Here is a 56,900-nt window from a genome sequence, read left to right as displayed (position 1 = left end):
CGCTCGGCTGGATCGTGTTCAATCTAGCGCGCCTGATCGTGTCGCACGCGATGCGCTGGACCATCGCGTCGCGCGAAAAAATGCTCGCGTGGGCGCGCATGGGCAACGGCCTGCCGGCGCGGCTCGTGTCGCGCGCGCTCGATCCGGGCAATCCGGCGACCGGCCACATCGTGACGATCTCGGTGCTGCTGCTCGCCTCCGCGATCGTCTTTTTCTCGGTGCTGGCGAATGTCGCGCGCGGCGCATCGATCGTGCAGGTGGATGTGTCGATCTATCGGCTGCTGCAATCGTTTCGCTCGACCTGGGCCGATTCGATTCTCGATGGCGCCGCGACGCTCGGCAGCACGCAAACGCTGCTCGCGCTCGGCGCGATGGTCGTCGTGTGGATGAGCGTCGAGCGGCGCTGGCGCACGGTCACGTACTGGATCGTGGCGGTGGCGTTTTCGCAATTGCTGGTCGCGGCGATCCGCTTCACCGCACGCGAGCCGGTGCTCATGTCGTTCGCGCCGACGGAGCACAGCTTTCCGAGCAGCCATGTGGCGGCCACCGTCGTCATCTACGGCTTTCTCGCGTTTTTGCTGCTGCGGCGCGTGGGCTTGCTGACGGGCGTGTGCATCGCGACGGCGACCTCGGCGATCGTCACGGCAGTCGGCGTCGCGGGACTGTATTTCGGCCGCTTCACGATCTCCGATGCGCTCGGCAGCACGGCGCTCGCGGCCGTGTGGGTCTTCCTGATCGCGCTCACGGCCGTATGGCGCAATCCCTCGAAGCCGAAACCGCGGCCCTTGATGCCGATTGCCGTGCTGGCCGTGATCTGCGCGAGCGTCGCATTGCAACTGAGCGATGAGACCGAGGCGCACAGCGCGGCGCCATCGACCATCGTCATCACGCCGATTCAATGGACCGATACGGTATGGCGCACGTTTTCGTGTTATCGGGCGAGCATGGAGGGCGACCGTCGCGAGCCGATCACCGTGCAATGGGCGGCGACGCCCGAGCAGATTCGTGGGCAGTTGCTATCGCGCGGCTGGACGGAGGTGTCGCATGTCAGCTTGAAAAGCGTGATGTCCGTGGTGCTGCCGAATGCGCCCGCGATCGATCTGCCCGCGTTGCCGCGTCTGAACAACGGCGAGCCGTCGAAGCTCGTGTTCGCGCGCTCGGTTCGCGGCGCCGACGAGCGCGACGTGCTGCGTTTCTGGCCGACGCATTACGCGTTGCGCGAGGGCGGGGGCACGGCGCCTGCCCCGATCTGGCTCGGATCGGTCGTGCACGAGCGCTTGCGGCGTCCGTCGTGGCCGTTCAACGTGCTGCGACCGGATCGGCGTGTCGATCCAATGGCTTTCGATCGCGGCGAGGGATCGCCCTGGCGCGGCATCGAAATTGCGAGCAGCGCGGGATGTGGCAACGTGCCGGTGATGCTCGTCGAGTCGAGGTCCGAATGATGTTTCGACTGATGCGTCGCAGGCGATCGAGAGGTGCCGATTGATCCAGATTCCGCCGTCGGCGATCGTGCAATGGGGCAGCGCGGCCGTGTTCGCGAACGTCCTCTTGACGCGTCTTGGCGTGCCGCTGCCGTCCGCGCCCTTGCTCGTGTTCGCGGGCTCGGCGGTGGCGAGCGGGCGATTGTCCTTCGCGCACGTGCTGTTCGCCGCGCTGTGCGGCGCGCTGCTCGGCGACAGCGTGTGGTTTTCGGCGGGCCGCATCTATGGGCGGCGGCTCGTGGCGGCGCTGTCGCGCAGATCGTATGCGGTCGATAGCGGCATGCGCACGACGGGCGAGTTGTTCGAGCGGCACGGCGCGCCGATCGTCGCGGTATCGAAGTTCGTGCCGGGGCTCGGACTCGTCACGCCGCCGCTGATGGGCACGACGCAGATCGCCGTGCTCGCGTTCTTCTTCTGGGATACGGCAGGGATCGTCGCGTGGGCGTCGTTCTGGCTGCTGGGCGGCGCGCTGTTCGAGCGGCAGTTGCATCTCGCGGTGCTCGCGCTCGAATCGCATGGCGCGACGGTGGTGGATGTGCTCTTCGCGGCGGGGTTGCTGTATTGCGTTTATCGGTTGATGCGGCGCAGACAGCCGCGTTCGCGCCCGGGTGATGGTAGCGGGTGAGGAGGCGCCGCTATAATCGAACGCCTGCATGCTTTGTCGTGGGTCCAGAAGGAAGGCATCCGTATCCGGTGGTGCGGCCGGGCTTCAAACCCGGTAGGGGGTGTCAGACACTCTCTGGTCGGTTCGACTCCGGCTGCCTTCCGCCGCAAGCGTTTCAGGGATTGGACGCGGCTTTGTGAAGGTAGCCTTAAATTTTCCGTTTGGAAGTCAATTGCTTGAAAAACTGCCCGCTGTCGTTACGCATAGTTACGGACGCAGCTAGCGTTGTACCGTCGGCGTGAAATCCGGCTGCAGCAGTTCAAAAGGTTGGCAGCCCAGTGCCCGTGCCAACCGGCAGAGGCTTTCCATCGATATGTTTCTCTCCTCACGCTCGATGCGATCCAAGTAGTTCCCGTGCACGTGTGCCAGTTCAGCCATTCGGTCCTGATTTAGACCTTTTCGCGCCCGCGCTGCACGAATATCGGCCCCCAGGACTGCGCATATTTCCGCTTCCATGTCTCCGCCGAAGCTTTCTTCGACAAGCCTTGACATTTCATTATCCTAACGAATCGCGTGTTTAAAAAACACGATAATGGTTTTGTATAACACGAAAGTGTCATTGCACGGCGCGATGTGCCTGGTACCGGTGGTCTGAGCATGCAAGACGCCGCCGGTGCTATACCGAGGCATTCAAGGCGCGGGTTGTCGCCGCTTGCCAAGTAACCGGCGTTTCAGTCGCCGTCGTCGCGCTGGAACATCAGCACAACGCGAACCTGCTGCGGCGCTGGCTTGATCAGGCAGAAGGCAGACTTTCAAAGTTGTCCTGGCGTCCTGCGGAGGCTGAATCGACACCCTGCAGTGTTCGTCCCTGTGCTATGTGGGCAAAGGAGGTAGCCTCGACCGAGATCCGTGTCGAAGTTCGCCGGGGCCATCAGTGATAACGGTGAGCTGGCCGGTCTCGGAAGCCGCGCAATGCGCGACGTTGCTACGCGAGTGGCTGCGTTGATTCGTGTCGACGAAATCTGGCTGGCAGTCGATCGGCTGGACATGCGAGCCGGCTTACACACGGCACTGGCGCGCGTGGTGACGGCGTTCGGTGCCGCGCATCCGCACCACGCCTATCTGTTACCAACCGCCGCGCCAACCGCTTGAAGGTGCTCGTCCACGATGGCAGGCAGCGCGGCGGCTGAATCAGGGGCAATTCGTCTGACCCCGCGCTGGCAGCGAAACCGAAGCAGCAGGCGCTCGCGCAGGAGCAGCTAGCGGGCTTGATGCTAGGGCTGCGGTGGCGGCGCATCGGCCAGGATGGCGTGTACGCATCATCTGACGCATCGGCGGTGACGTATACAGTTTCCAAGCCCGGTCAACGTTCGGCTTGCGGGTGCGCTTGGATACGGTTGGGGGGACAGCGGAGCGCCCAACAGTGGTCTTGAAAGTCACTACCAGTCTATGCCCTAGCCTCGAATCAAGCGAGCCGAGGCCCGCGTGACGAGGACCCCGGGAACAACCACGGCTCTTCGCTTAAGCCCTGGCGCCTCACGTCGCGTCGACAAAAGGCGAACTGCCTCCGCGGCGAGTTGGTCCACGTGCTGTCGTATTGTGGTTAGCTGATAGGTAGGTCGTCCAGCCTCCGGTATATCGTCGAAACCAACGATCGAAATGTCCGAGGGAATTGAAAGACCCAATTCGAACCGGCATGCGTCAAGTACACCGAGCGCGATCTGGTCGTTTGCACAAAAGACCGCTTCGAACGGGGCTTTTGAAGATGCCCCGTGCTCCAGCATCACTGCATGTCCCTGATCATAGGAGAAGTCGGAATGGACAAGATGAAGGGAAGTGCCATCTCTGTCGTGCAAGCGAGCGACAAAAGCGTCGACGCGAGCGTCGCTGACCGGTGCCCCGGCGGGGCCTCCAATGCATAGAAAACGGCGGTGTCCCGCGTCGTATAACGCATCGGCTATTTCACGCGCGCTCGCCGCATTATCGGTCGAAACGCTGTCGACGCCTTTGAAGGACGACTGCCGGTTGAAGAATACGACGGGCACTCCATGGCGCTGGAAACTTTCGATATCGGCAATTTCCATCGACGCACACGAGATGAGGCCATCCAGCGGGAAGTCAGCCGTATCGCGCAGCGCATGATGAACCGATGCGTCATCATCTACTGCGATAAGGAGCAGTTTTACGCCTTGCGTCGCCAGCGCTTCACCGATTGCGTATAGCACGTCCGGGTTGAAGCGCAAGGTGTATTTCGTGACGATCACCCCAATGACGTTTGACTGCCCGAGAATCAGCGAACGGGCGAGCGAGTTCGGCCTGTACCCGAGCTCTTCGGCAACCGCCAGCACCTGCGCTCGGGTCTCAGCGGAGATTCGCCGGTCGTCTTGAAAGCAGCGCGAAACGGTCGACTGGGAAACCCCCGCCGCGAGTGCAACGTCGTACGACGTCGCCCTGGGAGTGCGGGGCGATTTCGATTTTGTCAGCGCCATATACGAAGGAAAACCGGCAAAGACGCGATTCTAACCTTAGCCCTCGGTTCCGTTCAAAGCGCTTGCGCGGCTTTGCGCAATTCATAGGGTAACAGGTGCAGGGGAGCGACATAGCCATTGTGGTCTACGCCCCAGCCTTCGTTTGCTGCTGCTGCCACGATTTCGGGCGCCCATTCGATGTGCTTCTTCTGGTCGCCGCTGGTCATAGCCGCAATGAGCAAAGGGGCGTCGCCGACCGAACGGATGGAGCGCCATGCATTGGCAGGCACAGAAAACAGAGCCTGCTGCGGTACCGTTACGCGCGTCTCATGTCGAACGTCATTGAGCGTGATTTCTGCTGCTCCTTCGAACACGATCAATACCTGTTTGGTGTCGAGCGCATGCTTTCCAATCTGCTCACCCACACCGACCCGAAGCCACTCAATGGAGAATCCGTGCGGATTGGCCACAGCGGGCTGCGCATTGCGATCCTGTGAGATGCCAAAGCCTATGACGCTTGCCACCTCTGCGCCGTGGCCGGGTAGCACACTGTCGAGCAGCGCATGCTGCGACCATACCCGATCGTCGACCTTCACCAGGCGCTGTCGCATTTCTTCCGGCGCGTACCGGCGAAGACCCCGGAGTGCGTCGTCGTCAATGGGTTCAATCAGTTCTTCGGGCGAAGGCTTGGGCGCGCCTTTGCTCGTATCAACCAGCATGTTGTTCTTGGTCAGATACAGGCCGTGCCTTCCCGCCTGCTCGAGAATTGACGGATGCCAGATGATTCCTCCCGTATCGTCGCCCCCAAGGGCCGAAAAAATCCACCCGTCGTCATCGCCGACATTGCTGAAGCCCCGAAAAATCCAGGTCGGAATGCTCAGCACATCACCCGGTTCTCCGATCACCGTGCCTTCGTCACCGTTGGCGCCCCAGCGAAAGCGCCAGCGCCCCTTGAAAATCATAAAGACTTCGGCGGTGTAGTGGACGTGCAAATTGTTGACCACGCCTGGCGGCATCGCGGCGACGCCGAGACTAAAGCCGTGCGGCTCCTGAATATTTACGACTTGGTCTTCGCTTTGCGTGACCCCCGCGCCGATCAACGAATAATTTTCTTTCAGATCCGAGCCTTTCATCTTGCAGTCGATAAAGGCGACTTTACAGGGGACCATGTCTTGACGTTTGACCAGTCGCTTGCTCGCGTCGGCCTCGTTCACCGTGATGTATCGCGTCATCTCAATCCTCAGCTGTCCAGTTGTGCATTCGAATGCATAGAGTAGTGCACATCACCGAGAAAGGGAAGGGCCTAACGCTATGCCGTCTTCAGCCGCGGTTGGATTTTGAGTATCGGACCGCCTGGTCCATCGCGATATCGAGGAAATGTTTCAGCGCCGGATGCGCGTCGTCGGTGCGCCAGACGAGGTCGAGCTCGGCGTTCGGAAGCTTGTCGACGTCTAGATGACGAAACGTAACTCCAGGAAAGCGCATGTGTCGCGCGGACGCCGGCACGATGGCGACGCCGATGCGGCTCGACACCAAGGCGACGACTGTGTAGAGCTGCGTCGCATCTTGAACGACTTCGGGCGTCACGTCGGCGCGCTGCAAGATCTCTGAAACGATGTTGTAGAAGTAGAACGCATCCTTGCGGCTAAATAGAACGAGCGGCTCAGACGCAAGCGCTGGGACTGGCACGCGCCTCATTTTGGCGAGCGGATGGTCGTCGCGCAGCGCGAGCATCATGGGTTCGCTGATCAGCCGTCGGGTACTCAACTCGCCACTATCGCCCGCAATCGGGCGCGCAAAACCGACGTCCATCTCACCTGCGAGCAGCGCCTCGCGCTGCTTATTGGTCACGCCCTCGCGTAGCTCAAGTCGGATGTCGGGGTGGCGCTTTCGGTATTCGCTGATGCACGCGGGCAATAGCTGCGGCAGTGCACCGGCTACGAAACAGATTCCCAGGCGGCCGCGCTCGCCGCGTCCTGCCAGCTTGGCGTGTTCGACGACAGAGTCGGCCTGTGCCAACAGACGGCGGGCACCCGCCAGCAATTCGACGCCAGCGTGAGTCAATCGCAACGGGCGCTTCCCGCGGATGAAAAGCGTTGTATCCAGCTCGGCCTCGAGCTGCATGATCTGCTGGCTTAGCGGCGGTTGCGTGATATGCAGGCGAGCCGCGGCGCGGCCGAAATTCAACTCTTCAGACAACACGACGAAGTAACGGAGTTGACGGAGGTCGACCATGGTTCATTCAAAAAAAAGATGAAAGTCAAACAAATAATATATTAGACAGAACAAATTGACTGGTCCACATTGTTATCAAAGCGCGTCGCCGGACATCCTTGGCAAGAGCGCGCGAGAAAGATAATGCGAAGCGCGAAGTGCTTTGCGCAATGGAGGCAGATCCCATGTTGCGTTGTATCGCATCCGCGGCGTTTCTAAGTGCGTTGATAGCGGGCTTCGGCCCCGAAAGCATTGCAGCAGATCAGACAGCGCGCGGCGTGACGGATAGCAAGCCGCTCGCAGGAGAGTCGATCAAGGTAATGGCTGTATCAACGCCGCAATTTACTGCGCTTCAGAAGCGCACGCAGGAATTTACGGACGCAACGGGCATCCGGGTCACTTGGTCGTTCGTGCCCTTCAAAGCATTACAGGAAAAGGTGACGAGCGTAGGCGTGGCGGCCAACGGCAACTTCGATGTCGTCAATTACCTTGATCAATGGGGCGCATCCTATGCGCATTGGCTCGAGCCACTCAACGAATATGTGAAGCGCGACAGCTTCGACCTGAGCGACTATCCGCCTGCCTTTCTTGCGGCGGTCACGCATGACCGGAAGCTCTACGGCATTCCGTTGCGCAGCAACGTGCAGATGCTGCTTTATCGCAAGGACATCTTTAGCGCGCTCAGGCTGGGGCCGCCGCGCACATGGCAGGACATCATCGATGCAGGACCGAAGATTCGCGCGGCCTATCCGGACGTTGCGCCGCTTGCCTGCTATTACGGAGCCGACGGCAATCGGCAGAATCTATTCGCGTGGGCAGACTTTGTACGTGGCGCGGGAGGTGAGATTCTCGATGCGAAGGGGTATCCAGCTTGGACATCGCCTGCAGCGATGAAAGCAACGCTCGAGTACGTCGAGCTTTACACCAAGCACAACCTATGCGGCGCGGGCGCAACCTCCAACGTCGAGCAAGACGCACGCGTCGCATTCCAGCAGGGGCGCAGTGCAATTTTGCCGATCTGGCAATGGGCGTATTCCGCTGCGACTAATCCAAGGGACTCAACGCTTACGAAGGCACAGGTCGGATTCGCTCCGATGCCTGCCTACAAGCCCGGTGATCCGCCTACCACAGTGATCAACGTGATGCCCGTGTCGATATCAAGATATTCGAAGCACAAGGAGGCAGCCTGGGCCTTCATTAAGTGGGTGACAAATCCGGATCTCGACAAGCGTAACGCGATCGAGCGCACCGTGAACGGGTATGCGGTTGTTAACAGCGTGGTCAACCGGTGGTCGAGCTTACGCGATCCTCAGGTCAACGCGGCCAATGAGCAAATCCAGGCGGCCGCAGCCGTCGCGCTGGAAGGCAACGCGGCGCCCATGCCTGAGGTGATGTACTGGCCCGAAGTGGCCGACCTGGCGTCGGTGGCGATCAATCAAGCGGTGTCCGGCGGAGACGTCGATACGCTGATGCGTGACGCCGCAGAACGCGCGAACCATGTCGTGCAGCGTGCGCTGCGCTAAGAGCGTCTTCTAAGGATAACGAGTCATGTCTGAACGATTGGCGAAATACGGCCTGGTGACCCCCGGAGTGGTGATTGTGCTCGGGACGGCGTTGTATCCACTGGCTACGACGTTCTACCTCAGTTTCCGAGACTGGAATCTCGGCCGAGCGAACGAATCAAAATCGCTATGGGCGCCGTCGGACGGGTGGTCACAGATAGGCTACCTCTTCGAAAATTACACCCGCGCGCTCACCGACCCGTCGATGTGGAACTCGGCATGGGTTACCGCGAAATTCACGCTCGCGTCCGTTGCATTGACCGTGGGCTTTGCGCTCGCTCTCGCGGTATTGCTCTTTCGAGGCGGAGCCGTGCGCGCCGTATTGCGCTCGATTTTGATCTTGCCCTTTGCAATGAGCCCAGCGCTCATCGGCGCGCTGTGGCGCTTCATGGCGAACGCGGATTTCGGCTTGGCGGGGGCGGTCAGCCGTGCGTTGCATCTGAAGGATGTCGACGTGCTTGGCAATCCCACCGCCGCCTTCTGGCTTGTGCTGTCGAGCGACGTATGGCATTGGACGCCTTACTTTGCGCTGATCTTTATTGGCGCGCTCGCGTCCGTGCCGAAAGAAAGCCAGGAAGCAGCCGAAATCGACGGCGCGAACTCAATGCAGGTGTTCTTCTCGATCACGTTACCGCAACTCGTCCCGGTGCTCGCTATCGCGATGGTGCTCAAAGCCATTTTTGCACTGAAGGTCTTCGACCAAGTGGTGATGATCACAAACGGTGGTCCTGGTCAGGCGACGCAAACCCTCACGCACTTCATTTACTTCCAGGGTTTCAAGTACCTGAATATGGGATATGCGTCGGCGCTCGGCTGGCTGCTCGTGGTTCCGATGATGTTGCTCACCGTACTGTACGTGCGCCTGACCCAGCGTGGAAAATAAGGAGCCGCCGATGACCACAAAATCACTGCGCGACGTGATGCCAGACACCCGTTCCCAAGTTATCGGTACTTATCGCGCGCCAAGCCCGATGCGTGCCCGACTCGCAACGATCGGGCGGGGCCTCGCGATGGCGCTCGTGTTCCTCGTGATCGTGCTACCGCTGCTGTGGATTTTCTCGGCCGCGTTCAAACATTACGTCGACATTTACCAGTTGCGCGTGGCTTTCACGCCAACGCTCGACAACTTCATCGAGATCATGCGGGAACCCTTTAGGGTGCAAGACAAGCTCTTGAACTCACTGATCGTGTCTTGCTCGACCGTGGCAATTACGCTGCCAATTGCCACCGCGTCCGCGTACTCGTTCTCACGTTTCCGGCTGTTTGCACATAAGTCACTGATGGTCGCGGTACTCGCTACACAGTTCCTTCCCCCGGTAGTGATCGTGTTGCCGTTCTTTCTGATGTTTCGGGACCTGGGCATGTACGACACGCGGATCGCTCTGATCGTCGTGCAGACCGCGATGGTGATGCCATTTGCGATTTGGATGATCAAGGGATTCATCGATCAAATTCCGATTGATATTGAAGAGTCCGCTCTGATCGACGGGGCCACACGCCTTCAGGTCCTGTACCAGATGATCATGCCTATCGCGTTCCCCGGCATCGTCACCGCAGGCATCTTTTGTTTCATTCTTTCATGGAACGACTTCATTATCGCCGTCATCCTGACTTCCGAAGATGCCGTCACGTTGCCCGTAGCGATGGGTCTCTTCAATCGTGAGGAGGGGGATCTCTGGCAACTGCTTTCGGCAACAGGAATACTAATCATGTTGCCTATGTTCCTTTTCGCCTCGTTTATGCAGCGATACCTGATTCGCGGCACTACAGCGGGTGCAGTGCGATAAACGCTAATCGCTCGAGTCACCATTACTGCTTCGACCCACTCAAGGCGAACCGACATGACCACCGTTACACTGAATCGTATCAACAAGTCCTGGGGCGGATCCCACGCCGTCAAGGATCTCAACCTCGACATCGCCGAGGGCGAATTCCTTGTGCTGCTCGGCCCTTCCGGCTGCGGCAAGACTACGACGATGCGTATGATCGCCGGTCTCGAAGACCCGACCGATGGCGACCTTATGTTCGATACGCAGCGCATGAACGGAATCCCACCGCGCCAGCGCGATGTGTCAATGGTCTTCCAGAATTATGGCCTCTACCCGCACATGAGCGTGTACGACAACATTGCGTACCCGTTAAAGCTACGCGGAGTGTCAGGGCAAGAAAGGGATCGCGAGGTGAAGCGCGCGGCCGAGCGCGTTGAACTGGGCCATCTGCTGGCGCGTCGGCCTGCAGCGCTATCGGGCGGTCAGCGTCAACGCGTGGCGCTCGCACGTTCGATCGTGCGCCGCCCGCGTGTATTTCTCATGGACGAGCCACTTTCCAACCTCGACGCAAAGCTGCGGGGAACGATGCGCGCCGAGCTCAAGCATCTGGCCCGCGAACTGGCTGTGACCACCGTCTACGTTACGCACGATCAGGTCGAAGCGATGACGCTTGCGTCGCGCGTCGCGATTATGAGAGATGGCGTGCTTCAGCAGATCGACGCGCCTGAGCGCATCTACAACGAGCCCGCCAACGCCTTCGTGGCCGCCTTTATCGGCTCGCCTGCCATGAATCTGCTGAACGGGGAGGGGCGTGAGGGGCAGTTCGTCATGCCCGACGGTTTCGTCTTGCCCGTCGTCCCGCCGCGGAGCGGCCCTCTTACGCTCGGCGTGCGCCCGGAAGACGTCGTGATTGGCGGCGGGGGGACACCCGGCTCGTTCAACGCTGACATCTACGCGTTCGAACTGCTGGGCGACAACACGCTCATCACGCTCAAGATCGGCGGCCAGCATTTCGTGGTCAAAGGCGATAAGGCCATCCGCTATGCCGACGGCGATCGCATCAGCCTGCATCCTCAACCCGCGAAGCTGTTTTGGTTCGACGGCGCAAGCGGCCAACGTATCGCGGCCACGCAGCAAAGCTAACGTATTTTGAATAACGCAGCCATACAGGAGATAAGTCAGACATGCGCCCCAATCTTGCGAAGCAGAAATTTATTGCCGGCGAGCCGATTGTCAATGCTTGGTTGTCAATTCCGAGCGGTTACGCTGCCGAGGTGGTTGCAAGTCAGGGGTTCGATTCCGTCACGGTAGACATGCAGCACGGGATGATGGGCTTCGACTCGGCCGTTGCGATGTTGCAAGCGGTGAGCATCACCTCGGCCACCCCGCTCGTGCGCTGCCCATCGCTCAACACGCCCGAGATCATGCGCCTCCTTGATGCGGGTGCCTATGGCGTGATTTGTCCGTCCATCGATACGCCTGAGATGGCGTCGGAATTCGTCGCGGCCTGTCGCTATCCCGCCGCTGGAACGCGTTCGTTCGGTCCGGCTCGGGGGCTGCTTTATGGTGGTGCGGATTACTTTGCCGAGGCGAATCAGACGATCATTGCCCTCGCTATGATCGAGTCTCGGCGCGCGCTGGAAAACCTGCATGCGATCCTCGATACTCCGGGGCTTGACGGTGTTTATGTAGGACCTAACGATCTCGCGCTGAGTCTCGGGGTGACGCCATCCGCGCAACCCGCGGAGGAAGTCGAGCAGGCGATCGAACGCATCGTCGAGGCCGTGCGCCAGCGTGGACTGATTGCGGGCATCTTTTGCAGTGACGGCGACACTGCGCGCCGGCGTTTGGAGCAGGGCTTCCATCTCGTGACACCGGGTAACGACGTCAATGCGCTGGCGTCGGCCAGTACAGCGCGTCTGATCGCAGCACGCGGTGGCAAGAGCGTCAGCGCAGGCGCCGGCTACTGACATGACGTACAAGCTCCCGCTCGTTCTTTTACCGGGCACGCTTTGCGACCACCGCCTTTGGAGCGCCCAGGTGAAAGCGTTCTCGCCCGAGCGGCGCGTCATCGTTTGCCCGCTCGGACAGAAGCCCTCCATTGAGGCGGAGGTTGTTCACCTTCTCGCCGGTTTGCCTCCACGCTTCTTTCTCGCTGGGTTCTCACTGGGGGGCATTGTGGCGCTGGAGTTCTATCGACGGGCGCCCGAGCGCATTGCGGGGATTGGATTGGTGGCGAGCAACGCGCGCCCGGATCCTGAAGCTAATCGGCAGACCCGGACCCGGCAGTCGGCGCGCGCCTTACGTGGCGACCTCGACGGATTGTTGCGGGACGAACTACTGCCGCATTACTTATCCGAGTATTGCGAACGCAGCGCGGAACTCCACGAGCTGATCGTCGCGATGGCGCACGCGAGCGCATCGCGATTTGCGCATCAAACGAACTACGCACGGTGCCGTGCCGACTCACGGCCCATGTTGTCGTCAATCGATGTGCCCGCGCTCTTGGTGTATGGAGAAGAGGATCGGGTTTCACCGCTGGAACGCCAGGTCGAGATGAAGGCGGCGCTACTTCACGCGATAAGTGTGGCGATTCCGCGTTGCGGCCATTTTGTGCCGCTGGAAGCCGCGGACCTTTGCACTGATGCGATGAATCGCTGGATGAGCGTCGGACAACGTTAGTTCAGTCTAATCTCGCAACGACCCTTTCATCTCTTATGAGTAGGTGTACTACTTAATAGATGACTATTTTGAGTGACAAATCGATTCCGGGGAATCATCCCGCCCATTAGCCGATGACACGCCATATCTAGTGAGCCCAATGCAAATGAAGACAAACCGCATGATATTCACTATTGCCTGTTTTGCTGCCGCTTCAGGCGCCCATGCTCAAAGCAGCGTTACGCTTTACGGCATTATCGACGAAGCCTTTCAATACACCACGAATCAGGCGGGCGGTCACACATACGCGCTCGCGAGTGGGACGTTGAGTGCATCGCGCTTCGGCTTCAAAGGACGGGAGGATCTAGGGGGAGGCTATGCCACGATATTCCAGCTTGAAAATGGCTATAACTCGAACAACGGCAAGCTGGGGCAAAACGGCAGGCTCTTCGGCCGGCAGGCGTGGGTAGGCATCGCCTCGCCCTACGGCAACCTGATGTTTGGGCGCCAGTACGACTTCGAAACCGACTTCATTGGGCCGTTCGAATCCGGTTACGCATGGTCGGGCGGTCCTGGCACGCAGCCAGGCGATAACAACAATTTCAACGCGAGCTTCAGGCTCAACAACGCAGCGAAGTTCGTAAGTACCTCGTTCTACGGCTTGAAATTCGGCGCCGTTTATTCATTTGGCGGAACACCCGGTTCGATCTCGAACAACAGTACCTACGGCGGCGCGTTGAGCTACACGGCCGGTGCCTTCTCGATTGCGGGCTCTTATTCTCATATTGACCGCCCGAATACTTCTGTCTACGACGGCACGCCAACGACTACCGGGGTTACGGTGTCAGGCCTGAGCTACTCGGGTTTCGTCTCCGCTCGCACGCTGCAAATCGCAGCCGTCGGAGCGTCATATGTGATCGGAAATTCGACAATTGGGGGAACCTTCAGTAATGTTTCGTTCAAGGAGCTTGGCAGTGGGGCCGGTCCTAACCCACAAGGTTATGCGGGGACGGCAGTTCTGAATACATTCGAATTGAACTACCTGCTTCGGATCAGCCCGGCGCTTACGGCGGGAACGGCATTCATCTACACCCGTGCGAACTCGGTGAATGGGCAGTCGGGGGCCATCTATCGTCAGGTCAACCTCGGTACCACATACAGCCTGTCGAAGCGCACGGATGTTTATTTGTGGGCCTACGGACAGAATGCGAGTGGTACGAATTCCGTCGGCGCGCCCGCTGTTGCGCAACTCGCGTTCAACACGGCTTCATCGACGGACAAACAGCTTGCCGTTGTAGCCGGTATTCGGCATCGTTTCTGACGCGGTCCCAGCGATCTGGATTGATTTTTGAAAGGGAGATAGTTACGTGAACTTGGATCTCGGTTCGTATAAGGATGTTCCAGACTTCATCTATGGAATCACGCGGGAGATTTGGGAAGACCGTGGAATCGGTGGCAGTCTGCAGAAGTACTACGCGCCGGATATTCTGCTTCGTGCAGCCACCGGTTTTACCGACAGCAATCGAGGGGTGACCGCGCAAACCTTGCAGACGCTTCATCAGTTTCCCGACCGCCAATTGGTTGGCGAAGACGTCATATGGACGCCGTATGGCGATGGCACGTTCCTGTCGTCGCATCGGCTTACGTCGGTTATGCGGCATACGGGGGATGGGATTCTGGGAAGGGCTCAGGGCCGGATGGTTCGCAGCCGTATCATCGCCGATTGCTGGGTACGGGATCAGGTCGTGGTCGAAGAATGGCTCGTGCGCGATCAGGCGGCGTTCGCTCGTTGCCTTGGCACGGACGCTCGTTCACTTGCGCGTGAAATGACCGACCGGGAACTGCGTCAAGCTCAACCGATCTCCTTTTTTATTCCTGCGCACGACAAGCCCAGCCGCTATAAGCCGACATTGCAGGACGACGAGGCACTCGCTCGATATCTGGAGGGTATGAAGCGCTTGTGGCATGACAAGGAGACCGCGATCATCCGCGACATGTATTTCCACGGTGCGGCATTCCATGCGCCGGGGGGCGACGTGCTCTACGGACATGGCGACATCGACACCTTTGCGCTTGGATACCTTGCATCGTTTCCGGATGCGGAACTCAAGATTGAGACAGCGCGGGTAAATCGCGAGCCTGAGCAGCCCGTACGGGCAGCGGTGCGCTGGTCTTTAACCGGCACGCATAGCGGTTTCGGGCATTTCGGCGAGCCCACGGGTGCGCCGGTCTACGTGATGGGTATGGCGCACGCGAATATAACGAAGGGCAAAGTGATGACCGAGTACTTCCTCACTGATGAGGTGTCGATTTGGAAGCAGATCTTTGCTCACGTCGAAAGTCGCGCCGGGGCCTGACCGAGCGGACGGTCCACTAACTCGCAGAAAGGCTTGCGGAGCGGGTGCCCATGACGGCCAATGGGCACCAGCGAACGGCTGGGATGAAATAGGAAAATGAAGTGTGCATCAAAGGGGCAAGGCTTAATCACATGAACCGGGTCCGACGAGTTCTGGCGGCCACCGGTGTCTCTTGGCTTTTCGGAATCGAGGATTCGTAGGGAATTGCCGCTGCCTGCGACGTCTGCAATCCGACGGAGGCCAACGAGTACCCTCTCGACGAAGAGACGAGAATATTTCCCCACGCTCGGGGGCGCCGGCAGGCGCAATACAAGGCTTGAGTGCCGGCGACTTGTGTTGCTCACGGATCATCCCGAAAACGCTTATTACGGATGGATCAATGGAGAATAGCCGTCTACCGCTCTTGGGCTGTATAGCCGACGATTTCACCGGCGCGACCGATCTCGCCAATATGCTCGTGCGCGGCGGCATGCGCACGGTGCAGACCATCGGCATTCCGGAGGCGGGGACGCAGATCGAGGCGGACGCGGTCGTCGTCGCGCTGAAGTCGCGCACCATTGCCGCCACCAGCGCCGTGAGCCAGTCGCTCGACGCCCTCCAATGGCTGCGCGCGCAGGGTTGCCGCCAGTTCTTCTTCAAATATTGCTCGACCTTCGATTCCACCGATCAAGGCAACATCGGTCCGGTCGCGGATGCGCTCCTCGACGCCTTGTCTGACAAACCCGAGGGCGATTTCACGATCGCCTGCCCCGCGTTTCCCGAGAACGGACGAACGATCTTTCGCGGCAACCTGTTTGTCGGCGACGTGCTGCTGAACGAATCGGGCATGGAGAATCATCCGCTCACGCCGATGACCGATCCGAACCTCGTGCGCGTACTGCAAGAGCAGACGAAATCGAAGGTCGGACTCATTCGCTACAACACGATCGCGAAGGGTTCGGACGCAATCCGCGCGCGCATCGGCGAACTAAAGAAGGGCGGCGTGCGCCTGGCGATCGCGGACGCAGTGTCCGACGCCGATCTTTACACGCTTGGCGAAGCGTGCCGCGACCTTACGCTGATCACGGGCGGCTCGGGCATCGCGCTTGGGCTGCCGCAGAACTTCCGCGCGGCGAATCTGCTCGCGCATGCGGAACATGCCGCCGATCTGCCGAAGATCGAAGGCAAGTCGGTTGTGCTGGCGGGCAGCGCATCGAAGGCGACGAATGCGCAGGTCGCGCGCTGGCGTGAATCAAAGCCGAGCTTCCGCATCGATCCGATGGCGCTCGCACGTGGCGGGCCGGTGGTGGCAAACGCCGTCGAATTCGCGCGCGAGCACTTCGGGAACGACGAAACGGTGTTGATCTACGCAACCTCATCGCCCGATGAAGTGAAGGCGGTGCAGCGGGATCTGGGCGTCGAGAAGGCGGGGGATCTCGTCGAAGAGGCGCTCGCGTCGATCGCGCGTCGGCTGCGGGACGCCGGCGTACGCAAATTTGTAGTTTCGGGTGGCGAGACCTCGGGCGCGGTCGTGCAGGCGCTGGACGTGCGCTTGTTGCGCATCGGGCCGCAGATCGATCCGGGCGTGCCCGCGACGCAATCTATCGGTGCGAATGCCGACGAAGCGATCGGCTTCGCGCTTAAGTCCGGCAATTTCGGTACGACTGATTTCTTCGAGAAAGCGCTCAAAGCACTGTAAGGGAATCGCCAACGTACATACTGGACAGGGTTTGCATCACCGGCGCGTGAGTGGGGGTAGTATCGACGCGATCAAGGCGCTCCGGGCCGCAGCCGCAGACGCTGCGAAGCTCCAGTTGAAGGCCAAGAACGTCACAGGCCGGGAAAGGGTGCGAGTCGCGCTGAACCCTCCGGCGTCTGATTTTGCCCGGGCCGGGGTAGCCGGCGATTCCAGTCGCGAACGTCATTCGCGCAACCCCAACGCGCTCACGAAGGTTTCCGGTTGAAGCAGTGCGCCGGAAAGACGCTTTTGCCATGGCGAATCATCGACTTCAGGAATTTTATGCGCCCGCCGCACTGGCGGCGGGCATCCCGGTCGAACTCGTTGGATACGCGTGTCAAGTCCGGCTGTTCGTTCTTAGCTTTTACGCCGCGCCGTCTCCGACGACGCCGACCGGCCAGCCCCGACAACCGAAACAGCAATACACGCGCTCGTGATTACCTCATCTCAGACTGCCAGCAACAACCGATGAGTCGACAATAAGCACCGGCCAATCCGCGACAGGGACCGAAAAAGTCGCGGAAGCGTTGCTTTGGGCGCTCAATGCCGGCATCTCATAGACTCTGCCGTCCATCATGTCGACGTAGCGAGGGCTCTCGGTGAAGCCGATCCCAGTGCATTTGAGCGAGACTGATGAGCGTGTTTCTGCTCCATCAGCGACGGGCAAGGTTGTCATCTTCCATACGGCCAACACCGTGGAGTCGCGATTTTGCGTGTGTTGCCTCCACGCGTGCACCGTATAGCCGACCGGGACAGTGCATCCATGATTCGGGTATGGCGACATCCGGTTGTCGAACAGCGCCGTCACATTCTGAAAAGCGTTGTAGGCCAACTTTTTGCCTTTAACTCGTTGATCACCATTTAAGAACGGCGCGTCGTTATTGGGATCCCATTCACCCGTGGCCAACAAGCCTTTAGTGTTCTTCGCATCGTCGTAATGCAGGTCCGTTATGGTGAACATGCTGGTTTCGATGCCTCGCGCAAGATCACCGAGCACGCGTCGTAGGTTATATTTAACCTGATTTTGCTCCGTCCAAAGAAGCGTGCCTTGATTACACATGGCATATGTCTGGCACGGTGTCGAAGGCGCCCCATTCTCGTCCATCCTTGCTTTGAATCCATATTTCTGGATCAAAGACAGAAAATTATTCATGCTTGTGTTGTCGGACGGGACGTGTTCATAGTCGACGCTCGTAGTGTACGGATGGAAGCCGACATAGACGTCGCTGCTCGGTACAGTCGGTCCCTTATTATCGTTGAAATACTGTAGCGACTGAAGGATGTAGTCGCGGTCTGCCTGGTTTGACCCACCAGCGCCACAGTTCTCAATGCAAGTCAAAGCATAGTGAACAGTGTACCAAGAGCCGATCATAATCTTTGCGTCAGGTTGCACGCTCTTTATCGCCTTCGCTGTGTCGACGATTAAAGATTTGTAGATGTCCAGGTCCTTTGTCGGCTCGTTCCAGATCTGCCAATCGTGCACTTTGTCTTTATAACGGGAAACGGTTGCTTGAACAAACTTGAGAAATTTTTCTTTTCCAGCCCCGGTGGGAAACTTACCACCCAAACTTGCAGTGCCGCAGTCGACGCAGCCAGGCCTGACGTTTCCGTAGCCGAGGAAAATCAATGGCTCGGTCTTTTGCGCAATGGCTCCGTCGACAATCTCATCGAGCTTGGCGAAGTTATACGTAGGCGGTGTCGTGATCGTCTGTTCGATGTCGTTCCACCCAGACTGGATACGTACCTTGGTAGTGCCCAGCGGATTTAGAAATTCTTTCCAGTTGGAAAAAGTACTGAAGTTGCGATCGGTGGTTTCGCCCCCGATCATCAAAGTGTTCGTCAGTCCCTGCGCCTTCAGTTCAGCGGTGGATCTCGCTTTGAGGCGGCCAAGCAGTTTGAACCCGTCGGTGCTGACTGGGGCAAGTGTGGCATAGCTTGCAGGGTCACTATCAAGAATGGCTTTAGTGGCGTCACTAATGGGCGGATTCACCGAATTGTCATTGCCACCACCACACGCGGCTAAAAGCAAAATCATGAGGCAACCAGCGCCCCTCGACTTTAGATAGCGATATCGATTATGCATGCTCGTCTCCTTCATATAAAGTCGTGTTGTGAACGGCTGCTCGGGACGCGAGAGCGTTTTGCATCCCGTGCCAACTGCAGCGTGCATGAAAAGTAATTCAGGAAAGGCTTGGCTACGGGGCCCGCCACTTTAGATTGATTTATTTGGGCGGGTGCTCCGGGTCGACACTATCGGTGCCGGCGGTAGCGCCTTGCCTGAGTGGATCTCGATGCGCCGGATCGGTCCTACGATCAGCCAATAAGAAATAATGGCGAGACCGGCATGACATCCAACGAAAGCAAGCGCCAGCTCAAAGCTGCCCGTCATTTGGACGATGTAGCCAATCGCCACGGGTGTGATGATGCCGGCTGCCGCGTTGAAGATGTTGAACAGGCCTCCGGTGAGGCCTACCGCGCGGGCGGGTGCCATGTCGGCGACCACGGTCCAGCCCAGCGAACCAAAACCCTTGCCGAAAAACGACAAGCACATCAGGGCGACCATCAGTGAATTGCTGGCGGTATAGTTGCATCCAACGATTACTGCGCTGAGCAGAAGACCCACGGTGATGGGGATCTTGCGCGCGACGCTGAGCGACCCCGAGCGGCGCAGCAGCCAGTCGGAAACGATGCCCGCACTCACTCCACCGACGCATCCGCAGATCGCGGGCAACGCGGACGCGAATCCTGCCTCCATGATGGAGAAGCCCCGGGCCTTTACCAGGTAAGCTGGAAACCAGGTGATGAAGAAGAAGGTGATGGCGCTGATGCAGTATTGCGCGAGACACACTCCCATCATCATCCGTGTTCTGAGAAGCTGAGTGACGTTGATTGCCGGCTCCGCAGAAAGTGCTTCCGGACCCCCGCGTCGGTTGGCGCCTTCGTCGACCAAAGCACCTCCGTTCTTGATGTAATCGAACTCAGCCGGCGTGATGCGTTTGCGCTCCGAAGGCGTATAGAAAAGAAGCCACCACACCACCGCAAGTGCGAGCCCCAAAATCCCCATGACGCCGAACACGTGCTTCCATCCGAAATGAAAAGCGACATAGCCCATCAATGGCATGAAGATGCCCAACGAAAGGTATTGGGCACAGTTGAATACGGCGCCCGCAAAGCCTCGCTCGCTTGACGGGAACCATGTTGCGATGACTCGCGCCGCGCCAGGGCCCCCGGGGGACTCCATCGTTCCCAGGAGAAACCGCAAGACCAGTAACCCCGCGAAGGCCTGGGGCAGCCACGCCGCACCGCCCATCATAAAGGTGACAATCGACCAAAGGACGATGCTCAGAAATACGCTCATCCGCGTGCCAAACCGATCCACAAGCTTGCCCGCGGGCAACTGCCAGATCATATAGGCCCAGGCAAAGACGCCGAAGAGCCATCCCATCTGGACCGCAGTGAGCCCGAGTTCCTTGCTCATACCAGGTCCGGCCACAGCCAGCGTGGCGCGGTCAGCCGTACTAAGCGCGAGAACGCAGGTGATCAAAGCGAGCATTACAAAGCGCTGCCAGCCTGCGCGGGGGGTCGAAGTTTCCATCATTACTACCTTCCTCATCGAATAGCGTTCACTGCAAAGACGCACCGGTCGAACATCGCCTGCAAGACTTGCACGGCCGCTGTGCAGAAAGTCTCCTGTGCATCTGCCCTCAGAACCTGTGCCGTAGCCCCACCGTGCCTTGAACCATCGAGGAGCGGCCATAGAAGGGGGTGGAGAAGTTGGGCTGGCTCGCCAGCGTGATCCACGCGCCGCTCAGTTTCGAAAAATCGGCTGCAACATACACGTCCGTTCTCTTGCTCAGGAGATAGTCGAGCAAAGGTGACACGGTGAATCGATTTCCACTTTTTCCAGCGTGATGGAGACGGTCGTAGAAGGTGATTCCGACAAACTGTATTGAAGGCGTGATGGAGTAACGAATGCCGGCGTCGTAGACGTTGTTGCGGTAGTCAGCTGTATCGAGCTGGCTGTTGATGTATGCGAAAAAGAGCTTGGCGGGTCCGATGACATACGATGCACCAAGCGACCATGTGCGCTGTTGACTATTTGGAGTCGTCAATCGAAAGTAGGTGCTCGTGACGTCGTTGAATACCTGATACACGCCTCCAGCTGAGAACGCACCGTGGGTGTAGGTAAGCGCCGCACCTTTACTCGAACTTGTGTTGAGGCTGCCCGCGACATTGCCGAATGTGTATTGAAGGCCGAGACTCCAGTCCTGTACCGGAAGCGTGTAGCGGATCGTGTTATCCGTGCGGTTGCCCCCTACGTAGCTTCCCTGGTATCCCTGGATCGGCGCATTTGCAATAGCCATAGCGTCGTAGCTGGCTATGACATCGTGGGCTAGATCGAACTGGCGCCCGACATCCACTGTGCCGAAGCGACTCTCCATCCCGACCGTGGACCGGCGGCCGAACTCCAAGCCTTGGGTCATAGCCCCGGTACCTGGCAGGAACCCGTTCTCCAAGGTGAACGTGACCTTCACTCCGCCACCAATATCTTCCTTGCCGGTGAGACCCCAGCGGCTGCCGGTCAGGATGCCGTCGGTGAACTGCACCTTCCGGTTGCCCGCCGCGTTTTGATTGGTCGAATAGCGGATGGTGCTGTCGATCAAGCCGTACAGCGTGACGCTCGATTGTGCTTTAACGACGAGTGGCGCGGCGAGGGCCAATCCGGCCGTCGCGATGGTGGCAATGCTCTTGCGACTCCCCAACTTCATTCGTGTCTCCTGAATAGACGTCTTCGACTTTGATTTTTGGGCCGTTGAGTTGCCTGGAGTGGCCGCTTCGAACCGGCGAATCCGCTTGCGGTCGACCCGATGGGCACTGATCGAGCCTGCCGCGTGTTCTATGGATTTTATAAAATCCATGATATAGTAAGAGTACTCCATCCACTTTGGCAAGCCCTCCATGGAACCGTTGAATACTCCGACCTATGTGCGACTGCGTGAGCAGATTCGAGAAGACATTGCGGAGGGCGTCTGGGCGCTAGGCTCTCACGTCACCCTGGCGCAGATGGTCAAGCGTTACGAAGTCAGCGCGAACCCAGTTCGGGAGGCGCTGCTCCAGTTGCAGGGGGAGGGCATCATCGACATGCAGATGCATCGAGGGGCGGTCATTCCGCGCGTGGATGCGTCTTACATCGCCAATATCTACGATCTGCGTGGGGCAATCGAACAAATGCTTGCGGCAAGAGTGGCGACGATCGCCACGCCGGCCGATGTCGATGCGATTGAAGAGGCGCGGGCCCGACACGAAGCTGCCGCACGCGCGCACGACATCCGTGAGGCGGTGCTCGCCAACCGCGAGTTTCACCGCGCGTTCAACAGAGTGGCCGCGAATCAACCCGCACTCGACGTATTGTCGTCGCGCTCAAGTTTGGTGGACGCGCTTCGACGGTCGATCGGATACGGAGAACGGCGCCTCGACATGGTCGTCTCGCAGCACAAGAAACTTGTCGCAGCGGTGCGTAAGGGCGATGCGGTAGCGGCGTCAAAGGCAGCGCTAGAGCATGCCGAGTCCGCCCGGACAGACCTTTTGAAACGGCTCGCTGACGTCAACAAGTAATTGAATGTGACTTTTCTTAGGGTGCGCGATGGAAATCAAGCAGATACGAAGTTGTCTGATGCAGGCGGCAGGTCCGTCATACACGGCGTGGACCGGCACCGGGCAAAGCGCGTTGAGTACCGGTAGGAATTGGCTGTTTATTGAAATCGAGACAAGCTCGGGGCTCCTGGGCGTTGGGGAGGCGTCCGGATGGCCGAAGGTGGTGGCGACAGGCGTCTCCGACATTGCCTATCTTCTAGAGGGCGAGCCGGTTTTCGAGACAGAGCGAATCCAGCAGAAGCTACGCGTAGCGTTGATGGGTCACGGCCAGACTGGAGTCGTTTCAGGAGGTGTGCTCGCGGCGATCGACATGGCACTTTGGGACATTAAGGGAAAAGCGCTGGGGTGCCCGGTTGTCGACCTCATTGGCGGGTCCGTCAGGAAGTCGGTACCGTACTACGTACATGTCAAAGACTCCGAGACTGCCCTCGCTGCCGTCGGGCGTGGCGTGCGTACCCTCAAGGTCGGTGGCACGCAATCGGTGGTCGAACGCGCTTGGGCCGTGCGCGAGGCGGTCGGACCGGATGTTGACCTTATTGTCGACCTGCACGGGCCCGCATGGCTGAATGGGGCCGACGCGTTGGCCGTGGGTCGCGCGTTGGAACCACTCGGCCTTCTCTTCCTTGAAGAGCCAGTCGCACCGGACGATCGCGGCGGGTGGAAGCGCGTACGTGATGGGCTTGCACTTCCTTTGGCCAGTGGAGAACGCCTGGGCACGCTTGCGGAGTTCGAACGGCTTATGTCCGACGGCTTCATCGATGTGGTGCAACCGGATACCGGTCGATGTGGCGGTATCACGCAACTGAAGAAAATCGCAGCCATTGCAGAAGCCCGTTCTATCTTGGTCGCGCCACACTCGGGCTCGCTTGGTCCGGTTGCGGAATTCGCCGCGCTCCACTTTATGAGTTCGATTCCTAACGGGTTGATCATGGAGCGGCTCGAACCGGATTGGGAGGGGAAAGCCCGTGCGGCTACGCCGATGCTGCAAGCAAGCGAGGGCGCACTCTTAACGCCGCGCGCGCCAGGACTTGGTGTGTCGCTGGATCACGCTTTTGTCGAGGCACATCCCAGCGTGCGTAACGCCGCACTTCCGAGCGGCGGATGGAATCCCGGTACCGAAGATCAAACCCCTTACATGCAAGCGCGTACACATCGTGCGCGGCTTACTTCACGGTAAAACTTATCACGGAAATTTCATGGACGAGACAACGCGAAAACTTCTCAACAAAGTTTCGACTGCTACGCTTACGACGGTACTTTTCAAGCGCGGATTCAGAAACGTTTTTCTTCAAGGCTTGTCTGCACTCAACCCGGACGCCGTTCGAGTCGTGGGACCTGCTTACACCCTTCGTTACATTCCGGCCCGCGAGGATCTGGACCCGCTTGATGCCTTCGAGAATCCCGAGCATCAACAACGCAAGGCAATCGAAGAGTGTCCTGCCGGCTCTGTCATGGTCATTGACAGCCGGGGCGACGCGAGCGCGGCGTCGGCCGGGAATCTTCTCGTCACGCGCTTGTTGACCCGGGGGTGCGCAGGCATCGTCACCGACGGCGGGTTTCGGGACAGCCCGGAAATCGCACGACTCCCCATCGCGGCTTATCACCTTCGTCCCTCAGCGCCGACCAATCTGATCCGTCATCATGCAGTGGATCGGCAACTTCCTATTGCTTGCGGCGGGGTCTCCGTCTACCCGGGCGATATCATCGTGGCCGATGGTGAGGGGGTCGTTTGCATTCCACAGCATCTCGCGGAGGACGTCGCGCGGGAGGCGATGATCCAGACGATGTACGAGGATTGGGTGGACATCAAGGTGCGCGCAGGCACACCGCTTCCTGGCCTCTATCCGCTGCTAGATGAAGATTTGCGGAACGAATACCGAGCTTGGGCGCTGGAGGCGTCGCCACGTTATGCCTGATTCCAATCCTTCTTTGATCAAAACGGTGGTGCTGACCGGCGCGGCGGGCAGGCTGGCGCAGTTTATCCGACCGATGCTGGCAAGTTGCGCGGCGGAAGTTCGCTTATGCGACAAGGTCGACACCGAGCCGCTGTTTCCAAACGAACGCTCCTTCAGTTGTTCGCTGGAGGACTCGGACTCGGTGAGCGAGTTGCTTCAGGACGCGACCGCGATTGTGCACTTCGCAGGCTACCCGCGGGAGGGGGACTGGGACGTCATCCTCGCTAGCAACATTGTCCCGGTGGCGACGCTCTGGGAAGAGGCAAGGCGGGCGCGCGTCGGTCGCATTGTCTACGCAAGTTCGAATCATGCAGTCGGATTGTATCCGCGATCGACGGTGTTGAACGGCACCGAGACGCCGAAAGCTGATTCGCGGTATGGCATCTCGAAAGTATTCATGGAAACGGTCGCCCAGTACTACAGCGACAAACATTGCATCAGTGGTTTCGGTATTCGCATAGGCCATTGCGCCGAAAAGCCCACCGATGCACGCATGCTTTCCCATTGGATTAGCCCGCGCGATCTTGCACACATGGTGCATCTTGGCTTGACGGCTAGTTACCAATCGGAGTTGGTCTTCGGCGTATCGAGGAATTCTCGAAGCTGGTGGAACAACGATCGCGCCGCAGAGTTGGGCTACTGTCCAAAAGACTCATCGGACGACTTCTACGACGAGGTGGCGTCGAAAACCACCGCCGACCCCATCGCTGAGTACTTCCAGGGCGGATCATTCGCTTCTTTCCAGTATGAAAACTCCATACCATGAGTCGGTCACACCGATCAAACGAGAGCTGATCGAATGTGATAAGGATTTTGCGTTCTATCAGTACCGCGTCGATAACTCGGTGGGCGAGTGCCCGACCTGGGACCATCCGACTCAGACGTTGCTGTGGATCGATGTCCGGGGCGCGGAATTGCTCTTGCTGGACAAGCAGGGGATGCGCCTGACGAAGTGGCTGATGCCGAAAATCATTGGCGCTGCGTGCCGCACTGAATCCGGCGAGATTCTCCTTGCGCTCAAAGACGAGGTGCGGGTGTTCGATACGCGACTAAGTGTATCTCGCTACATCGCAGCTCCGGAGCCCGATCGCAAGGGGAATAGACTCAACGAGGGGAGGGTTTCGCCGTGTGGTAACTGGTTTCTTTTTGGCTCCATGGATGATTCAGGCGCGAGAGCACGTACGGGCGCGATTTATGCAATGGATCGAAACGGTGGGATCAATCGTATTCACGACGGCTTGTTCATCGCAAACGGGTTTTCGTTCACCCCAGACGGACACGGTTTCAAATTTTCCGACAGTTTTCTCGGTGTTGCCTTTCAGTCGAAGTGGGATCCGCTTACAGGGACAATCTCCGAGATACGGGAGTGGTTTCGCAGCGGAGAGGAACAGGGACGCCCTGACGGGGCGATGATCGATCTTTCTGGCAATTACTGGTCTGCCGGTGTATCCGCGGGAAGGATTAATGTATTTGATGGGCGCGGTGTCCTTATCAAGAAAATTGCGATGCCGTGTCACGCGCCTACGATGGTCTGTGGCGCAAGGACCGGAACCCTGTTTGTGACTTCCCTTGTGCGCGCGGAGTGGCCTAAAAACTTTATAAATCGACATGATGGCCAGCTCATCGAACTCGAGGCGCATAAAGGGGTTGCAGTCGATTACCCGCCTAGATTCAACCTATCTTAATCGGCGTAAATAGACACGACTAAGTGATGTTCACTTCGATGGGGCAAGCCGGCACAGTCGCGTACCGCTTTCGCAAAGGCACGCATGCAAAGACCGCATCGGAGTCCGTGCTCGAACATGTCAATCGCGGCTGCGCGCCGCCGGGCGGGCCGTCCGTCTGTTTGCAATGTCGAGCACTGGATCCCGTACAGCGGCGTGCGCCGCTCTGAGTTCGCTGAAGGTTTCCATGATCAGAACCGGTAGAGGAAGCGAGCCTTGACGCCATGGCTTTGGTTACCCCCGCCGACCTGTCCGCTATACCCGACGCCGACCTTGGCATTTTTCCCGATGATTGCGTCGATGTTTGCCTCGACGACGGCTGCGTCGCGTGCGATCGGGACGCCCGTGACGATGTAAGGCGCACCACCTGCGAACACCATTGTTTGCGCGGGTACGAGCGTCCCGTACGCATGACGCCAGCCGAGCGTGCCCATGGTGGTCAACATAGTTGGGCCGATCGCGAAGTCCGATGCGCCGCGCAAGCCCAGCGTCGAGAACGCCGTGTTGCTGCTGCTGGACTGACCAGACAGCGCCCCGGCGCCTCCGCTTTCACGGAACGCATCGGTGTGCAGGTGGCGCTTACCTGATCAGTACGGCGCGCGGCAAACTGGCCGGCTATGGCGGCGACGTCTGATGTTCGCCTAAAGCCGTGCGCACGACGAAGGGCACGTGCGTGTCGGAGTGCCCTTCGACAAACCTCCGCGAGGCGGATCACTTCGGCAGAATGCTCTTCGCCCAGTCGACGACCTTGCTGCGCGCCTTGTCGAACTCGTTACCGCTATCTGCCTTGGCTTGCTGCGTCGGCGCCTTTGCTGCGGCGACACATGCGGTCTTCATCTCGGGATACGTGAGGCTGCATGTCTGCGCAAGTTCGTTCGCGTGCTGCACGTTGCCGCGCTCGCGATAGTAGGCAACCACGGAGGGCCACGCGGCCGGCGCCCTGTCGAAGTAATCGAACTGCTGCATCAGAAACGACTCGCCCTGGCGCGGGTCGTTCGCTGCGATGTGACGCGCCAGATTCGCCTGGATCAGCCACGACGGATCGCGCGAATTCCGGTTGCGCCGCAGTGCCTGCGTTTGCGCATCCGGCGATCCGCTGTGCGCGAGCGCCATCAGGTTCGTGAGCAGGAACAGCGGATAGGCATCGTTCGCGGTGACACCGGACGCCGCCCGCTGCGCCTGATCCAGCGCCTGCCCGTACTGGCCCGCCGCCTGCAGGCTCACCACGTCCGTCGTCGATGCGTAGTGCGCCAGGACCGTCGGTGTTGCGCCGCGCTTCTTCGCGGCTTCCCACGGTTCCTTGCGTGGATCGGGACGCTTGTCGCCCATCACCGGGCGCACCAGCTTCGTCAGGCTTTCCTCCCGCGCGGCGGGATCGCCATGGTCGTCGTGAAGGGCGTCCATCTGTTCATCGATCTGGTTTTCGATCATCTGCTGCAGATCGAAGGCGCTCTGCGTGAGGCCGACCTCCGTGTCCGAGCGTATCGACGTATAGGAAGAGACGGCATCGCTGAGCGCCGACAGACTACTCAACTGATTCAGGCGCGCCGCGTTCGAGCCGGCGATCGATACAGGCACGACAGGCTGCGAGTGCGCTTTCGTCGCGGCATCCTTGCTTGCCTTCGCGCGCGCCACCTGCGCCTGCTGTTCGCGCAGTTTCTGGCGCCGTTCCTTCGCCTGCTGATCGTAGGTGATGACGCGCTCGAAGAATGCCTTGAATCCATCGATGTACGAATAGTTGCAGCGCAGGCTGATGGTGGCCCCGAAGCGATCGGCCTGCTCCTCGATGCTGCGCTGCCACGCTGGAAACATCACGCGCGTACCGAGCGTATCGACTACGCCGACGTTGTCGATACCGGTCCACGAGTTGGCCGTCGGCGGTTTGTTCGCGACGGACCACGCCAGCGAAACGACCTCGACGGACCGCTGGCCGGCCGAGCGCACGTCGAAGATCGCATGATGGTTCAGATAGATATGCCCGAACTCGTGAGACAGGATCGCGAAGATCTCGTCTTCGGTTTCGGCGGACTGCAACCACCCGACCGACATGAAGATGTGGCCGGCGGGATCCGAATTCGCGTTGAGCGCCGTATCCGCGATGATGTGAACGGAGCCCGGATAGCCGGGTGTGCCCGCGGTCTTCTTGATGGTGGCGAGCAGGCCGTTGAGATAGGCTTCCATTTCGGGCATGGGCACGAGGCCGTAGCCGTCGGCGCGCGCCTTGTTGAGCTCGATCTTCGGGTCGGGCCAGCTTCGCTGCGGCGGCGGGGGCAGCACGCCGACGCCGTCCATATCGCCCGCGTTCCGGTTGGTCCCGGTAATGCTGCCGAGATCGACGGGCAGTTTGACGTCCGCGCATGCACCGAGCAGGAGGCCCGCGCAGGCCGTGCAGAAGCAGCGCCGGTTCATGGTGTTCATTATTTGCACCTGTTGGTGGCGGCGCCGAGTTGGCCAGCGGCGTGGACCGATGCGCCAGCCGTGCACGTCGCGCGGTTCGCGCGTTGCATCTTGACGTCCATGCCATCGACCCAATATTGTTTGCCTCGCACATTGACGGGATAGAAGCCATTTTTCGCGGCGCCTTCCACTTGCAACGGCATGCTGTCCGGCGGCGCGCTGACAGCACCGTCCTTCAATTCGGGCGTCTCATAGAGCTTCAGCGGCGTTCCGGCTTTTATCGGCTCGACGGTGGCCGCCGATTCCGCGGTATAAGCGACGCCGGGCGACAATGTCGACAGCGCAAGCCCGGCGGCGACGGCGAGCATGGTGAACATCGACCTGGTAGCACGGTTGTTCATGTTGCTTACTCCTTGACGTCGAAGACCCAGTTAGCGAGATCACTACCCCAATCGAACCATTCGACCGCCATCGCACATGCGACGAGGTGCGATACGGCCAGATACGGCACATGCACCAGTGCTTGGCCAAGCACGAGCAGGCAGGTCGCGAGAATGATGAGCGCCAGGCCACTCAGGGCAAAAATTAGAAACCTGACAGCGGCGTCCAGATACTTTCTCCGTCGCCACGTTCTATGCAACTTATGCGGTTTGGGTCCGGGGCGCGAGCGTCTCCATTCCCTGTATTTGTCTCTCGCCAATTCCTTTAGCGCGCGAACCAGCGCCACGGGAACCAGCCCGATGACGCAGAGCGCGGCGAAGCGGGGCCAGTGTTCGTCGAATGGAGAACCAGGCGCCTCCCAATTCTCCTGATAGTGGCCATTCGACGTGAGCAGATTGTCCAGCGCCATCGCATGCAGGAAGACGCCCGGGATGCGATCGTGCAGCGGCGAAACCACGATGTCGTTCGAATAGCGCAGCGACGTTCCGATCATCACCACCTTGTTGTCGAAGGCCTCTCTGTATTCACCGGGCGTCATGTTGGAAAGCTGGTTCGCGTGAATCGTGCGATGGAATACACATAGGGGCCGACTCAGGCTGCGCATGATGGATCGCGCCTCCGCGCGAGCGAAGAGGACGCGGTCGTGTTCATCGGACGTGCAGTACATGCTTCGGTACGTGGCTTCGGAGTCGGCGCTCAACCAAGTGTCCTCGCGAGATTTCTTCTCCTCGTCTTCCTCGGCTTTCCAAAGCAGGCCAGATTCCGCGGTGTCGAGTCCCCAGGTCAGCACCATCGTTGAGGAGGGGGGCTTCTCGGGCGTGTAAGGCGTGGGCTCGGGTAAGCCGTAGGCATCCTCATAGATCGCCAGCGCGGCGCTGCGCCGCTTTGGCGGAAGTGACGCGGCCGATGCACGCCCGTTCGTGGACGCCTGCCTGATCTCCAGATGCTCCGCTTGCGATGGCGCTTGCGTCGGCCGATCGAGAAAAAGCGGGTAGGTCCACGTGATGCGATCGACTTCGTTGGGCGAATACTCGATCCCTGCCTTGGTGGCACCGGAAAAATGCTCGAGATCCTTGTTGATGCTGAGATCATTGTGCTCGCCCAGACGGGCCGCCAGAAATACGACGGGCGGTCCATCGCGCGACTTGCGGTGAGCCAGACTGGAGGCGTTGATCGCGTCGAGCGCAGTCTCGAACTCCGCGAGTCGTTCTTTCTCTTGCTCGTGCTCGAAGACGATGTCGAAGAAGACGGCTCTCGGGTGGTACGAGCGTGCCGGCGCCATGTCAGCGGGGGTGTCGATGAGCCTGAGCAGGTCCGCGTAGAAATCGAAGGGCGGTGGCCATGAGTACCCTTTAACGGAAAGCGCTTCGTCGTCGATCAGGAGCACGGTGATGTCGTCGCGATACTCCATCGGATAAAAGTAACCCACAAGCGGCGCGGCAAGCTTCGCGATTTTCTGCGCGCCGAGTTCCTCCGTAAAGCGGCTCGGCAGGATCAGCGCCGCCAGGCAGCCGATGGCGATCGTGAACAACAGGCGCCAGCCAAACATGCGCCAGTCGAACGGTTTTTCCTTATTTTGGTTGCTCGCTGCCATCGCCGCATCTTTAGTTTTCCGAATGGATACAGGTTGAGTGTAGGAAATAGGAAGTACGAAGCGAAATGCTTTTTCGAATGTCTTCCCATCTTTCGCAACGCGGCATGTATTGCTTACCGATTCAAAACCAGGCTTTACGCTGATGATTACGGCGTCGTCAGGTTATATGCCCGTGCAATCGGGCGCGGGCGCTTCGGGCGTAAATCAGCTTTCCGACGCCTTGCACGTATGTTTTCTTCCCGAAAGCAGACTCGACTGCCATGCGCGCGGTCGCGCTGACCGAGCTATGCGGGATCACCTGCCATGTGCTCACGTCGCTCTGGTGCGATGCCTTATGGCGAGTGTCTATGACAATGGAAGGTATCCGCGCGACACCATCATTTTGTCCCCCCTGCGCAGTATGAGACGATATCCGCCTCGAACCCGACCCCCCAGCGAGGCAATCATGACGACGCCAGCGCGGATCGAACAAGGCGGCGCACCGAAACTCGTCTCCATCGACGAAATCGTCGATATCCTCTCGCACCGTCCCACCGCATCCACACGTGCGCGCGGATGGAGCGGCGTCACGGTGGACCTTTACCGGCCGCTCAAGGACTGCTCCGAACGTTACCCGGCGCTCGATCATCATCTGATCTGCTATTGCCCGTCCGGCCACGCGCGCCTGATTCAAGGACGCGATGGCGCGATTCACGAAGGCATCATCTCGACAGGCGTTTCGCTGCTGATGCCCGCGGGCTGCGACTCGACGTGGGAAGGCGACGCGGCCGCATCCGCGCGCCTGCGCATCCCGACTTCGCTCATCGCCTCCGCGGCCGACGAGATCGGACACCGAAGCACCGCGCAGGTCGAGGTCCGCAACGTCTTCGAGACGCGCGATGCGGTCATCGCGAGCGTCGCGCAGATTCTTCTCGGCGAACTCGAACGCAAGCCGCATCCCGCGCAAGCGCTCATCGTCGATCATGCGTCGTGCGTCCTCGCGGCGCATCTGCTGCGCAGCTACAACGCGTTCGAACCCGTACAGATCCACGAACCGCCTTCGCTCGGGAAGGCGGAACTCGCGCGGCTCATCGGGTATATCGAGGACAACCTCGATCGAACGATCGGGCTGGCGGAGCTCGCCGCCATCGCCAATGTGAGCCGGTTTCATTTTGCCCGGCTATTCAAGCGCGCCACCGGCACGACGGCGATCGGCTTCGTCGAGCAATGCCGCGTGCGTCGCGCGCAGGCGCTCATCGCGGAGACCGGCATTCCGCTCGCCGAGATCGCGCTGATGACCGGCTTCGCGGATCAAAGCCACTTCACGCGGCGTTTCCATCGGCATGTGGGCTGCACGCCGGCGACTTACGCGCGCGAGCACGGCCGGCGGCGCGCGCGCGGTCAGGGAAGCGAATAGCCGATCAGGCGAGGCCGCGCGGCGCGTCTTTCCGGCGTTGCAGCGCGATCAACCGGTCGAGCGAGAGACCGCCGGGACCGAGTGCGAGAATCGCAACCGCGAGACTCAGCCAGTAAATATGGAAGTTCGCCCAGCCGTCCGGAAAGACAAGCTGGATCACGCCCGTCATCAACAACAGTGCGAGCGCGGCGAGACGCGTGCCGAGGCCGGCGATGAGCAAAACCGGCAGCACGATCTCCGCGACGCCGACGACGAAGGCAAGCACGTCAGGCGCCGGCAGCGCGATGACCGCGCCGAGAACATGCAGCTTGAACTGATTCTCGAAAAGATAGACGGTGCCCGCCGACAGCGACAGAAACCCGTCCCAGCGCGTCAATCCCGAGCGCAAGAAAGGGAGCGCGAGCGCAATGCGAAGCAAAGGCGGCGCAACGATCCGCGCGAGCGACGCGATCCCGTTCAGCAGCCGCGCGTAACGATCGACGTCCGGTTCGCCGCCGCTCATTGCTTCACCCATCCGATGATCGCGCCGCCGTTCATCAGCATTGAAAGCGTCTGCGAAAGGTCGAAGCGCGCATCGGTCGATCGCGCGGATTCGAATGCATCGGCGAGCGTATTGCCCGCCGCCAGCGCCTCGATGAACGCGGCCGCGCCTCGCGGCAGCACGCGCACCTCGACATGCGCCAGCGGCCGCGCGACATAGGCATCTTCGCTCCGTGCATGAATATCGATGAATCCGGGCGCGCCTTCATCGATATTCGTTTGCCAGATCGCGACGAGCGGGAACGCGGATCGCACGACGCGAACGGACGGATGCAGCGCGAGGCGCATCGAGGGCAACTGCGCGGCGTCGATGCCTCGAAACGCGTCGGCTTCGAGCGGCGTCGCATCGGATGCGTGGTACGCCTCGACCCACGCGCGCTCCAGCCGGGCTACATCGCGCAGATAGGGCAGCGACATCGCCGGTTCGAACGTGCCGATGAAATCCGCGAACGCCGCGCCGTAGTCGAGCATGACGGGCGTTTGCGGCAGCGTGAGCGCTACGTAAATCCGCGCCATCCCCGCGAAAAATTCCTCGCCGACGATGCGCCGCGTGACCGGATAGGCGGCCGAGAGCGCATCGCAGAGACCGGCGACGACGTTGTTCCGATACACCGCGAAGCGCCGCTCGCTCATCGCGCCATCGGGGCCGATCAAACCCGCGGGAACCGGACGGTCAGGGTCGACAATCGCGGCGGCAAATGCGTCGAGGGAAGAGTCGTATGGCATGAATCGCTCACTGTCGACGAGGGCGTTGCAGCACATTGAGCCAAAGGCGATGCAGACTTTCGACGCCGCCGGCAGTCGAACTCCAGAGCGTTGCATCGCCGACGAGCAGCGTGCCCGCGAAGGCATCGGCGCGTGACTGGAGCAACGCGTCGAACGTGCTTCGCTCGCGTGCGAACGGATGCGGCGGGGCGCCGGGATCGATCTGCTGGCGAGCGAGCACGTCGAGTTTGTCGACCGCGCGTTCCAGACGCTCGAAGTGGGGCAGATGCGCATGTGCGTTGAACGTGCCGACGCCATGCAGCAGCCCGAGCCGGTCCACGTCCCGCACCGCTTCGATCGCGGAAGGCGAACCGTCGGCCTCTAACGCGGGCCGCAGCCCGAAGCGATTCTGCACGGGCATGCCGAGACCCTGCAGAAGCGACTTCGCATAGCCGCCGAAGCGCTGCTGCGGCGGAATCGTCTTGTCGCCGTGATGAATGAATTGTTCGAGCTGGCGCGCCGGGCGTTCGTCGGGCAGCGCGTCCGAGACTTCGCCGATGTCGTGATGCGGGCAAACGAACGCGAGATGATCCGGCACGGAGAGAAACGTGCGAAGGGCTTGTGTTTCGGCGTCGCTCGCATGTTGCCCGGTTCGCAGCGAGTCGAAGCTGATGACGATCAGCGTATCGACATCGTCGAGAACGCCCGAGTCGAGCGTCGTCGCGCGGCCGTCATCGCCGATTCGTTCGATCGCCTTCGCCGGCTCGCCGGTCTGTGTTTGAGCGAGCTCCAAAAACGCGGCGAAGTTGCGCTTCATGATGTGATCGAGAAAGCCCGCGATGCTCTGATCGAAGCGAGCCTGATCGGACAACTCCCCGAAGCGCGGATACGCCATCCGGCGGCTCTCGAACAACGTCGGAAACCGGTTCTCGATGACGCCGAGCGGCGCACCGGTTTCGCCGGGCCGGCTCCAGGCATAGTAGAAAAGCAGCTTGCGTCGCGCCATGTGTATTCTCCTTCGCGTTTCGGCGAGCGCGTCAGGCGGCCGTCAAGTTGAGCGATTCGGACGCGAGCGCCGACATGATCGTATCCGCGCGCTCGGCCTGCGCCTTCAGCGTCGGCCAGGCGGGCACGCGCGCATCCCATTCGATCAGCGTCGGCAGCGGGCCGGTTCGCGCGATCGCATGAGCGAACAGCGTCCAGACTGTCTCGTCGATCGCGCGGTCGTGAGTATCGATCAGAAGCGGCCGGTCTCTTTCATCCGCCTCGCGCGCGTGACCGGCCAGATGGATTTGCCGGACGGCTTCGAGCGGAAAGGCGTCGATATACGCGAACGGATCTTCCATTCCGTTCACCGACGAAACGAAGACATTATTGATGTCGAGCAACAGGCCGCAGCCCGTGCGCCGCACGATTTCAGCGATGAACTCGGTCTCCGCATACGTGCTCTCGGCGAAGGCGAGATACGTCGACGGATTTTCGAGCAGCATGCGCACACCCAGCGTGTCCTGAATCTCGTCGATGTGAGCGCACACGCGTTGCAGTGTCCGCGTGGTATAGGGCACGGGCAGGAGATCGTTGAAGAATCCCGCGTCATGACTTGACCACGCGAGATGTTCGGAAAACAGCGCGGGCGCATAGCGCGCGATGAGCGTCTCGAGCCGCCGCAGATGCGCGCGATCGAGCGGCCGGTCACTTCCGATCGACAGGCCCACGCCGTGAAGCGACAACGGATAGCGCTCGCGCACCGCCGACAGATAGCGATGCGGCGGGCCGCCCGCGCCCATGTAGTTCTCCGCGTGAATCTCGAAGAAGCCGACATCGGGCGAGGTTTCGATGACCTCGCGGTAATGCTCGGCCTTCAGACCGACGCCGCCACGGCAAGGCAGCTTACCGAAGTGGACGAAGAGGGACGGCTCTGGCAAGGGAAGCCTCCGTGATGGCGTCGACTGTGACCTCAAGCCTTGGGCGACAGGCTGCCCGGACCTTTGGGCGTCGACATGGCCGTGCATGTGCCTTTGGGCACGAGCTTGAAAGCATTGCCCTGATAGTCGGTCGTGCTGGTGCCGGCGCACGTCGTGCCCGCGCCGGCGTAGCAGTCGTTCTGTCCTTTCAGCGCGGTTCCGAAGCACGGTTCGACCTTGCCGGATTTGACGAGCGCCGTGTGTTCCGCCTGAATCTTCTTCTGCGCGTCGGTGAAGTCCTCTGCGCTGACCGATGCCGCTGAAAGCGCACCGAGCGCCGCTGCGAAAGCGCTGACCACGAGAACAGAGGATGTGCGATGGGACATACGGAATCTCCGGGCTGTTGAAGTATGGAAATGATGACGATCGAGACAGCGGATGGCCGAACGCATCTGCATCTGAAATGCGTCCGGCTCTCTTGGTGCCGTCGAGAAGAAAATTAGCCGATGCGCCAAAAGCGGGATTGAACGATATTGCTGCGCTTGTCACAGGATTGCTGTGCCGGCACGCGCGGCCTAGAGGAAATTCCCTAGCGACGCGAAATTTTGCACGCTTGAAAACGCAACGGATTCCATATAGTTTCATGGCGCTGCGTCACAGGCGGTCGGCTGGAAATCGTGAATAACACTGAAAGCCACGGCATCGATTTCATCCATCGGCAGATCATGGAGCACGCTCATGCCACGCATCAAACGCGATACTCGAAAGCATGCGATCGGCGTGGGCGCGCTCGTCGCCGCGCCGCTGTCGGCATGTTCGAACGCGCCGTCGATCAATGTGCTCGGCGCGTACTTTCCGGACTGGCTTTTCTGCATCGTCGCGAGCGTGGTGCTCGTTATCGTCGTGCATGCGGTGCTCGTGCGGCTGAAGATCGGCGAGGCGCTGGGGCCTGCCGCCGTGATCTATCCGACGCTCGTCTCGTTCTTCGCGCTTGCGCTGTGGCTGCTGGTTTTCCAATCCTGATTTCCTTCGGCAACATGCGATGACCACGACCGACAGCAAGACATCGAAGAAGAAATGGCCGGCTCTCGTGCTGGTCGTGGTGACGCTCCTGTTGCTGCTCTACGTGATCAGACTGCTGGATCGCACGCCGCGAACGGACGATGCCTACGTCTACGCGGACACGATCGATGTCGTGCCCGAAGTCAGCGGACGGATCATCGAACTGGCCGTTCGCGACAATCAGGCCGTGAAGCAGGGCGATCTGCTGTTTCGCATCGATCCGCGTCCGTATCAGGATGCGCTCGCGCGAGCACGCGCATCGCTCGTTGCACTCGACCGGCAGATCGAACTCACCCAGCGCACCGTCGATGCACAGCAGTACAACGCGCAGTCGGTGCGCGCGGCGGTGGAGCGTGCGCGCGCCGCGGCAGCACAAGCCTCCGACACGTTGCGGCGCATGGAGCCGCTGCAATCGCCGGGTTACGTGTCGGCGGAGGACATCGAACGGGCGCGCACGGCGCAAAGATCGACGCAGGCCGAACTCAGCGCCGCGCGACTCCAGGCGCAACAGGCCGCGGCCGCCGTCAGCGGTGTCGATGCGCTAGTCGCGCAACGCGCGGTCATCATGGCGGAGATATCGACCGCGGAACTGAATCTCGAATACGCGACCGTGCGCGCGCCGTTTGACGGCCGTGTGGTGTCGTTGAAGACATCGACGGGACAGTTCGCCTCCGCGCTCAAGACGGTCTTCACGCTGATCGACACGCGTCACTGGTATGTGGTCGCGAATTTTCGGGAGACGGAACTCAGGGGCGTGCGGCCGGGAACGCCTGCCACCGTCTATCTGTTGAGCGATGCCGGTCGGAAGTTCGAAGGCGCCGTCGATTCCGTCAGCTTCGGCGTCGCGCCCGATGAAGGCGGGCTGGCGTTGCCCGGCGGCCTGCCGCGTATACAGCGCACGCTCAATTGGGTGCATGTGTCACAGCGTTTTCCGGTGAAGATTCGTGTCGATCATCCGGATGACGAACTATTTCGCATCGGGACATCGGCGGTGGCTTCGTTGCGTGCGGGTCGCGGCAACGACCGACATTGAGGAGCGAGCGTGCCCATCGCCGACTATTTTCCCGACGTTCTGCGCGATGCGCTCGCGCAGTTTCCAGGCCGGCTCAACGTCATGCTGCGGTGCCTTCTGACGAGCGCGATCGTGATCGTCGTTTCGCTCACCCTCGAAGTTCCGTCGCTGGCGCTTTCGCTGCTGGTCGTGTTCTATGTGACGCAGTCGAACGTGGTGATCACGCGGCTCGTCGGCATCATGTTCATCGTCGGCTCGACGCTCGCCATCGGGCTGTCTATCTTGCTGCTGAAGTTCACGTTCGACTTTCCGCTGCTGCGCATCGTCGCGGCGAGCGTGCTGTTCTTCTGCAGCGTGTATCTGATACGCGTGCTGCGGATCGGCGTGGTGTTTTTCATCGTCGCGATCGTCGTGATCTATGTGCAGAGCTTCGTCGATCAGACCGATCAGGCCGATGTGCTGATTCGCGCGGTGCTGTGGGTGTGGGTCGCCGTCAACTATCCGATCGCGCTGACCTTGCTCGCGAACACCTTGTTGCTTCCCGCCGAACCGCGCGTGCAACTCGAGGCGGAGATCCACCGGCAATTGATGTCGGTCGTCGCGCGGCTTACGCCACTCATCGAAGGCGGCATCGCTGCGCCGCTGTCGTTCGCGGATGCGCAGCAGGGTGCGCTCACGCTGCAACGCCTGCTGCGATTCACGACGATGCGCGATGCGCGCTATCGCGAGCAGCAGACGTTGCGGCTCGCAGGCATCGCAACGGTGTCGCGCCTCTTGCACGGTGCAAGCCGTCTGCCGCTTGTTTTGCCTGCGCCGTCGGCGGCGCAACTGTCTGCTTTGGAAGCGTTGCGCGCCAACTGCCTTGCGCTGAACGCTGCGCTGCTTGCAGACGTGCCGTACCGCTACGTCGTCGCGACAGCACATATCGAAACCGACGCGCTCGCACCAACACTCGACATGCAACGGGCGTTGCACGCTTACGCCGATTTCTCTTCAGCCGACGCAAAGGCCGACACGCCACCCGCCGCCGAACCGATGCTCGCGCCCGACGCGTGGACCAATCCCACATACGCGCGTTTCGCGCTGAAGACGCTGCTCGCCGTTTTGCCCTGCTACATCTTCTACAACGCGGTCGACTGGCAAGGCATCCACACCATCATGCTCACGTGCGTGATCGTCGCGCTGCCGAGCCTCGGCGCGTCGACGCAACGCGCGTTGCTGCGCGTGGCCGGGGCGCTCGGCGGAAGCGCGCTGGCCTTGTTCATGGTGGTCTTCGTCGTGCCGCATCTCGACGACATCGTCGGGCTATTGTTGATGACCATGCCGGTGCTCGCGCTGGGCGCGTGGATCGGGGCCGGGTCGGAGCGCATAAGCTACGCGGGAATCCAGCTCGTCTTCACGTTTTCGCTGGCGCTGCTCGAACAGTTCGGCCCGACCACGAACCTGACCGAGATCCGCGATCGTCTCGTCGGGATTCTGCTCGGCGTGGGCGTCGCCACCTTCGTGCAGATGTCTTTCTGGCGCGAAGGCGAGGGCGATGCGCTGCGGCGGAAACTCGCGTCGCTGTTGCGCGCCGTGGCTGCGTCGTTCGATACTCCTCCACCATCCGCCGATGACGCCGCCGCATCCGCGCAATGGCGCGCGTGGACGATGCTGGCCGATTGCGAGGCGACGCTTTCGCGCGTCGCGCTCGAACCCAACTGGCAGGAAGGCGAGCCCGCGCAACTGACAATGCGCGCGCAGACCGTGCTCGCGCAAATCCGCGAAATCATGCTCGCGGCGAACGCGCTCGACGATGCGTTGGCAGTGCGCGGCGGGAACGCCCTGCATACGGCGGATGCGCTCCGAACGTGGGCCGGCGCGGCGCTCGCACGTTACGCCGACGATCTCGCCGCCAATCCGCCGGTCGCCGTCGCACCGAGGCGCGCCGCGATGGAGAGCGGCAGGGCGCTCGATCTTGAACGGCAGATCGAGGGCTTGCCGGATTGGTTCGTCGAGCCATCGGACGCGGCGTGCGCAACGCAGGCGGCGCGGGCATGAACACGATCCGCCGATCAGCCATGGCGCTGGCGTCGTGCATCATCGTGAGCGGCTGCGCGCTGATTCACGAAGACAGCCCGCCCGCGAGCGCAATCGCGCCCGAGCAGATCGATCTCGCCGACGACATCCATCTCGCGCGCGACGGCTGGCCCGCCGCGCGCTGGTGGACGCGCTACCACGACGCACAGCTCGACGCGCTCATCGACCAAGCTTTGCGCGACGCCCCCACGATGACCATCGCGCGAACCCGCGTGGCGCAGGCGAAATCGGACGTGGCGCTCGTCGCCGCGGGTTCGAACCTGCAGGCGGTGGCATTCGGCGTGCTGGACCGCGAGCATGTTTCCGCGAACGGCTTCATCGGCCCTTTCGCAATGAACGAGCCGGCGCTCGGATTCACGGGGCCCTGGTACACCGAGGGACTCGTCGGCGTGGGCGCGAGTCTCGATATCGACATCTGGGGCAAGCAGCGTGCGCAGACCGCCGCGTCGCTCGGGGTGAACAACGCCCGGCTCGCCGAAGCGTCGGCGATGGAACTCGAACTGTCGACCGACGTCGCCCAGCTTTATTACGGCATTCAGACGAACTATCGGCTGCTCGATCTGCTGAACCAGATGCAGCAAGTGGCGGACTTCGCGGTGCAGGCGCATGATGCGCGCGCGATGCGGGGGCTCGAAGCGCGCACGCTCGTCGAAGATGCCCGCGCACGGCAACTGTCCGTCAGACGGCAGATCGTATCGGCACAGGATCAGATCAGGCAGTTTCGCGAATCGATGCGCGCGTTGACCGGCGCCGGACCGCAAGGACTGCCGCCGATCGAACCCGTCGCGCTGCCGCAGGCCCAACCTGCGCTGCCGGCGCCGCTATCCTACGAATTGCTCGCGCGACGCCCCGACCTCCAGGCGTTGCGCTGGTACGTGCAGGCATCGTTCGATCGTATCGATGCGGCGAAGGCGGCTTTCTATCCGAGCTTCGACATCAAGGCGTTCTTCGGCTACAACGCGCTGCATCTGTCGGACCTGTTCACGCACGCGAGCCAGCAAATCAATCTGATTCCCGGCCTGTATCTGCCGATCTTCGACGGCGGCCGGCTGAACGCGAACCTGTCCGGCACGCGCGCGGGCAGCAATCTCCTGATCGAACAGTACAACCAGGCCGTGCTCGACGCGGTGCGCGACGTCGCGCAGACGGGAAGCCGGTTGCAGGCGCTGGACGAACAGATTCAGTTGCAGCAGCGACGGATCGAATCGATCGCGTTCACGAGAGACAGCGCCGAAGCGCACTATCGGCGCGGTCTCACGAGCCGGCTGACGGCGCTCGACGCCCGCCAGCCCGTCATTTCGGAGCAGGTCGTGCTGCTCACGCTCAACGGCCGGATGCTGGGTCAGGAAATCGCGCTCATCAAGGCGCTTGGCGGCGGTTATCGTGCCGATGCGCCGGTCGAACTGAAGCCGCGCTGACGCGAGCGCCCATCACCCGGTAAGCAATCCCGCCGCTCTCCCTTGCACAAAGAAAAAAGTCTTTGTAGGCTGGCCGTCATGCCTCGAAAGCATGACCCGTGACCGCAGCAAAACAGGGGAGGAAGGATGGAGCTACGCCATCTGCGCTATTTCGTGGCCGTCGCGGAAACGGGCAGCCTGACGGTTGCCGCCGAGCAGCGGCTCTTCACGTCGCAGCCATCGCTCAGCCGGCAAATCCGCGATCTCGAAGACGAAGTGCGCGCGGAACTCTTCAGCCGGAGTGCGCGCGGCGTCGAGCTGACGGCGTCCGGCAAGGCGTTTCTCGACCACGCACGGCTCGCGCTCGCCCAGGTCGATGCGGCCGTCGAGGCGGCGCGCCGCGCTGCGACGCCCGCCAAACAGGTCTTCGCGCTCGGTTTTCTGACGGGCCAGGAAATGACGTGGCTGCCGCGCGCGATGCGCGTGTTGCAGGACGAGTTGCCGAACATCGACGTGACCGTATCGAGCGGCTATTCGCCCGATCTCGCCGACGCCGTGGCGCGCGGCAAGCTCGACCTTGCGTTCGTGCGCACGGAGCCGGGGCTCGACCTCGACTATCACGTCGTCCATCGCGAGAAGCTGATCGTGTTGATGCCGAGCGATCACAGGCTGACCGCGAAACAGGCGATCAGTCCGTCGGACTTGCGGGGCGAGACGTTCGTCATGGCTTCAAATAAGGCGCGCGTCCTGCACGATGTGGTCGCGAGATATCTGCGGGAGAACGGCATCGATCCGAAGCCGGAGCATGGCGTCGACAACCTCGCGATGGCCATGTCGCTCGTCGCTTCGACGCGCGGGGTGTCGCTCATGCCCGAGTACGCGAACAACTTGCTGCCGTGGTCGGTCGTGAGCCGGCCGCTGGAAGGCGAAGCGCCGACCGTCGATCTCGCGCTCGGTTACAGCCGTGCGAACGCGTCGCCCGTGCTGAAAATGTTTCTGTCCAGAGCGGATGAACTGACGGCTGCCGGTTGAGGCGGCTAGCGTGAAAAAATGTGGTGCGAAGCGCCGTTTATAAGAATAATTTTCCTGGCTGCCTATAAACTGTGGCAGTTTGGCATCTCGGGCATGCGCCGCTTAGCCTGATCGGCACAACAGAGATTTCTTTTTCGGTGACGACCGCGCCGGAAAGGCGATAATGGTTCATCGAGCAAATACACTGAACAGGGACGCAGGTTTCGCTGGCGAATAATGCCGCCGGTCAACGGTCCTTGTACGGTTCAACATGGGTCATCAATGTCCAACAGTCTTCCCGGTATTCAAGGCGATTTTCTGAACGCACTCAGAAAAGAGCGCAAACGCGTGGCGATCTTTCTGGTCAACGGAATCAAGCTGACCGGCCATATTCAGTCGTTCGATACCTATATGGTCTACCTCAATTCGAGCAGCGGATCGCAGGTGCTTTTCAAACACGCAATATCGACGATCTGCGAAGATCACGGCCCGGCCGGCCGGCCGAATTTGCGTGAATCATCGGGTCCGCGTGACAGTTCCACGCGCCCCGGCGCGGGCGGAAGACCGAATCGGGTCCGGTGACGGGGTCGAAGGTCCGCGACCGCCGGTCATGAGGCCGGCGGCGCGTCACGTCAGGTCGCTATTCCCGCGGGGGCAATAGCGCCGAAAGCAGCCGTCGCAACTCCGCAATTCCCGCGCGCTCAGCCTCGTCGTGAGAACGCGCTCGACGTCTTCGGCACGCGGGCGCACGGCGGCCAGTTGCTTCTTGCCGGCCGTGGGAGCAATAGCACATTTCAGCATCGTGGCGATCAGTCGCCAGCGCGATGCGAACCTTGCCGCTCGCCGATCTGCGCGATCGCGATACGCACGGCCTTGCGCACCTCCGGATCGCCGTCATGAAGCGCGGCTTCGAGGACGGCAAGTGCATCGGCATTGCCGAACTCGCCGAGCGCGAGCGCGGCCTCCTTGCGCACGTTGCTGACCGGGAAGACGAGCAATTGCGACACCGCATGCGTGCTCGCGGCATCGCGCAGACGTCCGAGTGCGCGCGCGGCCTGTAGCGTGACTTGCCAGTAGTCGTCGGCGAGCGCGCGTTCGAGCGCATCGCGCGCGCCGGCAAGACGCAGTTTGCCGAGCGTCGCAGCGGCTTCTTCCCGCACGCGCCACTCTTTATCCGACAGCGCGTGCGTCAACGTGGCGAGCACGCTATCGTCCGTGGCGAATCCGAGTGCGCCAACGGCGGCATGCCGCACATCGACCGATGTATCGCTGTGCGCGAGCTGCGTCAATCGTTCCAGTGCATGCGTATGACGCAGCCAGCCGAGGACGCCGACCGCTTCGCGCCTCACGACCGGCGAAGCATCCGATAAAGCCGTCAACGCAGGCTCGGCCGCTTCGGGCAAGCGCAACTCGCGCAGCGCGCGCAGCAGCGCCGCACGCGTGAATGCATCGGCATTGGTATCGGCGAGACCCCGCAGCAGGCGTTCACCCGCTGCGGGGTCTTTCAACGCGGTGAGGCTTTCACCGGCGGCTTCGCGCGTGCTCGCGTCTTGATCGGCGAGCGCAAAGCACAGCGCATCGACGGCTTCGTTCGTATCCCATGCGCCGAGACGTTGCGCAGCCGTGCGACGCACGTCGGCATCCGCGTCGTGACGCAAGGCGTGAGCGAGCGAAGGCAGCCACGTTTCGTCTTCGAGATCGGCGGCTTCGATCACGGCGAGACGGCGCACGGCGGCGTCGTCATGCGCGAGGCGATCGAAGAGCGTGCTGGTAACCGTCATGAGGAAGCCCTCGTCATCGAAGAAGATACGGAATGTCGACATGCACCGCATTGGTCGGACAATCGCGCTCGCAGGGCATGCAGTACCAGCATTCGTCGAACTTCATGAAAGCCTTGCCGGTTTCGGGATCGATTGCGAGCAGGTCCATCGGACAGACGTCGATGCAGACCGTGCAGCCCTTGTCGGCGATGCACTTGTCTTCGTCGATCATCACGGGAAGGCTCGAGCGCAGACGCGCTTCGCGGGGCACGAGGGCCATTTTCTTTCTCCTATGCAGCGACCGGCTGCGACGCGCGAGCCACACGCAGACGCGAATACGCGCCGCGCTCGGACTCGTCGACGGGAACCACATACGGTTCCACGGGTTTCTTGAACGAGGTCATGCGCCCCGATGCATCCTTCTTCAGATGCGCATGGCAGAACCATTCGTCATCGTTGCGCTCGGGATAATCGACGCGATGGTGATAGAGACCCCAACGGCTCTCGGTGCGAAAGAGCGATGCGCGTGCGGCCATTTCGGCGCAATCGAGAATCGCCGCGACTTCGGCGGCGCGCATCAGTTCATGTGGATCGGCGGCGGCGAGATGCGCGAGGTCCTCGCGTATTTCATCGAAACGCTGCAAGCCGATTTCCATGCGCCGCGTGACTTTCGGCGGCTGCAGATAGTCGTTCACGAAGCGACGCAGCTTGTATTCGACTTGCGCGGGCGGCAGGCCATGTTCGCGCGACAACGGCGCGAAAATGCGCTCGCGTTCGCGCTCGATCTGCGATGCATCGAGCGCCGGCAATGAACGGCCCGCGACATGCGAGGCCGCGTCTTCACCCGCGAACCAGCCGTACGTGAACGCGCCGAGCATGTAGTTATGCGGCACGGCGGCCATGTCGCCCGCGGCGTAAAGCCCCTGCACGGACGTGCGCGCGTGCTCGTCGACCCATACGCCCGATGCGCTGTGTCCGCTGCAAAGCCCGATCTCGGAGATATGCATCTCGATCATGCGCGTGCGATAGTCGTTGCCGCGTCGCGCATGAAAGCGTCCGCGGCTCGGCCGCTCGTTGGTGTGCAAGATCGTTTCGATGGTCTGAATCGTTTCTTCCGCGAGATGATCGAGCTTCAGGAACACGGGGCCGTTGCCGCTCTGGAGTTCCTGATAGAACTCCCACATCATTTGCCCGCTCCAGTAATCGCATTCGATGAAGCGCTCGCCTTTGCCGTTCGCCGTATAGCCGCCGAGCGGGCCGGTCACATACGCGCACGCCGGGCCGTTGTAATCCTTGATGAGCGGATTGATCTGGAAGCATTCGAGGTTCGAGAGTTCCGCGCCCGCGTGATACGCCATCGAGTAGCCGTCGCCGGCATTGGTCGGATTCTCGTAGGTGCCCATCAGATAGCCCGATGCGGGCAAGCCCAGTCGTCCGGCCGCGCCGCAGCAGAGAATCACGGCTTTCGCGCGTATCACGTAGAAATCGGCGCTGCGGCAATCGAAGCCCATCACGCCCGCGATCTCGCCGTTCGGGCCGTTCAGCAAGCGCGTCGCGACGACGCGATTCGTGATCTCCACGCGCGCGCGCTTCAACTGGCGGTAGAGGACTTTCTTGACATCGTGGCCTTCGGGCATCGGCAACACATAAGCGCCCATGTGATGAACCTTGCGCACCGCGTAGTCGCCGGTGTGATCCTTCTCGAACTTCACGCCCCAGCGATCGAGCTCCTCGATCGTCGTGAAGCTGTGGCGCGCGTAGGCGTAGATCGTGGCCTGGTTGACGATACCGTCGTTCGCCACGGTGATTTCCTTCGTGTACTGCTCGGGCGTCGCGTGGCCGGGAATGATGGCGTTGTTCAGGCCGTCCATGCCCATCGAGATCGCGCCGCTGCGCTTCACGTGCGCCTTGTCGATGAGCAGCACGCGCAGGCTCGGGTCGCGCTGCTTCGCCTTGATGGCGGCCATGGGGCCGGCCGTGCCGCCGCCAACGACGACGATGTCGTATTCGAGTTCGTGGGTTTGCATGATCTGATTGCTACTTGTTATGACAAGTTAGGATCAGATTCTAGGAGCACGCGCACCGCGTGGGAATCAATTGTTTTTGCTTTGCTTGTGCCTGCTTCGAATAACGCGCGGCACGCTTGCTGCCGATCGTTCGCGATCGATGCGCAGCCGGTACTGAAACGTATCGCCGCGAAAATACAGATACTCGAAGTCGATGGGCTTGCCCCCGGCATCGTGCGTGAGGCGCTCGATGCGCAGGAGCGGCGCGCCTTTCTTCACATCGAGCGCATCGGCGATATCGGGCGTGGCCGCGATAGCGTCGATCGCGAGATCCGCGTGTCCGAGCGGCACGGCGCAGTCGTTTTCCAGCATGAGGAAGATGTCGCGCGTGGCGAGTTCCGCGCGTTTCAGACGTTTCCCGATGGCTTCGGGCAGATACGTCACTTCGTACGAAACGGGCGAGCGATTGAGCAGACGCACGCGATGAATCTCCGCGACGTTGCTGCCTTCGTCGAGACCGAGTCGCGCCGCGACTTCCGCGGGCGCGGGCACGAGGCGCGATTGCACGACGCGGTTGATGATCTCGTGTCCGCTCTCCGACATCGCCTCCGCGAAACCCTGCAACGACGTCACGTTCTGAAACGTCTTCGGCTGCGATACGAACGAGCCTTTGCCGTGCACCTTGAAGATCAGCCCTTCCTTTTGCAGATCGCCGAGCGCCTGACGGATCGTGATGCGGCTCACGTCGAACATCGCCATCAGCTCGCTTTCCGAGGGCATGCGGCTCATCGGCGGGTACCGGCCGTCCAGAATACCGGTGCGCAACACGTCCTTGATCTGCGTGTAGAGCGGAACGTGTGAATCGGGCGAGATGGACGGGCGTCGGGTGGACATGAGATGGAAGGGCAAGAGGCGGTCGCTGCGAGTTGCGATTATAGCGGCGCGCCCCCGCGCCACCCCATAAACAAATGACGAAATATTGGTTAGCGGCATCCGTGCGCTGCCCGAGAATGGAGCCTGACGAGTTCGAGTCGAGCGAGGATCGAAGATGAATGAGCGCAACGCGCGGGACGCAGGAAGGTCGGGCTTTTCGTCGTCGCTGGTCACGCTCGTGACGGTGCCCGGACTGCACGGCAGCGAGGACGCGCACTGGCAGAGCTGGCTCGAACGCGAAACGCCCGGCGCGCGGCGCGTCGAGCAGCGCGACTGGGATACGCCGAATCTCGCCATCTGGAGCGATGCGGTTCGCGACGTGCTCGCGAGCATCGACGGTCCTGTCGTCATCGCGGCGCATAGCTTCGGATGTCTCGCGACGGCGCATGCGCTGTCGCCCGCGGGCGCGTTCCATGCGCATGCCGCACATGTGAAGGGCGTGTTGTTCGTCGCGCCCGCGAGTCCGGCGAAGTTCCGTTTCGCGGGCGCATTCACCGCGCGTCGCCTCGATACGCTTTCGCTCGTCGTCGGCAGCCAAACCGATCCGTGGATGCCGCTCGACGACGCGCGCACGCTCGCGCAGCGCTGGAACAGCGCGTTCGTGAATCTGGGCGACGCGGGGCATATCAATACATCGGCGGGATTCGGTCCGTGGCCGCTCGCGAAGCATTTCGTCGAAACGCTCGCGCGCCGTGCCGCGCCCGAATACGAAGAAGAGGAAGCGCGCGCGTACGGCTGATACCCGCAGCAAGGATGTGTGTAGGATACATGGCCGCCTTCGGGCGGCCTTTGTTCGTTGGTGAAATTCGAACCCTGTCTCTGGAGAAAAAATGGCGGTCCATAACAAGCTGGTCGTCGGCGTTGCACTCGGTATCGCGGCAAGCGTCGCGCACGCGGAGACGACGCTGCTCAACGTGTCCTACGACGTGACGCGCGAGCTCTACAAGGACATCGACGCGGCCTTCGTCGCGGACTACAAGAAGAAGACGGGCGAGACGGTGTCGGTGCGGCAGTCGCACGGTGCATCGAGCGCGCAGGCGTTGTCGGTGACGCAAGGGCTGCAGGCCGATGTCGTGACGATGAATCAGCCCAACGATATCGACCTGCTTGCAGAACGCGGTCAGCTCGTGCCCGCCAACTGGCGCAGCCGTCTGCCCGACGCCAGCGCGCCTTACACGACGACGATGGTCTTTCTCGTCCACAAGGGCAATCCGAAGAACATAAAGGACTGGAGCGATCTCGCGCGGCCCGGCGTGCAGGCGGTGATTGCGAATCCGAAGACGTCGGGCAACGGGCGCTATGCGTATCTCGCGGCGTGGGGCTACAAGAAGCAGCAGGGCGCATCCGACGCGCAGGCGCAGGACTTCGAGAAGGCCGTCTTCAGGAACGTGCCCGTGCTCGATACGGGCGGCCGCGGCGCGACGACCACGTTCACGCAGCGCGGCATCGGCGATGTGCTCGTCACGTTCGAGAACGAAGTCGGCCTGATGAGCGCGGGGCCGGGCGCGAAGGATTTCGAGGCGGTGTATCCGTCTGTGAGTCTGCTCGCGGAGCCGCCGGTATCGATCGTCGACAAGGTGGTGGACAAGCGCGGCACGCGCAAGGAAGCGCAGGCGTATCTCGACTTCCTGTACACGCCCGCGGGGCAGGAGATCATTGCGCAGCATCATTTGCGGCCCCGCAACGCGGACGTGCTCGCGAAGCATGCGAGCGAGTTCAGGCCGTTGAAGACGTTCACCGTCGAACAGATGTTCGGTAGCTGGCAAAAGGCGCAGCAGACGCATTTCGCCGATGGCGGCACGTTCGATCAGGTGGTCGCGGAGAAGAACTGACGCGGGCATCGAATCAAGCCCGTGCGTATCTATAATTCGATGCATCCCGCGAAGAAGCGCGCCGCCGGGCCGCGCTACGCTGTGCCTTTATCTCGAGGTGAGCGCGATGCCGTCATCGACAACAGCCGTGAAGCTCATCCTCGTCACCGCGCTGGTGGGTCTGGGCGCGGGGCTCGGCGGCATGTCGCTGGCGCTCATGCTTCACGCGATCCAGCACGTGGCGTTCGGCTACAGCCTCGATGAACTGACCGGCGGCGAGAGCTTTCTCATCGGCATCTCGGCGGCATCGGCTACGCGCCGCTTCATCGTGCTGACACTGTGCGGCGCGATTGCGGGCGTCGGCTGGTGGTGCGTGCATCGCTTCGGCAAAGCGCTCGTCAGCATCCGCCAGGCGATCGATGCCGACGATCCGCGCATGCCGCCCGGCAGCACCATCGCGCATGCGCTCCTGCAGATCGTCACCGTGGCGATGGGCTCGCCGCTCGGACGCGAAGTCGCGCCGCGCGAGATCGGTGCGCTATGGGCGGGCTGGCTCGCGCACTATGCAGGTCTCACGCCGGGGCAGTCGCGCATCATGGTCGCTTGCGGCGCGGGCGCGGGACTCGCCGCCGTCTACAACGTGCCGCTCGGTGGCGCGGTCTTCGTGCTCGAAGTGCTGCTCGGCACGTTCGACGGAACGATCATCGCGGCGGCGTTCGCCACGTCGGCGATCGGCGCGAGCATCGCATGGATCGGCCTCGGCGACGGGCATCAGTACCGCCTGCCCGCCTTCACGCTCGACGCGCAGCTCATCGTGTGGGCCATCGTCATGGGGCCGGTCTTCGGCGCGGCCGCGCGGCTCTTCGTGAAGCTCACGAGCGCCGCGCGCAAGAACGCGCCGCGCGGGCGCATGCTGCCGTTGCTGTCGATTCTGAACTTCGCGACGATCGGCGTACTCGTCATCTATTTCCCGCAACTCGCGGGCAACGGCAAAGGCCCCGCCGGTCTTTCATTCGACGATTCCCTCAGCTTCGCGCTCGCCGGCGTGCTGCTGGTGCTCAAGGTGACGATCGAAGTGAGCTCGCTGCGCGCCGGCGCGCAAGGCGGTCTGCTCACGCCGGGCTTGGCGAACGGCGCATTGCTCGGCGTCGTGCTCGGCAGCGTATGGAACGGTTTCTGGCCCGGTACGCCGCCCGGCGCATTCGCGCTCGTCGGCGCGACCGCGTTCCTCGGCGCGTCGATCCAGATGCCCTTGACCGCGCTCGTGCTGATGATCGAGTTCACGCGCTTCAATCACGACTTCCTGATTCCCACCGCGCTCGCGATGACCGGCGCGACGCTCGCCTACCGCGCGCTCGCGCAGGCTCGCGTCGAAGGGCCGTCAACTGCGCCTGAGCAAACGCTGCGGCGTCTCCCCGATTGAGCGTCTGAACATCGCAATGAAGCTGCCGCTGCTCTGATAGCCGAGCGCGAGCCGCGCCATCGCCCCGACGAGCCGCAGTTGCTGACGCCACCGGCCGAAGGTCAATCCCGTTTCCTGTCTGAAGAGACGCGCGAGCGTGCGCGCGCTCGCGCCCACCGTGTTGCTCCATTCGTCGAGCGTGTCGTCGTTGCCGGGTTCCGCGAGCAAGCGGCTGCAGATCGCGCGCAGGCGGCGATCGCTCGGCAACGGCGGGCCGCCCTGCGTCGTTGATTCCGCGCCGCGTAATAACGCAAGCAGGAGCGTGGCGACATGCGCGCCGCCGCTGTCAGCGCCGCGATCAGTTCGTGCATGAGCGACGTGATGAAGATCACACGGCACGACGGCCACAGCCACGGCGCGGCGTCGGGTTGGAGATAGACCGGTCAACGCGCAGAACCTGTTCGACCGCATCTGCGTGAATTGCCGGAGCGAGACGTATTGCAGTTATGGCTTGCGCCGCAGCGTGATCGGGCGCGCGACGTATCAGTGGTGATCGTCCTGTGTTTGCGCGACGCTCGAACCCGACGCGTTAGGCGAACCCATCGCCTGAAAGAGCGCGGCAGTGTCGCTCAAGCGCGCGCTGCTCGCGCGGATCGTCGAAAGCCGCGCGTTGAGATATTGCTGCTCGCTGCCGCGCGCGGCGCGCGGCGGGATCGCGCCGAGCCGCACGCGCGCCGCCGCATCCGCCGATGCATCGCGTGCGGCGTTGCTGGCGCTGTCGGCGAAGGCGAGCGCTTCGCTGTCGGTTTCGAGCGACGCCAGCGTGTTCGCGACATTCTGAAACGCCGAGAGCACGGTCTGCTTGTACTGCGCGACGGCGGCGTCGTACGTGGCGATGGCCGCGCGGCGCTGCGCGAGCAACGCGCCGCCATGAAAGATGGGCTGCGACAGCGATGCGCCCACGCTCCACAACGCGCCCGCGCCTGACAGCGCGGTCGGCCAGTCGAAGCCGCCTTTGCCCATCGAAGCGGACAGCGACAGGCTCGGAAACAACTGCGCGGTCGCGACGCCGACTTGCGCGGCGGCCGCCTTCAATGCGGCATCGGCGGCCTGAATGTCCGGACGTGTCTGCAACAACGCCGATGGCAGCACGACCGGCACATCCGACGGCACAGCGAGGCTCGCGAGATCGAGATCGTCGGGCGCCTGATCGGGCGTGCGTCCGAGCAGCACCGCGAGAGCATGGCGCGTCGCGAGCCATTGCGCGCGCAAGCCCGGCAATTGCGCTGCGAGCGACGCGGCGTTCTGCTGTGCAGTGAGCATGTCGGCGCGCGATGCGGAGCCGAGCGCATAGCGGCGTTGCGCATCGTGCGCATCGTCGTTGGCGAGCGCGACGAGGCGTTCGGTCACGTCGATCTGCGCGTGCAATGCCGCCGCGCCGATCGCGCCCGTCACGATGTTGGCCGCGAGTGCGCGCCGCGCGGCGTCGAGCTGAAAGGCCTGCTGATCGACTTGCGCGGCAAGCGCCGCATTCGCGAAACGCGCCGCGCCGAAAATATCGAACGTGTATTGCGCCTGAATCTGCCCGACGAAAAGGTTGTAGAGCACGGTAGGCGGCCCGGCCTCGGGAATGCCGAAGCCGCGTTGCCGCGTCGCTTGTGCGCCCGCGTCGATCTGCGGCAAGAGCGACGAACCGACTTGCGCCCGCAACTGTTCGCGCGCGGCAACGAGACTCTTGTCCGCCGCCGCGAGATTCGGGCTCGCGCGCAAGCCTTCGTCGACGAGCGCATTCAACGCATCCGATCGATACAGCTTCCACCACGCGGGCACTGGAGCCGCGCCCGTGACGAAGCGCTGCGACGCGCCTTCGGCCGTGACGCTCGCTTCCGCTTGCGGTTGTGCGCCGTAATGCGCGGGCTGCGGCACCGCGGGCGGCTTGCCATCGGGGCCCAACGCGCATGCGCCGAGCGCGACGCACGCCGCGATCATCAAAAGCCGGCGATTCATGACGATGCTCCTTCGCGTTCGTCGAGCTTCACGCGAAACCACGCGGCATAGAGCGCGGGCAGATAGAAGAGAGTGAGCACGGTCGCGCTCGTGATGCCGCCCATCAGCGCGGTCGCCATCGGGCCGAAGAAGTTGCTGCGCAGAAGCGGAATCAGCGCGAGCACGGCGGCCGCGGCCGTCAGCGTGATGGGCCTGAAGCGCCGCACCGTCGCGCCGATGATCGCATCGAAGCGCTTGTGCCCCGACGCGATGTCCTGCTCGATCTGATCGACGAGAATCACCGAGTTGCGCATGATGATGCCGAACATTGCGATCACGCCGAGCATCGCGACGAAGCCGAACGGCTTGCCGAATGCGAGCAGCGTGACGACCACGCCGATCAGTCCGAGCGGCGCGGTGAGCACGACCATCATCACGCGCGAGAAGCTCTGCAACTGGATCATCAGCAGCGTCAGCACGACGATCACCATCACCGGAATCTGCGCGTTGATCGATGCCTGACCCTTGCCGCTTTCCTCGACCGGGCCGCCCACCTCGATGCGATAGCCGACCGGCAGCGCACGGCGAATCTCGTCGAGCTTCTTGTCGATGGCTTGCGTCACGTCGATGCCCTGCGCATCGCCCTTCACGTCCGATTGCACCGTGATGGTCGGCTGGCGGTCGCGTTCCCAGATCACGCCGTATTCGAGCGTATCGACGACACGGCCCAGCGCGCCCAAGGGCACCGGTCCATGCGGCGTCGGCATCGCGAGCGTCGCGAGCCGCGCGGGATCGACGCGCTCGGCGCGCGGCGCTCGCAAATCGACGCTGATGAGCTTGTCGCGCTCGCGATACTGCGTGACCGTGGTGCCCGTCAGCGTCATCGCGAGAAAGCTCGCGACGTCTTGCGACGACACGCCCGCATCGCGCGCCTTCTGCTGATCGATCTCGAAGCGCACCGAACGCTCCGAAGGCTCGTCCCAGTCGAACTGCACGTTGCTCGTGCGCGAATCGGCGCGCATGTCGGCGGCAACCTGCTCGGCGATGTGACGCACCGTGCCGATATCGTCGCCGCTCACGCGAAACTGCACCGGATAGCCGACAGGCGGACCGTTTTCCAGACGCGACAAACGCGTGCGTATTGCAGGGAAGCGCTCGCGCAACATCGGATCGAGCCAGCGCGCGAGCGCCTCGCGCGCTTCGACCGACTTCGCGGTGACGACGAACTGCGCGAAGTTCGGCGTCGGCAATTGCTGATCGAGCGGCAGATAAAAACGCGGAGCGCCAGTGCCGACGAAGCTCACGACATGATCGATTTCATCGCGGCCTTTCAGGGCCTGTTCCAGCCGCTTCGCTTCGCGCAATGTCGCTTCGAACGATGCGCCTTCCTGCAACCGGACGTCGATGAGCAGTTCGGGACGATCCGAGCTCGGGAAGAACTGTTGCGGCACGAGCGTGAAGCCCGCCATCGCGATGACGAAGAGCACGACCGTGATCGCGAGCACGACAAAGCGCCGCTTCACGCACCAGCCGACCCAGCGGCGCAGGCGTCCGTAGAACTTCGTGTCGTAGATATCGTGCTCGTGATCGTCGGGCAGATGCGCTTCTTTCTTCCGCTCGGGCAGGAGCTTGTAGCCGAGCAACGGAATCAGCACGACCGCCGCGAGCCACGACGCGATCAGCGCGATCGCCGACACTTCGAAGATCGACCGCGTGTATTCGCCGGTGCTCGACTTCGCGAGCGCGATCGGCAGAAAGCCCGCGACGGTGACGAGCGTGCCGGTCAGCATCGGGAACGCGGTGCTCGTGTAGGCGAACGCGGCGGCGCGCGCGCGGTTCCAGCCTTGTTCGAGCTTCACGGCCATCATCTCGACGGCGATGATCGCATCGTCGACGAGCAGTCCCAGCGCAAGGATCAGCGTGCCGAGCGAGACCTTGTGCAGGCCGATGTCGAACAAATACATGAAGAGCGCGGTGACGGCGAGCACGATCGGAATCGAGATCACGACCACCATGCCCGTGCGCACGCCGAGCGACACGAGACTCACGATCAGCACGATCACGACGGCTTCGGCCACGGCTTCGAGAAAGTCGTCGACGGAATGCGCGACCGCGTGCGGCATGCTGGACACTTCGTTGAGCTTCAGTCCCGCCGGCAGTTGCGCACGCAACTTGACCATGGTTTCGTCGAGCGACTTGCCGAGACGAACGACATCCTCGCCCGGCTGCATGGTGATGCCGATGCCGAGCACGGGCGCGCCCGCCGAGCGCATCTGCGTGGCGGGCGGATCGATATAGCCGCGCTTGATCGTCGCGATATCGCCAAGCCGGAACGAGCGGCCGTTCACGTTGATGAACGTATCGGCGAGCGCGTCCATGCTCGTGAATTGCCCGCTCGGGCGCACGAACACGCGGTCGTTGGGCGTCGTCAGCACGCCCGCGTTCGAGACGGCGTTCTGTCCGTCGATGGCCTGCGCGATCTGCTGCGGCGAGATGTTCAGGCGCGTGAGCGTCGTGTTGGGAATCTCGACATAGATGCGCTCTTCCTGATCGCCGAAGTAATCGACCTTCGCGACGCCCGGCACGCGCAAGAGAACGGTGCGCAAGGCATCGGCGTAATCGTGTAGTTGCGCGGGCGAGAAACCGTCGCCTTCGAGCGCATAGATGTTCGTGTAGACGTCGCCGAATTCATCGTTGAAGAACGGGCCTTGCGCACCGGGCGGCAAGGTCGCGGCGATATCGCCCACTTTCTTGCGGATCTGATACCACTCCTCGGGCACATCCTTCGCGGGCGCGGAGTCCTTCATCTGAAAGAAGATCAGCGATTCGCCGGGGCGCGAATAGCTGCGCATGAAATCCGTGTACGGCGTTTCCTGCAGCTTGCGCGCGATGCGGTCCGTCACTTCCTCCTGCACCTGACGCGCGGTCGCGCCGGGCCAGAACGTGCGGATCACCATCACGCGGAAAGTGAAGGGCGGATCTTCCGATTGCGCGAGCCGCGCGTAGGCGAGGATGCCGAAGATCGTCGCCATCGCAATGAGAAACACCACGAGCGCGCGATGCCGCAGCGCCCAAGCCGAGAGATTGAAGCGGCCTTCTTCGTGGCGATGCGCGTTGTCGTCTTCGCGAGTGTCGCTCATGACGCGAAGTCCTCGGGATGCAGCGGCGCGACGACGCGCACTTTCTCGCCCGCGGACACCGTATGCACGCCTTGCCACACGATGCGCTCGCCCGCAACGATTCCGCCCGCGAGCGTCACCGTGCGCTCGCCGTAACGCGCGACTTCGACGCGCCTCAGTTCGAGCGCATCGCCCGGCTGCTTGACGATCCACACGGCGGGATGGCCGTTGTCGTGGAACAGCGCCGTCGATGGAATCGTGAATGCGCCCTTCGCGCCATTCGACGCGGAGAACGCGATATCCGCCGTCATGCCGAGTCGCACGTCGGGTGTCGGCGCTTCGAGCGTGAGCTTTGCGCGCCAAGTCCGGCTTTGGATGTCGGCGGCGGGCGAGAGCTCGCGCACGCGTGCCTTGAAGGTCTTACCGGGCAGTGCCGCGAGCTGCACGCTGGCCTCCTTGCCTATCGCGAATGCGCCGAGCGCGGCCTCGGGCACGTCGCAAATGACGTCGATATCGCCGCTCCAGGCGAGCGTGTAGACGGCCTGGCCCGCCGTGACGTTCTGGCCGGTGTCGGCCTGCTCGGCGGTGATGACGCCCGCGTGATCGGCGGCGAGTGTCGCGTAGCGCAACTGATCGGCGGAAAGTCCCGCCTGCTGCTGCGCCTGATTGCGCTGCGCGAGCGCGGAAGCGTAGGCGTTCTGCGTTTGTTCGAGTTGCGCGGGGGCGATGAGATTTTCTGCTGCCTGCGCGCGATCGCGGTCGAGTTGCTGCCTTGCATAGACGAGCTGATGCTCGGCGGCGTCGAGTTGCGCGCGGGCGCTTGCGCTGTTTTTCTCGGCGTCGGCGGGGTCGAGCCGGGCGACGACTTGCCCTGCCTTCACGCTGTCGCCGAGGCGCGCGCGCCGCTCGAGAATCTTGCCGTTGATGCGAAAGGAAAGCGGCGTCGAATAGCGCGACTGGATCTGTCCGGGCAGGCTCGATGCGTTCGCGTGACCGTCCGCTTGCGCCGCGACGGCGACGACGGGACGCGGCGCGGGGGCGGGCGCTTCGTGCCGCTTGCACGCGACCAGCGTTACACAGACGATCGGAACGAATGCCGCGCGCGCCACGACCGACGCGGGTGAGTGGAAGAGCTTCACAGGAACCTCGGCGCCCGCAAGGGCATGGTGCCGCGCACCCCGCGACGGCTGCGCGCGGCTCATGGGCGAAGCAGGGAAAGGGTGATCCGCCGAGCAATTTCGAGAAACGAGCGCGAGCGGGGCGGATCTTGACGTTGACTCGAAAGCCCCGTCCGGCAAGGGTTTCGACGACCCGGACGCGAATACGAATTGAATTCTAATACACAGTTGTATCCGAATGCAAAGCCGGATTTGTAAGCCGCGCGGTGCTACACTTCGCGCATGAAACCTGTACGACTCACCCGCGAGCAGAGCCGTGACCAGACGCGCCAGCGTCTGCTCGACGCTGCGCAGGCGGTTTTTACGCAGAAGGGATTCGGCGCATCGAGCGTCGAGGATGTGGCCGCCGACGCGGGCTACACACGCGGCGCGTTCTATTCGAATTTTTCGAGCAAGGCCGAGTTGCTGCTCGAAGTGCTCAAGCGCGATCACGACACCATCATGCAGCGCCTCTCCACGCTCTTCGAAGATGGCGAGGCCTCGCGCGCCGACATGGAAGCGCGCGTGCTGCAGTACTACAGCGAGTGCTATCAGAACAACGCGTGCTTTTTGCTGTGGGTCGAAGCGAAGCTGCACGCAAGCCGCGACGCGAAATTTCGCGCGAGCTTCAATGCGCTGATGCGCGAACTGCGGCAGACCACGACCGATTACATCCGGGCGTTTTCCGAGCGCGTGGGCACGCCGCTCACAATGCCGCCGGAACAGATGGCGCTCGGCCTCATCGCGCTATGCGACGGCGTGCAGTTTTTCTATTCGTCCGATCCGCAATCGGTGCCGGCGCAGTTCGCAGAGGACGTGCTCGCGCAGTTCTTCCGGCGCGTCGTGTTGAGCGCCGCCGACTAGAGCGGCTCGCGTCGAATCAAAACGGCCACACCCATTCCGCGATTTCCGGTTTGTCCGTGCCGTGCGTATGCGCGTAATCGAGGTGACGAATGATCGCGTTCTTCATGTCCTCCCTAAGATGTGCGGTCCTTGCCTGCAATCGCGGCACGCGATCGAG

53 protein-coding genes, 1 tRNA gene and 2 pseudogenes (2 of these 56 cut by a window edge) are annotated in these 56,900 nt (G+C 61.8%); 30 read left to right on the top strand and 26 right to left on the bottom strand.

The window, feature by feature from the left end:
- The 3 genes from NCS28_RS20070 to NCS28_RS20060 all read left to right on the top strand — a co-directional run.
- Positions 1-1,442, top strand: partial view of a bifunctional DedA family/phosphatase PAP2 family protein gene (locus NCS28_RS20070; protein ID WP_250515500.1) — the 3' portion only. It extends 562 nt beyond the left edge of the window; 1,442 of the gene's 2,004 nt are visible here — the last part of the coding sequence; its start codon lies beyond the left edge, outside the window; the stop codon is at positions 1,440-1,442.
- Between the two features lie 40 nt (positions 1,443-1,482).
- The gene (locus NCS28_RS20065; RefSeq protein ID WP_250515499.1) at positions 1,483-2,106 is read left to right on the top strand and encodes a DedA family protein; all 624 of its coding nucleotides are present in this window, start codon (positions 1,483-1,485) and stop codon (positions 2,104-2,106) included.
- A gap of 50 nt (positions 2,107-2,156) precedes the next feature.
- A tRNA-Sec gene (locus tag NCS28_RS20060) sits at positions 2,157-2,249 on the top strand.
- 115 nt (positions 2,250-2,364) lie between these two features.
- On the opposite strand, the gene NCS28_RS20055 is transcribed toward NCS28_RS20060, so the two are convergent.
- Positions 2,365-2,637, bottom strand: coding sequence for a helix-turn-helix domain-containing protein (locus NCS28_RS20055; RefSeq protein ID WP_250515498.1), 273 nt, complete (start codon positions 2,635-2,637; stop codon positions 2,365-2,367).
- Positions 2,638-2,687: 50 nt separating this feature from the next.
- Between NCS28_RS20055 and NCS28_RS33365 the strand changes: the two genes are divergently transcribed.
- Positions 2,688-3,023, top strand: coding sequence for a transposase (locus NCS28_RS33365; RefSeq protein WP_350029803.1), 336 nt, complete (start codon positions 2,688-2,690; stop codon positions 3,021-3,023).
- Positions 2,995-3,237 (top strand): hypothetical protein, encoded by a 243-nt coding sequence (locus tag NCS28_RS20050; protein ID WP_250515497.1) that lies wholly within the window; start codon positions 2,995-2,997, stop codon positions 3,235-3,237. The genes NCS28_RS33365 and NCS28_RS20050 overlap by 29 nt, the downstream gene beginning before the upstream one ends.
- Positions 3,238-3,539: 302 nt before the next feature.
- On the opposite strand, the gene NCS28_RS20045 is transcribed toward NCS28_RS20050, so the two are convergent.
- From NCS28_RS20045 to NCS28_RS20035, 3 genes are all read right to left on the bottom strand, one after another.
- On the bottom strand, positions 3,540-4,574 hold the full coding sequence (locus NCS28_RS20045; RefSeq protein ID WP_250515496.1) for a LacI family DNA-binding transcriptional regulator: 1,035 nt from the start codon (positions 4,572-4,574) through the stop codon (positions 3,540-3,542).
- A gap of 53 nt (positions 4,575-4,627) precedes the next feature.
- Complete coding sequence (locus NCS28_RS20040; RefSeq protein WP_250515495.1) at positions 4,628-5,785, bottom strand: cupin domain-containing protein; 1,158 nt, start codon at positions 5,783-5,785, stop codon at positions 4,628-4,630.
- Positions 5,786-5,873: 88 nt separating this feature from the next.
- Positions 5,874-6,788, bottom strand: coding sequence for a LysR substrate-binding domain-containing protein (locus tag NCS28_RS20035; RefSeq protein ID WP_250515494.1), 915 nt, complete (start codon positions 6,786-6,788; stop codon positions 5,874-5,876).
- Between the two features lie 164 nt (positions 6,789-6,952).
- On the opposite strand from NCS28_RS20035, the gene NCS28_RS20030 reads away from it, so the two are divergent.
- From NCS28_RS20030 to otnK, 9 genes are all read left to right on the top strand, one after another.
- Positions 6,953-8,290 (top strand): ABC transporter substrate-binding protein, encoded by a 1,338-nt coding sequence (locus NCS28_RS20030; protein WP_250515493.1) that lies wholly within the window; start codon positions 6,953-6,955, stop codon positions 8,288-8,290.
- Positions 8,291-8,315: 25 nt separating this feature from the next.
- The gene (locus tag NCS28_RS20025) at positions 8,316-9,212 is read left to right on the top strand and encodes a carbohydrate ABC transporter permease (RefSeq protein ID WP_250515492.1); all 897 of its coding nucleotides are present in this window, start codon (positions 8,316-8,318) and stop codon (positions 9,210-9,212) included.
- A gap of 10 nt (positions 9,213-9,222) precedes the next feature.
- The gene (locus NCS28_RS20020) at positions 9,223-10,116 is read left to right on the top strand and encodes a carbohydrate ABC transporter permease (RefSeq protein ID WP_250515491.1); all 894 of its coding nucleotides are present in this window, start codon (positions 9,223-9,225) and stop codon (positions 10,114-10,116) included.
- A 54-nt stretch (positions 10,117-10,170) separates the two neighbouring features.
- Positions 10,171-11,241: an ABC transporter ATP-binding protein gene (locus NCS28_RS20015; protein ID WP_250515490.1), complete on the top strand. Its 1,071-nt coding sequence runs from the start codon at positions 10,171-10,173 to the stop codon at positions 11,239-11,241.
- A 41-nt stretch (positions 11,242-11,282) separates the two neighbouring features.
- Positions 11,283-12,068: an HpcH/HpaI aldolase family protein gene (locus NCS28_RS20010; protein ID WP_250515489.1), complete on the top strand. Its 786-nt coding sequence runs from the start codon at positions 11,283-11,285 to the stop codon at positions 12,066-12,068.
- 1 nt (position 12,069) lies between these two features.
- Positions 12,070-12,780, top strand: a complete 711-nt coding sequence (locus NCS28_RS20005) for an alpha/beta fold hydrolase (RefSeq protein WP_250515488.1) — start codon at positions 12,070-12,072, stop codon at positions 12,778-12,780.
- 145 nt (positions 12,781-12,925) lie between these two features.
- Positions 12,926-14,080: a porin gene (locus NCS28_RS20000; RefSeq protein WP_250515487.1), complete on the top strand. Its 1,155-nt coding sequence runs from the start codon at positions 12,926-12,928 to the stop codon at positions 14,078-14,080.
- Positions 14,081-14,126: 46 nt separating this feature from the next.
- On the top strand, positions 14,127-15,116 hold the full coding sequence (locus NCS28_RS19995) for an ester cyclase (protein WP_250515486.1): 990 nt from the start codon (positions 14,127-14,129) through the stop codon (positions 15,114-15,116).
- Positions 15,117-15,495: 379 nt separating this feature from the next.
- Positions 15,496-16,794 (top strand): 3-oxo-tetronate kinase, encoded by a 1,299-nt coding sequence (gene otnK / locus NCS28_RS19990; protein WP_250515485.1) that lies wholly within the window; start codon positions 15,496-15,498, stop codon positions 16,792-16,794.
- Between the two features lie 481 nt (positions 16,795-17,275).
- Here otnK and NCS28_RS19985 read toward each other — a convergent pair whose 3' ends face one another.
- From NCS28_RS19985 to NCS28_RS19975, 3 genes are all read right to left on the bottom strand, one after another.
- Positions 17,276-18,916 carry a hypothetical protein gene (locus tag NCS28_RS19985; protein ID WP_250515484.1) on the bottom strand — a complete coding sequence of 547 codons (1,641 nt, stop codon included), beginning with the start codon at positions 18,914-18,916 and terminating at the stop codon, positions 17,276-17,278.
- Positions 18,917-19,045: 129 nt separating this feature from the next.
- Complete coding sequence (locus tag NCS28_RS19980) at positions 19,046-20,431, bottom strand: MFS transporter (protein ID WP_250515483.1); 1,386 nt, start codon at positions 20,429-20,431, stop codon at positions 19,046-19,048.
- Between the two features lie 106 nt (positions 20,432-20,537).
- Positions 20,538-21,794, bottom strand: coding sequence for a porin (locus NCS28_RS19975; RefSeq protein WP_250515482.1), 1,257 nt, complete (start codon positions 21,792-21,794; stop codon positions 20,538-20,540).
- Here NCS28_RS19975 and NCS28_RS19970 point away from each other — a divergent pair.
- Genes NCS28_RS19970 through NCS28_RS19950 form a run of 5 tightly spaced genes read left to right on the top strand, consistent with a single transcriptional unit; the run spans position 21,793 to position 26,128 of the window.
- Positions 21,793-22,449: a GntR family transcriptional regulator gene (locus tag NCS28_RS19970; protein ID WP_250515481.1), complete on the top strand. Its 657-nt coding sequence runs from the start codon at positions 21,793-21,795 to the stop codon at positions 22,447-22,449. The two genes, NCS28_RS19975 and NCS28_RS19970, sit on opposite strands and share 2 nt — an antisense overlap.
- Before the next feature lie 28 nt (positions 22,450-22,477).
- A complete protein-coding gene (locus NCS28_RS19965; RefSeq protein ID WP_250515480.1) occupies positions 22,478-23,665 on the top strand; it encodes a mandelate racemase/muconate lactonizing enzyme family protein in 1,188 nt (395 codons plus the stop codon).
- A 19-nt stretch (positions 23,666-23,684) separates the two neighbouring features.
- The gene (locus NCS28_RS19960) at positions 23,685-24,404 is read left to right on the top strand and encodes a ribonuclease activity regulator RraA (RefSeq protein ID WP_250515479.1); all 720 of its coding nucleotides are present in this window, start codon (positions 23,685-23,687) and stop codon (positions 24,402-24,404) included.
- Complete coding sequence (locus NCS28_RS19955; RefSeq protein ID WP_250515478.1) at positions 24,397-25,209, top strand: NAD-dependent epimerase/dehydratase family protein; 813 nt, start codon at positions 24,397-24,399, stop codon at positions 25,207-25,209. The genes NCS28_RS19960 and NCS28_RS19955 overlap by 8 nt, the downstream gene beginning before the upstream one ends.
- Entirely contained in the window at positions 25,190-26,128 is a 939-nt protein-coding gene (locus tag NCS28_RS19950; RefSeq protein WP_250515477.1) for an SMP-30/gluconolactonase/LRE family protein, read from the top strand. Before NCS28_RS19955 ends, NCS28_RS19950 begins: the two co-directional genes overlap by 20 nt.
- 230 nt (positions 26,129-26,358) lie before the next feature.
- Here the strand turns inward: NCS28_RS19950 and NCS28_RS19945 are convergent, their stop codons facing one another.
- From NCS28_RS19945 to NCS28_RS19930, 4 genes are all read right to left on the bottom strand, one after another.
- Positions 26,359-26,697 carry an autotransporter outer membrane beta-barrel domain-containing protein gene (locus NCS28_RS19945; protein ID WP_250515551.1) on the bottom strand — a complete coding sequence of 113 codons (339 nt, stop codon included), beginning with the start codon at positions 26,695-26,697 and terminating at the stop codon, positions 26,359-26,361.
- A 181-nt stretch (positions 26,698-26,878) separates the two neighbouring features.
- Positions 26,879-28,585 (bottom strand): M48 family metalloprotease, encoded by a 1,707-nt coding sequence (locus tag NCS28_RS19940; protein WP_250515476.1) that lies wholly within the window; start codon positions 28,583-28,585, stop codon positions 26,879-26,881.
- On the bottom strand, positions 28,585-28,932 hold the full coding sequence (locus NCS28_RS19935) for a hypothetical protein (RefSeq protein WP_250515475.1): 348 nt from the start codon (positions 28,930-28,932) through the stop codon (positions 28,585-28,587). The genes NCS28_RS19940 and NCS28_RS19935 overlap by 1 nt, the downstream gene beginning before the upstream one ends.
- Before the next feature lie 38 nt (positions 28,933-28,970).
- Entirely contained in the window at positions 28,971-30,599 is a 1,629-nt protein-coding gene (locus NCS28_RS19930; RefSeq protein ID WP_250515474.1) for a CHASE2 domain-containing protein, read from the bottom strand.
- Between the two features lie 445 nt (positions 30,600-31,044).
- Between NCS28_RS19930 and NCS28_RS19925 the strand changes: the two genes are divergently transcribed.
- Positions 31,045-31,995 (top strand): helix-turn-helix domain-containing protein, encoded by a 951-nt coding sequence (locus tag NCS28_RS19925; protein ID WP_250515473.1) that lies wholly within the window; start codon positions 31,045-31,047, stop codon positions 31,993-31,995.
- 4 nt (positions 31,996-31,999) lie between these two features.
- Here the strand turns inward: NCS28_RS19925 and NCS28_RS19920 are convergent, their stop codons facing one another.
- Genes NCS28_RS19920 through NCS28_RS19900 form a run of 5 tightly spaced genes read right to left on the bottom strand, consistent with a single transcriptional unit; the run spans position 32,000 to position 35,530 of the window.
- Positions 32,000-32,497 (bottom strand): DoxX family protein, encoded by a 498-nt coding sequence (locus NCS28_RS19920; RefSeq protein WP_250515472.1) that lies wholly within the window; start codon positions 32,495-32,497, stop codon positions 32,000-32,002.
- Complete coding sequence (locus NCS28_RS19915; protein WP_250515471.1) at positions 32,494-33,261, bottom strand: HvfC/BufC N-terminal domain-containing protein; 768 nt, start codon at positions 33,259-33,261, stop codon at positions 32,494-32,496. The genes NCS28_RS19920 and NCS28_RS19915 overlap by 4 nt, the downstream gene beginning before the upstream one ends.
- A 7-nt stretch (positions 33,262-33,268) precedes the next feature.
- Complete coding sequence (locus NCS28_RS19910) at positions 33,269-34,246, bottom strand: hypothetical protein (protein WP_250515470.1); 978 nt, start codon at positions 34,244-34,246, stop codon at positions 33,269-33,271.
- 31 nt (positions 34,247-34,277) lie between these two features.
- Positions 34,278-35,165: an MNIO family bufferin maturase gene (gene bufB, locus NCS28_RS19905; protein WP_502801219.1), complete on the bottom strand. Its 888-nt coding sequence runs from the start codon at positions 35,163-35,165 to the stop codon at positions 34,278-34,280.
- Positions 35,166-35,197: 32 nt separating this feature from the next.
- Complete coding sequence (locus NCS28_RS19900; protein ID WP_250515469.1) at positions 35,198-35,530, bottom strand: BufA1 family periplasmic bufferin-type metallophore; 333 nt, start codon at positions 35,528-35,530, stop codon at positions 35,198-35,200.
- Positions 35,531-35,882: 352 nt separating this feature from the next.
- Here NCS28_RS19900 and NCS28_RS19895 point away from each other — a divergent pair, with 352 nt between their 5' ends.
- The 6 genes from NCS28_RS19895 (at position 35,883) to hfq (ending at position 42,287) form a co-directional block, all read left to right on the top strand.
- Positions 35,883-36,167: a YtcA family lipoprotein gene (locus NCS28_RS19895; protein ID WP_250515468.1), complete on the top strand. Its 285-nt coding sequence runs from the start codon at positions 35,883-35,885 to the stop codon at positions 36,165-36,167.
- 19 nt (positions 36,168-36,186) lie between these two features.
- The gene (mdtN, locus tag NCS28_RS19890) at positions 36,187-37,239 is read left to right on the top strand and encodes a multidrug transporter subunit MdtN (protein ID WP_250515467.1); all 1,053 of its coding nucleotides are present in this window, start codon (positions 36,187-36,189) and stop codon (positions 37,237-37,239) included.
- 9 nt (positions 37,240-37,248) lie between these two features.
- A complete protein-coding gene (locus NCS28_RS19885) occupies positions 37,249-39,258 on the top strand; it encodes an FUSC family protein (RefSeq protein ID WP_250515466.1) in 2,010 nt (669 codons plus the stop codon).
- Entirely contained in the window at positions 39,255-40,715 is a 1,461-nt protein-coding gene (locus NCS28_RS19880; protein WP_250515465.1) for an MdtP family multidrug efflux transporter outer membrane subunit, read from the top strand. The genes NCS28_RS19885 and NCS28_RS19880 overlap by 4 nt, the downstream gene beginning before the upstream one ends.
- 126 nt (positions 40,716-40,841) lie before the next feature.
- On the top strand, positions 40,842-41,726 hold the full coding sequence (locus NCS28_RS19875; RefSeq protein ID WP_250515464.1) for a LysR family transcriptional regulator: 885 nt from the start codon (positions 40,842-40,844) through the stop codon (positions 41,724-41,726).
- A 216-nt stretch (positions 41,727-41,942) separates the two neighbouring features.
- Positions 41,943-42,287, top strand: coding sequence for an RNA chaperone Hfq (gene hfq / locus NCS28_RS33550; RefSeq protein ID WP_502801218.1), 345 nt, complete (start codon positions 41,943-41,945; stop codon positions 42,285-42,287).
- Positions 42,288-42,345: 58 nt separating this feature from the next.
- Here the strand turns inward: hfq and NCS28_RS19865 are convergent.
- From NCS28_RS19865 to NCS28_RS19845, 5 genes and pseudogenes are all read right to left on the bottom strand, one after another.
- Positions 42,346-42,479: pseudogene (locus NCS28_RS19865) on the bottom strand (MarR family winged helix-turn-helix transcriptional regulator); the annotation flags it as partial.
- 35 nt (positions 42,480-42,514) lie between these two features.
- Positions 42,515-43,528: a HEAT repeat domain-containing protein gene (locus NCS28_RS19860; RefSeq protein ID WP_250515463.1), complete on the bottom strand. Its 1,014-nt coding sequence runs from the start codon at positions 43,526-43,528 to the stop codon at positions 42,515-42,517.
- Complete coding sequence (locus tag NCS28_RS19855) at positions 43,500-43,745, bottom strand: 4Fe-4S dicluster domain-containing protein (protein ID WP_086970013.1); 246 nt, start codon at positions 43,743-43,745, stop codon at positions 43,500-43,502. Before NCS28_RS19855 ends, NCS28_RS19860 begins: the two co-directional genes overlap by 29 nt.
- A gap of 10 nt (positions 43,746-43,755) precedes the next feature.
- Positions 43,756-45,492 (bottom strand): fumarate reductase/succinate dehydrogenase flavoprotein subunit, encoded by a 1,737-nt coding sequence (locus NCS28_RS19850; protein ID WP_250515462.1) that lies wholly within the window; start codon positions 45,490-45,492, stop codon positions 43,756-43,758.
- A 66-nt stretch (positions 45,493-45,558) separates the two neighbouring features.
- On the bottom strand, positions 45,559-46,365 hold the full coding sequence (locus tag NCS28_RS19845; RefSeq protein ID WP_250515461.1) for a GntR family transcriptional regulator: 807 nt from the start codon (positions 46,363-46,365) through the stop codon (positions 45,559-45,561).
- A gap of 154 nt (positions 46,366-46,519) precedes the next feature.
- On the opposite strand from NCS28_RS19845, the gene NCS28_RS19840 reads away from it, so the two are divergent.
- The 3 genes from NCS28_RS19840 (at position 46,520) to NCS28_RS19830 (ending at position 49,638) form a co-directional block, all read left to right on the top strand.
- On the top strand, positions 46,520-47,143 hold the full coding sequence (locus NCS28_RS19840; protein WP_250515460.1) for an RBBP9/YdeN family alpha/beta hydrolase: 624 nt from the start codon (positions 46,520-46,522) through the stop codon (positions 47,141-47,143).
- Between the two features lie 91 nt (positions 47,144-47,234).
- Entirely contained in the window at positions 47,235-48,236 is a 1,002-nt protein-coding gene (locus tag NCS28_RS19835; RefSeq protein WP_250515459.1) for a sulfate ABC transporter substrate-binding protein, read from the top strand.
- 106 nt (positions 48,237-48,342) lie between these two features.
- On the top strand, positions 48,343-49,638 hold the full coding sequence (locus tag NCS28_RS19830; protein WP_250515458.1) for a chloride channel protein: 1,296 nt from the start codon (positions 48,343-48,345) through the stop codon (positions 49,636-49,638).
- Here NCS28_RS19830 and NCS28_RS19825 read toward each other — a convergent pair.
- The 4 genes from NCS28_RS19825 to NCS28_RS19810 all read right to left on the bottom strand — a co-directional run bounded on the left by NCS28_RS19825 (position 49,597) and on the right by NCS28_RS19810 (position 55,861).
- Entirely contained in the window at positions 49,597-50,031 is a 435-nt protein-coding gene (locus NCS28_RS19825) for a helix-turn-helix domain-containing protein (RefSeq protein WP_250515457.1), read from the bottom strand. The genes NCS28_RS19830 and NCS28_RS19825 overlap by 42 nt on opposite strands.
- Before the next feature lie 129 nt (positions 50,032-50,160).
- Positions 50,161-51,624: an efflux transporter outer membrane subunit gene (locus NCS28_RS19820; protein WP_250515456.1), complete on the bottom strand. Its 1,464-nt coding sequence runs from the start codon at positions 51,622-51,624 to the stop codon at positions 50,161-50,163.
- Positions 51,621-54,743 carry an efflux RND transporter permease subunit gene (locus tag NCS28_RS19815; protein WP_250515455.1) on the bottom strand — a complete coding sequence of 1,041 codons (3,123 nt, stop codon included), beginning with the start codon at positions 54,741-54,743 and terminating at the stop codon, positions 51,621-51,623. Before NCS28_RS19815 ends, NCS28_RS19820 begins: the two co-directional genes overlap by 4 nt.
- On the bottom strand, positions 54,740-55,861 hold the full coding sequence (locus NCS28_RS19810) for an efflux RND transporter periplasmic adaptor subunit (RefSeq protein WP_250515454.1): 1,122 nt from the start codon (positions 55,859-55,861) through the stop codon (positions 54,740-54,742). Before NCS28_RS19810 ends, NCS28_RS19815 begins: the two co-directional genes overlap by 4 nt.
- Before the next feature lie 261 nt (positions 55,862-56,122).
- Here NCS28_RS19810 and NCS28_RS19805 point away from each other — a divergent pair, with 261 nt between their 5' ends.
- Positions 56,123-56,743: a TetR/AcrR family transcriptional regulator gene (locus NCS28_RS19805; RefSeq protein WP_250515453.1), complete on the top strand. Its 621-nt coding sequence runs from the start codon at positions 56,123-56,125 to the stop codon at positions 56,741-56,743.
- A 16-nt stretch (positions 56,744-56,759) separates the two neighbouring features.
- Here NCS28_RS19805 and NCS28_RS19800 read toward each other — a convergent pair.
- Positions 56,760-56,900 (bottom strand): annotated as a pseudogene (locus tag NCS28_RS19800) (phosphoketolase family protein); it runs 2,247 nt beyond the window's last position.

Origin of the sequence: Caballeronia sp. INDeC2, assembly GCF_023631325.1 — a bacterium.
GTDB lineage: Bacteria > Pseudomonadota > Gammaproteobacteria > Burkholderiales > Burkholderiaceae > Caballeronia.
This window is presented reverse-complemented; position numbering and strand designations above follow the sequence as displayed.

Excerpts from the sequence above, each read along its gene's own strand:
- NCS28_RS20040 (WP_250515495.1), bottom strand. The coding sequence starts at position 5,785 with ATGACGCGATACATCACGGTGAACGAGGCCGACGCGAGCAAGCGACTG.
- NCS28_RS20005 (WP_250515488.1), top strand. The coding sequence starts at position 12,070 with ATGACGTACAAGCTCCCGCTCGTTCTTTTACCGGGCACGCTTTGCGAC.
- NCS28_RS19830 (WP_250515458.1), top strand. The coding sequence starts at position 48,343 with ATGCCGTCATCGACAACAGCCGTGAAGCTCATCCTCGTCACCGCGCTG.
- mdtN (WP_250515467.1), top strand. The coding sequence starts at position 36,187 with ATGACCACGACCGACAGCAAGACATCGAAGAAGAAATGGCCGGCTCTC.
- hfq (WP_502801218.1), top strand. The coding sequence starts at position 41,943 with ATGCCGCCGGTCAACGGTCCTTGTACGGTTCAACATGGGTCATCAATG.
- NCS28_RS19880 (WP_250515465.1), top strand. The coding sequence starts at position 39,255 with ATGAACACGATCCGCCGATCAGCCATGGCGCTGGCGTCGTGCATCATC.
- NCS28_RS19910 (WP_250515470.1), bottom strand. The coding sequence starts at position 34,246 with ATGGCGCGACGCAAGCTGCTTTTCTACTATGCCTGGAGCCGGCCCGGC.
- NCS28_RS19915 (WP_250515471.1), bottom strand. The coding sequence starts at position 33,261 with ATGCCATACGACTCTTCCCTCGACGCATTTGCCGCCGCGATTGTCGAC.
- NCS28_RS19980 (WP_250515483.1), bottom strand. The coding sequence starts at position 20,431 with ATGATGGAAACTTCGACCCCCCGCGCAGGCTGGCAGCGCTTTGTAATG.
- NCS28_RS19975 (WP_250515482.1), bottom strand. The coding sequence starts at position 21,794 with ATGGAGGGCTTGCCAAAGTGGATGGAGTACTCTTACTATATCATGGAT.
- NCS28_RS19860 (WP_250515463.1), bottom strand. The coding sequence starts at position 43,528 with ATGTCGACATTCCGTATCTTCTTCGATGACGAGGGCTTCCTCATGACG.
- NCS28_RS19815 (WP_250515455.1), bottom strand. The coding sequence starts at position 54,743 with ATGAGCGACACTCGCGAAGACGACAACGCGCATCGCCACGAAGAAGGC.
- NCS28_RS20055 (WP_250515498.1), bottom strand. The coding sequence starts at position 2,637 with ATGTCAAGGCTTGTCGAAGAAAGCTTCGGCGGAGACATGGAAGCGGAA.
- NCS28_RS19930 (WP_250515474.1), bottom strand. The coding sequence starts at position 30,599 with ATGGCAGCGAGCAACCAAAATAAGGAAAAACCGTTCGACTGGCGCATG.
- NCS28_RS19960 (WP_250515479.1), top strand. The coding sequence starts at position 23,685 with ATGGACGAGACAACGCGAAAACTTCTCAACAAAGTTTCGACTGCTACG.
- NCS28_RS19835 (WP_250515459.1), top strand. The coding sequence starts at position 47,235 with ATGGCGGTCCATAACAAGCTGGTCGTCGGCGTTGCACTCGGTATCGCG.
- NCS28_RS19920 (WP_250515472.1), bottom strand. The coding sequence starts at position 32,497 with ATGAGCGGCGGCGAACCGGACGTCGATCGTTACGCGCGGCTGCTGAAC.
- NCS28_RS20035 (WP_250515494.1), bottom strand. The coding sequence starts at position 6,788 with ATGGTCGACCTCCGTCAACTCCGTTACTTCGTCGTGTTGTCTGAAGAG.
- NCS28_RS19875 (WP_250515464.1), top strand. The coding sequence starts at position 40,842 with ATGGAGCTACGCCATCTGCGCTATTTCGTGGCCGTCGCGGAAACGGGC.
- NCS28_RS19820 (WP_250515456.1), bottom strand. The coding sequence starts at position 51,624 with ATGAATCGCCGGCTTTTGATGATCGCGGCGTGCGTCGCGCTCGGCGCA.
- NCS28_RS20045 (WP_250515496.1), bottom strand. The coding sequence starts at position 4,574 with ATGGCGCTGACAAAATCGAAATCGCCCCGCACTCCCAGGGCGACGTCG.
- NCS28_RS19940 (WP_250515476.1), bottom strand. The coding sequence starts at position 28,585 with ATGAACACCATGAACCGGCGCTGCTTCTGCACGGCCTGCGCGGGCCTC.
- NCS28_RS20010 (WP_250515489.1), top strand. The coding sequence starts at position 11,283 with ATGCGCCCCAATCTTGCGAAGCAGAAATTTATTGCCGGCGAGCCGATT.
- NCS28_RS20020 (WP_250515491.1), top strand. The coding sequence starts at position 9,223 with ATGACCACAAAATCACTGCGCGACGTGATGCCAGACACCCGTTCCCAA.
- NCS28_RS19900 (WP_250515469.1), bottom strand. The coding sequence starts at position 35,530 with ATGTCCCATCGCACATCCTCTGTTCTCGTGGTCAGCGCTTTCGCAGCG.
- NCS28_RS20030 (WP_250515493.1), top strand. The coding sequence starts at position 6,953 with ATGTTGCGTTGTATCGCATCCGCGGCGTTTCTAAGTGCGTTGATAGCG.
- NCS28_RS19955 (WP_250515478.1), top strand. The coding sequence starts at position 24,397 with ATGCCTGATTCCAATCCTTCTTTGATCAAAACGGTGGTGCTGACCGGC.
- NCS28_RS19850 (WP_250515462.1), bottom strand. The coding sequence starts at position 45,492 with ATGCAAACCCACGAACTCGAATACGACATCGTCGTCGTTGGCGGCGGC.
- NCS28_RS19965 (WP_250515480.1), top strand. The coding sequence starts at position 22,478 with ATGGAAATCAAGCAGATACGAAGTTGTCTGATGCAGGCGGCAGGTCCG.
- NCS28_RS20000 (WP_250515487.1), top strand. The coding sequence starts at position 12,926 with ATGAAGACAAACCGCATGATATTCACTATTGCCTGTTTTGCTGCCGCT.
- NCS28_RS19855 (WP_086970013.1), bottom strand. The coding sequence starts at position 43,745 with ATGGCCCTCGTGCCCCGCGAAGCGCGTCTGCGCTCGAGCCTTCCCGTG.
- NCS28_RS19845 (WP_250515461.1), bottom strand. The coding sequence starts at position 46,365 with ATGTCCACCCGACGCCCGTCCATCTCGCCCGATTCACACGTTCCGCTC.
- NCS28_RS19840 (WP_250515460.1), top strand. The coding sequence starts at position 46,520 with ATGAATGAGCGCAACGCGCGGGACGCAGGAAGGTCGGGCTTTTCGTCG.
- NCS28_RS19925 (WP_250515473.1), top strand. The coding sequence starts at position 31,045 with ATGACGACGCCAGCGCGGATCGAACAAGGCGGCGCACCGAAACTCGTC.
- otnK (WP_250515485.1), top strand. The coding sequence starts at position 15,496 with ATGGAGAATAGCCGTCTACCGCTCTTGGGCTGTATAGCCGACGATTTC.
- NCS28_RS19985 (WP_250515484.1), bottom strand. The coding sequence starts at position 18,916 with ATGCATAATCGATATCGCTATCTAAAGTCGAGGGGCGCTGGTTGCCTC.
- NCS28_RS19805 (WP_250515453.1), top strand. The coding sequence starts at position 56,123 with ATGAAACCTGTACGACTCACCCGCGAGCAGAGCCGTGACCAGACGCGC.
- NCS28_RS20015 (WP_250515490.1), top strand. The coding sequence starts at position 10,171 with ATGACCACCGTTACACTGAATCGTATCAACAAGTCCTGGGGCGGATCC.
- NCS28_RS20025 (WP_250515492.1), top strand. The coding sequence starts at position 8,316 with ATGTCTGAACGATTGGCGAAATACGGCCTGGTGACCCCCGGAGTGGTG.
- NCS28_RS19970 (WP_250515481.1), top strand. The coding sequence starts at position 21,793 with ATGGAACCGTTGAATACTCCGACCTATGTGCGACTGCGTGAGCAGATT.
- NCS28_RS19950 (WP_250515477.1), top strand. The coding sequence starts at position 25,190 with ATGAAAACTCCATACCATGAGTCGGTCACACCGATCAAACGAGAGCTG.
- NCS28_RS19935 (WP_250515475.1), bottom strand. The coding sequence starts at position 28,932 with ATGCTCGCCGTCGCCGCCGGGCTTGCGCTGTCGACATTGTCGCCCGGC.
- NCS28_RS19895 (WP_250515468.1), top strand. The coding sequence starts at position 35,883 with ATGCCACGCATCAAACGCGATACTCGAAAGCATGCGATCGGCGTGGGC.